Below are 48,847 nucleotides of genomic sequence, written 5' to 3' on the forward strand. Positions count from 1 at the left end.
CATTCAGCAGAAGGTGGAGAACCCGCTGGCCCAGGCGCTGCTCAGCGGCAGGGTCATCCCCGGCAAGAAGTTGCTGCTGGGTGCCGACAGCAACGGCCTTACCATGAGCCAGCCATGATGGTGTCATCGATGAAAAACGCAGGCCTTGTGCCTGCGTTTTGTTTTCAAGGGGATTGAGATGCTGACGTTTTCCGTTTTGGTGGATGATGATGTTCATCTACCCGGCTGCCTGCCTGAAAAGGGACTGTCGTTGCTGTTGGAGTGCGATGGCCTCAAGGTGTTGTTCGACAGCGGTCGGGGCCGGGTGCTGCGGCACAATGCCGAGGTGATGGGGGTCGATCTCGGCTCTCTCACCCATGTGGTGCTGTCCCACGGTCATTACGACCATGTGGGCGGCATCGGCTCCCTGCCAGTATATCCCGATCCCATCCCATTGATCGCCTGTCCGGATGTGTTCAATGAGCGGGGCTACTTCCTGCCGTTGCTGCTCCGACGCTACAACCTCTACCGCCTCTCGGGGGATCTGGATCCGCGACAACTGGCGACGAGAGGGCTGCTCCCTCACTGTTCGGCCGAGCCGGTCTGGCTGTCCGAGCGGCTGGTGTTCCTGGGATCCATACTGCGACGGGAGCAGGACAAACCCTCCTTGCTGGGTTACATGGTGCGGGGCGGGCGAGTGGAGAAAGACCTTATCAGCGATGATTCGGCGCTGGTCTACAAGAGCGAGCAGGGTCTGATAGTCTTCATCGGCTGCGGTCACTCCGGTGCCGAGAACATCGTCCAGTGGGCCAAGGAGGTGTGCGGAGATGAGCGGGTGCATGCCGTCATCGGTGGCCTGCACCTGAAATTCTCCGGCCCGCGGCGGGCGGTGGCGCTCGGCACTTATCTGCAGGAGGAATCGGTGGAGAAGCTGTTTGCCTGCCATTGCACCGGCAAGCGGAAGGCGGGACTGCCGCGGCAGCACCAGATCGGGGCCGGTTTCGAGTACCGATTTCCGTCATAAAAAAACGGCAATCCGAAGATTGCCGGGAGGAATGTATTCAATGCGACCTGGCGTGGGTTGAGCGGGTCGCAGGGGCAAGCCCCGGTTTCGCAGAGGGTCATCCAGGATGACCCTCTCCTTACAGCCGGTCCGGACTGCGCTCTTTCAGCCCGCACCGCCACACACCTTCGGCATCCGGCATGGGTTGCCGGATGCCATCAATCTGCTTACAGCATGCCCGGGATGGCAGCCTTCATCTCGGATGGCCAGACACCGACTTGTACCTGACCGATATGCTCTTTTTGCAGCAACAGCATGGCCAGACGGGATTGGCCTATGCCGCCGCCTATGGTTTGCGGCATCCGCTCGGCCAGCAGATCCTGGTGCCAGTCGTACTGCAGGCGATCCTCGTCCCCTGTGATGGCGAGCTGGCGGCGCAGGGCCTCGGCGTCCACCCGAATCCCCATGGAGGAGATCTCGAAGCTGTCTTCCAGCACCGGGTTCCACACCAGGATGTCGCCGTTCAGACCGGCCAGACCCAGTTCGCTCTCGCTGCTCCAGTCGTCATAGTCAGGGGCGCGCACGTCGTGGCGCTCGCCGTGGGAGAGGACACCGCCGATGCCGATGAGGAAGACGGCTCCCAGCTCCTTGGCGATGGCCCGCTCGCGCCCCTTGGCATCGAGAGCCGGGTAGCGGGTCAGCAGCTCTTCGCTGTGGAGGAACTGGATCTTGGCCGGCAGGAAGGGGGTCAGCGCGTGCTCGGCGCAGACGGCGCGCTCTGTGGCCTTGATGGCGGCCCAGATGCCGCGCACCGTCTCCTGCAGGTAGGCTAGATCCCGGCGCTCGCCCGGCATCACCTTCTCCCAGTCCCACTGATCCACGTAGACGGAGTGGATGGGGGTGAGCCGGTCTTCGTCCGGACGCAGGGCCTTCATGTGGGTGTAAATGCCTTCACCCGGGCCGAAGCCGAATCGACCCAGGGTCTGGCGCTTCCACTTGGCCAGGGAGTGCACCACTTCGTATCTGTGTCCGGGGAGTGTCTTCACCTTCACTTGCACCGCATTCTCGTGGCCGGAGAGGTTGTCCTGAGTGCCATCACCGACGCGGCTCAGAATGGGGGCTTGCACCTCCATCAGACCCAGTTGCTGGGCGAGCTGGCGGGAGAACATCTCTTTGACGAAGCTGATCTGTTGTTGGCTGCGAATGTAGTGCTGTTTCATGGGAAATACCTGTTTCAAACCCGTTGGATGTGGCGATTCTTCAACAGATTGCGCACTTAATTCAATATTCGATAATAGAAATAGGCTTTACGCATTTTTTTGTTCAAAATATCCGGGTTTTTGCTGAGATATCGTCAACGGGAGTGCAAAAAAGTGTCGGAAAATTATCGGATCGATAATCTCGATCAGGCCATCCTCACCGCCCTGATGGAGAATGCGCGTATCCCTTACGCCGAGCTTGCCAAGCAGCTGGCAGTCAGCCCGGGCACCATTCATGTGCGGGTGGAGAAGATGAAGCAGGCGGGGATCATAGAGGGCACCCGGGTACAGGTGAATGCCAAGAAGCTGGGTTACGACGTCTGCTGCTTTATCGGGATCAATCTGAAGAGCGCCAAGGATTACCCCTCGGCCCTGGCCAAGTTGCAGGCGCTGGACGAGGTGGTGGAGGCCTACTACACCACGGGCCACTACAGCATCTTCATGAAGGTGATGACCCGCTCCATCGACGAGTTGCAGACTGTGCTGATCCACAAGATCCAGACCATAGACGAGATCCAGTCCACCGAAACCCTGATCTCGCTGCAAAACCCCATCCTGCGGGATGTAAAGCCTTGAGTCGGGTGGTTTGAGGGGGGCGTAGAGCTTCCTCTCCTGTGCGAGATACTGCTTGCGTAGCAGAAACCCGACCTTGCGGGATATGAAACCCTGCCCGGTGGATCAGGGATCGAGATAGGGGATGCCGTACTTGTCGTAGAGGGCCTTGAGACGGCCGTCATGCTTCATGTGCAGCAGCTCGGCATCGTAGGCCGCCATCAGGGCCGGAGTGTCGGCATCGGCCCGGGCCTTGCACCAGACATGGTAGTAGGGGCTGCTCTTGAGGGGTCTCGGCAGGTAGCCGAGCCTGCCCTCCAGCCCCTCCTCCCTTATCTGGGTGAAGGCGGTGACCAGGGACATGGGCACCAGATCGATGCGACCGGCGATCAGCTTGCGCAGTTGCAGCTGGTTGATGGGGATCTCCTGGAAACGATAGGCCGGGTCGGCCAGGGCTGCCGTCAGTTCAGGGGTGTAGGAGAAGTCCTTGGTGACACCGATGCGCCAGGGCTTGAGATCGGCCAGGGTCTGGTAGTGGATCTTGCCCAGGTCGGCCTTGCGCACGAAGAAGTGCCAGCTGTGGCGGATATGGGCCTGTTTGGGGTAGAGCAGGTAGCGCGTTCGCTCCGGCTTGTAGGAGTGGCTCAGCAGCAGGTCATAGGCGCCGCCCTCTGCGTTGCGGGTGAGTCTGGCACCGGAATCGAGCAGCTCTATTCTGATGGGGACCTGGAGGACGCCAAAGATGCTAGTGACCAGATCCACATCCAGCCCCCGTGGCTGGCCTTTCTCATCCAGCCACTTCAGGGGGGGCTCAAGAAGGCCGCCGATGACCAGCTCCCTGGCCGACAGCCAGCAGGGCAGCAGCAAACAGAGCATGAGCAAGACTCGCAAATCACATCTCCTGAAGACTCGGGGCTGGTTCACGCGCAACGGGGTATAGTGACCGGCAGATACCTCACCAGAGACGACCCCGGATGGCAAACCCTGAAGTAGAAAGCGAACTGGATGGCATCGACAGGCTCTCTGTCTGTCTCTATCGTCTCGGTCTGAGTCTGACAGCTTTGCTGCTGTTGTGTCGAGGGGTTGGCTTGCTGGGAGGACCGGTGTCCTTGTCCCCCGCCGTCTGGCTGACCATGCTGGTGGTGGCCAGCGGTCTGTGTGGATTCTGCCTGCACATTTATGACAAACGGGCCCGGTTTCTCCTGCAAGGGCTGGCCTGGGGCGGATTGATGCTGGCCGCCTGCGGCGCCCCCGCCATCCTGGTGCTGGGGGCTGCCCTGGCCACCCTCTGTGGCCTGGCGTTCAAGGAGCAGTTCTGCTTCGCCATCCCGGGTATCAGGCTCTTGCCTCTGTTGTTACCCCTGCTGTGGCTGCTGGAGTGGACCCGCTTTGCCTGGGCCACGGCCCTGGTTGCCCTGGTGAGCGGCTTGCTGCTTGGTCTGCTCAGCCTGGCCAAGTGGCGCATGCCCCTGCATTTCGATATCGGCGATCGGGGACGCTACCAGCTCTAGGTGGCCTGGCACTGCTTCATCTGTGCGTTGAGGGCCTGCATTACCTGTCGGCGGTTGATGATGCCGACCACCTTGTCCCCTTCCAGCACCGGATAGACCTTGGGTCTGGCCCCCGTCATCTGGCGGGCGAGATCCAGGATACTGTCATCCGGGCTGACGAACAGCGGGGTGCGGCTCATCAGATCTTCTACCCGGGTGCGGCTGTCGCAGTGATAGCTGCCGGTGAGCAGGCTGGGGATGCAGTCCTGCTCGGAGAGAAATCCGATCAGCCGTTTCTGGTCATCCAGCACCGGCAGGCCGCTCGCGTCGGCCTGATGGAGTCTGTCGAGGGCCTCGGCCAGGGCGAGTTGGGGGCCGAGGGAGTGGGTCAGGCGGCTCATGTGATTGCGGATCTGCAGCATCGGGGTGGCTCCAAAAGAGTTAAAGTGGTGTCACTATGTCCGCTGGACGGCGGACGGGGCCAATGGCTTGTGCCGTGGAGATTGATAGGCAGGGCCCTGTCAGGGGTCGGCAAGCACTGACAAAAGGAGAGGTTATGCGTGCATTGGTAACGGGCTGCGGCCGTCGGCTGGGATTCTATCTGTGCGAGCAACTGGTGGCCGCGGGCTGGCAGGTGACGGGCAGCTATCGCAGCGAGCGGCCCGAGCTGGCCCGCTTGCGAGCACTGGGGGTAGAGCTGGTGCGGGCGGATTTCGCCGTGGAAGAGGATGTGGCCCGCCTTGTCACTGTGCTGGGAGCCCATGACGATCTGGCGTTGATCATCCACAACGCCTCCGCCTTCGAGCCACAGGCGGCGGATCCTGCGGTGCAGCTGGCCCAGTTCGAACAGTTCTACCGGGTACACATGGCGGCGCCATTTCAGCTGAACCGCGCACTGGCCCCCAAGCTGGCAGGCAATCCCAACGCCAGCATCATCCACATCACCGACATCTACATTCATGCCCCGGCGCCCCAGTTCGCCGCCTATGTGGCCACCAAGGCCGGGGCGCATTCGCTGGCCATGAGTTTTGCCCGGGAGCTGGCACCGGCGGTGCGGGTCAACACCATCGAACCCGGCCCCATCCTGTTCCTCGACGAGCATGGGGACGACTGGCGTCAGCAGGTACTGGCCCGGACGCCGTTGGCGAGGGAGGGGGGGCTGGAGCCCATCTGGCAGGCAGTCAGGCTCTTGATGACAAACGACTATATGACGGGGGCCAGCATCCGGGTGGACGGTGGCCGGGCCCTCGCCGTCATCTAGACGTCATGATGGGGCTATGGAGCTGGAGGTGGCGGTAGCCTGATCAGGCGCCTAGTGGGGCCGAATGGTTGCCTGATGGGCGGGCAGGTCCGGGTGCACGGCGGGCAACTCCTGGCGCTGTTCGGCAGCTTGGCGCAGGGCCACGGGCTGCTGGCCGAAGCTCTGCTGCGCAAACACCTTGCTGGTTCGCAGACGCAGCGTCACCTTGTGGGCACCGACCCGTCCCCCCTCATACATCTCGGCCAGCAGATCCCTGAGATAGGCATCCACCCCGACTCCGGAGAAGGCATCCCTCTCATGGCTGGCCAGGATGTCGATGTCGAGGGGCCTATCTGTCACCTTGCACAGGGGATTGCCGCGATCCCGCCCATGGGCAAGCTCCATGGTGACGAATTCGGCTTTCAGCTGGACGGCGGAGAGTTCGCTCTGGACGACGAACAGGCAGTTGAGAAAGTCATGGCGCGACTGCATTCCCACCGGTTTGGTCTGGATCACCGAACTCAGACGCAGCTGGCCGAAGCGGGCCAGCAGCTCTTCCACGGCCTGGCTGACGTGCTGGGAGGGGGCGAGATTGGATCCAATGCTGCAGAGGTAAAACATGGTTGCCATTCCTTGGGTTGGGCTCGACTGAAATATATACGCAGCTCACGGTTATTGGATTCACTATGAATTAACATGCTGTTATCTGTTGTGATCCAACTCTGATTGGCAGAAAGGAGGTTTGCATGAGTGTGGAGATGAAGTGGGCGCTGTTGACCGCCTCAGGTGCCCTGGCAGTGATCCTGATAATCTGCCTGGCGTCCGTCGGTCTGGCGTGAATCCTGACCCCGAGTGCAATCAAACCGGCCCCCTGGCCGGTTTTGCTTTTTCATGGAGTGCGGATATGCTGGCCCACCCATGAAGAATCGAGACAGCAGAAGATGACCAAGGTTCGGCCCCGTTCCCTGCTCCAGGTGGTATTGATGGGCTTCGTGCTGGTGCTGATGCCCCTGGGGGGCATGATCTGGCACGATAGCCAGGCGCTCTCCCATCTGGGCCAGTTGACCAGCGACGAGATGGAGCGGGCGGTGCGGGATACCCGCCGGGCGACCCTGCTCACCACCCAGGCCATCGATCTGGAGCGCACCTTGCGCCGCTATGCGGTGCTGGGGGACGAACGCATCCTCGGCAGTTATCAGCAGCAGCTGGCCCGTTATCGCGAGCTGCTCGCCACCCATCGGCAATCCATCCCGGATGCCGCCGCCTACAGAGATCTCGAGGCCACCCTGGCCTGGCTGGATGGCTTGCAGGATCTGCGCAAGGCCAGGCAGGAGGCGACCAGCCCCAACTTCACCCAGTTCAATGAGCTCAACCAGCAGCTGGAAGTGGTCACCCGCAGCCAGGTCGATGAGCATGTGGCGGGGATGCGGGCGGCCATCGCCGAGCTGCGGAAGGAGATCTGGTGGGTGAGCGGCTTCGTGGCGGGGCTCAGCCTGTTGCTGGTGCTGCTGTTTACCTACCTCATCATCCACCCCGTGCGTCAGATTGAGTCGCGGATCCTGAGCCTGGGCGCCGGTGTCGAGCCGGACAAGCGCCCGGTGGATGGCCCCGCCGAACTGGTGCTGCTGGGAGAGCGGATCGGCTGGCTGCACGACAAGCTCAAGGAGCTGGAACAGCAGAAGTACCAGTTCCTGCGCCATGTATCCCACGAGCTGAAGACGCCCCTCGCAGTGCTGCGGGAGGGGGCGGATCTGCTCTCCGAACAGCTGGTGGGACCGCTCAACGGGGATCAGCAGGAGATCTGCCAGATGCTGGAGGAGAATAGCCGCCGACTGCAGACCCTGATCGAGCGTCTGCTCGACTTCAACCGCCTCAGCCAGCAGGAGGTGTTCAGCCTGACGGCGGTGCCCCTGGCCCCCTTGTTGTCAGAATTGTCTGCAGAATACCGGCTGGCGCTGGAATCCAAACAAATCAGTGTACACTTGCCGCCCGAGCCCATCAGCCTGCAGGCCGAGCCTTATCGTCTGCGACTCATCCTCGACAACCTGTTTTCCAACGCGGTCAGTTATGGCGCCAAGGGAGGCCAGATCTGGATCCGTGCCGGCCAGGATGCCAACGGCAGCTGGCTGGAGGTGGCCAACGAAGGGCCCGTCATCCCGCCAAACGAGCGGGAGCGGATCTTCGAGCCCTTCGAGCAGGGCAGCATAGTGCGCCAGGGGTTGTTGAAAGGATCCGGGATGGGCCTCTCCATTGCCCGCGAGTCGGCGATGAGTCTGGGGGGCGAGCTTAAATTAATTGAGGATAAACAGGCTGATGTCTGTTTCCGGTTGGATCTTAAGTGAAATTCAAGATGAAACGATTCGTTGTACCCGTATTGATGATAAGCCTGCTTTCAGGCTGCTCCCTGCTGCCATCGCGCAGCCTGACAGAGCCCTCGGAGCAGGTCCTTGCCAAGCGGATGGAGTTCGCGAACAAAGAGATGCAGGTGCGCCTGCAATACTCCGACTGGCTGCTGGCCAGTCGTCCCCAGCAGCGGGCGCAGGAGCGCGAGCGGCTGGCCGGTGCCACCGATCTCGAGAGCAGGGTCAGCCTGGCCATGGTCAATACCCATCCGTCCGAGTCGGTAGCGAGCCGTCGGGCCGGGCTGGATCGGCTCAAGGCCCTGCTGCCCGAGCTCGGCCTGGATGCCCAGGCCTTCCTGCGCAGCTGGATAGCCCTCGGCGAGGAGCTGCTGGCCCGTGACAGTCGCCGCGACGATCAGAGCCAGGAGGTGCAGCGCCTGCGCCGCCAGATAGAGCAGCTCTCCGCCATCGACGAACAGCTCAACCAGCGCAAGCTCAATGGGGGCGCCCAGCCATGAAGCGCCGAGGGCGTGCAAGGCGGGGAACAACAACAGGTCTTCAGGGTAAAGGGGTGAGAGCATGAGTCGCATTCTGCTGGTGGACGACGATGCCAGCCTGCTCAAGCTGATGAGCATGCGCCTGCGCAGTCAGGGTTACGAGGTGGATACCGCCGACAGCGCCGAGGGGGCGCTGGACAGGTTGCGTCAGCAGCGGGCCGATCTGGTGCTGAGCGATCTGCGGATGGGGGGCATGGACGGACTGGCGCTGTTCGAGCGGATCCAGGCCCAGTGGCTCGGCATGCCGGTCATCATCATGACCGCCCACGGCACCATCCCCGACGCCATACAGGCGACCCGTTCCGGGGTGTTCAGCTTTCTCACCAAGCCCATCGACAAGGACGAGCTGCTGGTCACCATAGAGCACGCCCTGAGCCTGACCCGCCCGAAACAGCAGCATGAGTGGCAGTCCCTCATCCAGACCCGTAATCCCCAGATGGAGCAGTTGCTGATCCAGGCGAGCAGCGTGGCCACCATGGAGGTGCCCGTGCTGATCTTGGGGCCTTCGGGCTCCGGCAAGGGGGTGATGACTCAGGCGCTGCATCAGGCAAGTCGTCGTCGTGATCAGCCGCTGCACACCATCAATTGTGCCGCGCTGCCCTGGCCTGTGCTGGACTTGCAGCTGTTTGGCGAGGATGGACAGTCCGGCCTGTTCGAGCAGGCCAAGGGGGCGACCCTCTTCCTCGACGAGATAGGGAACCTGTCGGAGTCGTTGCAGGCCAAGTTGCTGCAGGTGCTGGCGGAATATGGTCAGGGCACCCCCGAGGTGCGGGTCATCAGCTCCAGCCATCAGGATCTGGTCACCGCCATGGAGGAGGGGCGTTTTCGGGAGGATCTCTTCTACCGCCTCAACGTGGCCAACATCACCTTGCCGCCCCTCAGCGCCCGCAGCGAGGATATCCCCCTGCTGGCGCGCCAGGCGCTGGACGACTATCGCAGTCGCCACGACAACTGCGCCGCCCTCGGCTTCTCGCCGGAGGCGCTGGCCCTGTTGGCAGCGGCGGCCTGGCCCGGCAACGTCCGTCAGCTCTATGGGGTGGTGGAACAGCTCGCCAGCCTCTGTTGCAGCCCTGTGATAGGCGCTGCCATGGTGGAATCTGCCCTGAGCGGTGGCGTCGGCGGCATTCCCTCGTTCAACGAGGCGCGCGCCGAGTTCGAGAAGGAGTATCTGATCCGCCTGCTGCGCACCACGGAAGGGAATGTGACCCTGGCGGCCAACATGGCGGGAAGAAACCGCACCGATTTCTACAAGTTATTGAATCGGCACGGTATCGAGGCGGCAAACTTCAAATCGAAGGGATAAGCGAGGCGGGAGCGGCCGGTCAGCGACGGGTCGCAGCCCTTGTTCAGGCCGGGTCGGTCACGCCAGTGCTGGCCCGGGCCTTCCGGGTTTTGTCGGAGAGCCAGAGGCCGCTCGCCTTCATCAGGTAGCCAAAGAGCGCGCCTATCACCGGGCGCCGGGTCAGGATCAGGCCGGATCAACCGCGCGAGTCGCGGCCTGGGCCTTCCGGGTTTTGTGGGAGAGCCAGAGGCCGCTCGCCTTCATCAGGTAGCCAAAGAGCGCACCTATCACCAGAGATGGCAGGATAAGCCGCCACTCCCCCGCCGCCCCGAAGGTGGCGCAGCAACCGGCGAAGGTGCCGGGAATGTAGCCCAGCCACTGCTGCTTTGCTTGCACGCACATCAGGGTTGCCACCACACCCGTCATCAGATAACCCGCCATGCCAGCCCCCCACCAGCCTTCGCCGTGGATCAGCAGTAGTGCCCACAGCATGCCGGTGGCATTGCACAGCAGGGTCTGCAGCAGCGCCCTGTAACCGCCGCTCGAGGCGAAATAGCTGGTACAACCGAGGAAGCCGACCCAGGAGATGAGACCGAGGGCGGCGGCCAGTCCGCCCCAGACGGCGGAGAGGATCCCGGTCGTGATGGAGATGGCGATCAATGGGCTCATGGCATGACTCTCAGTGGTTGAATTCGGAAAAGGAGGCAGCCTACCCTTCGGCGAGGGGGCGGCAAGCAGGGGCCGGATTGTGTGTGATCTCCATCACTCTTTTCAACTCGGGAATACGCTTGCGCTCGCGAAAAAAATTCATTGGAGGCGTTCTTGGCCTTCGACCATAGTTAGAGGCCCTGTCCTGCTCATGGAGTGAGTCTGATGGTGCCAAACGTGATAGTTCCCCTGCTGGTATTCATTCTGCTGTTCCTGGTCGGCACCATGGCCAAGGCGCTGCCTCTTTACCAGCTCATGTAAATTTGTGTGAAATAAAACTCGGCCGGGGCGGGTCTTATGGTTGTCAGCCTCATCGCCCCGGGAGTTTTCCATGTTGATCAAGCGCCGTTCCTCTCATCACCTCACCGAACAGGATGTCACGCCGGAAGCCGTCTATCAGGATCGCCGGCTCATTCTGAAAGGGCTGGGACTGAGTGCCGCCACCCTGGCGTTTCCCACCCAGGCCAGCCTGCTGGATCTCTTCTCCGCCGAGCAACCTGTGCCTGCGCCCTCGACCAGGCCCCTCGACATTAGCGCCGCCACCAGGCCCGAGGGCCTGATCCTCACCCCGGAGGAGAAGGCCACCAGTCACAACAACTTCTACGAGCTCGGCACCGACAAGGGGGATCCGGCCCGCAACGCCCACTACCTCAAACCCGAGCCCTGGACGCTCAAGGTCGAGGGGGAGGTGGCCAAACCCTTTACCCTGGATGTGTGGGATCTCATCAACAAGAGCACCCTGGAGGAGCGGATCTACCGGCTGCGCTGCGTGGAGGCCTGGTCCATGGTGCTGCCCTGGAGCGGCATCCCGCTGGCGGATCTGATCCGCCGTGCCGAGCCCAACAGTCGCGCCAAGTTCGTGGCGTTCGAGACCCTCTATGATCCCGAGCAACTGCCGGGACAGGCCTCCCGCTCCCTCGGCGGCGGCATCGATTACCCCTATGTGGAGGGCTTGCGCCTCGACGAGGCGATGAACTCGCTCTCCTTCCTGGCGATGGGGCTCTACGGCAAGACGCTGCCCGCCCAGAACGGGGCTCCCATCCGGCTGGTGGTGCCCTGGAAGTACGGCTTCAAGAGCATCAAGAGCATCGTATCCATCCGTCTGGTGGAGGAGATGCCTCCCACCACCTGGAACCTGCTGGCACCGAACGAATATGGTTTCTATGCCAACGTCAATCCCGAAGTGGATCACCCGCGCTGGAGCCAGGCCAGCGAGCGCTTCATCGGCGAGGGGAGCATCTTCGGCGCCAAGCGCCAGCCGACCCTGATGTTCAACGGCTATGGCGACGAGGTGGCCTCCCTCTATCAGGGGATGGATCTGCGCAAATGGTATTGAAACTGACGCTCTGCCCGAACGGTGTCTTGCCCCCTTATCCCCTTGCGGGAGAAGGGTTGGGGATGAGGGGTGGGAAAAACAAAACGGGAACTGCGATATGACGCCGAGACTGAAAACAGCCCATATCAACGGCTTGCGCCTGCTGGTACACCTGGCCTCGCTGGGCTTTTTGCTCTGGCTGGGTTATGCCGTGCCAGCCGGGTTGCTGGGGGGAGATCCGGTACAGGGGCTGACCCACTATCTGGGCAAGGGTGCCCTGCACCTGCTGCTGCTGACCCTGCTGGTGTCGCCGCTGGCCAAGCGCTGGCGCCAGGGTCAGCTCATCAAGCTGCGTCGTCCCCTCGGGCTCTGGTGTTGTGCCTGGGCGTTGTTGCACTTTATGGTGTGGCTGGGGCTGGATCTGCAGTTTGACTGGGCTTTGATCGGCGGCGAACTGGTGAAGCGCAGTTACATAGTGGTGGGCATGGTGGCGCTGTTGCTGCTGATTGCCCTCAGCATCACCTCGATCCCGGCCCTGCTGCGGCGCATGGGGCCAGCCTGGCAGAAGCTGCACAACTGGGTCTATGCGGTGGCCCTGCTGGTGCCTGTGCACTACTGGTGGTCGGTCAAGAGTGGCTGGCAGGAGCCCCTCATCTACCTGTTGCTGGCGGGGGGGCTGTTGTGGCCGCGGCGAGAGAAGCTGCTGCGTCCCTGGCGCCGACGTCCGCAACCGGTCGGGAGGGCGGCGCAACAGCCGTCACGCCCATAGCAAAAGAGGCCTAATCGGCCTCTTTTTTGGTGATCTCTCCGCTGTAGGCATCGACCTGCAGCTGCACCCGCCTATCGTCGGCATCCAGGGTTTCCACCTCGAATTTGTCCCCTTCCAGCTCGACTTCCCGAATGTCGTGATACCCTTGGGCCAGCAACAGCTTGACCAGGGCCGGCATGTCGAGACGCGCCTGAGCCGCCCAGCCAAGGGTGGAAAAAAGGCAGAGGATCAGCAGGATACTGCGTGGGATCATATTCATTCCGGATTCATGGCTGGCACACTATAAACGGCATTATGTTAGGTTTTGAGAGATGAATCACCCATGAATAGCGCACTGCCCCTGCTTGGATTGCTGCTGCCGATGCTGGTCCAGGCGGCCCAGCCGAATGAGGCCTTGCTGCAACAAGCGGTCAGCGAGGGGCGGATCCGGCCTTTTCATGAGCTGATGGAGGTGGCTTCCCGCCTGCCGGTGCGCGTGCTGCGCGTCGATCTGGGGGAGGAGGACGGGGTCTGGCTCTATGAGCTTCGGCTCATCGACGACGAGAACAGCGTCATCAAGGTGGGCTATCGCGCCGACAACCTGGAGATGGTGTGGCTCAAGGGCCATCATCTGGAGCGCCTGTTCGAGCCTCGCCCGCCCCCGGAGGAGGAGTGATCCGCCGGATGCTCCCCGCCCCGATGGCTCGTCCCCCAATCGCCGCCGCGACAGGCGCAACTCTGCTTTGGATACCCATTTATGCGAATTCTGATAGTTGAAGATGAAAAGATCCTGGCCGGCCAGCTGGCGGAACAGCTGCGCCTGTCAGGCTTTGTGACCGATCTCTGCCACGATGGCAACGAGGCGGGTTTTCTCGGCGAGACCGAGCCCTATGACGCCATCATCCTGGATCTCGGCCTGCCGGGGCGCGATGGTCTGAGCGTGCTCAAGGAGTGGCGCAGCAAGGGGATAGACACACCAGTGCTGGTGCTGACCGCCCGTGGCCAGTTGCACGAGAAGATAGAAGGGCTCAACGCCGGGGCCGATGACTACCTCACCAAGCCGTTCCAGGTCGCCGAGCTGGTGGCCCGGGTGCAGGCCCTGGTGCGCCGGGCGGCGGGCAATGCCAGCTCCATCCTGGAAATAGGCGGGGTGCGGCTCGACATGGCGGCGTCCCAGGTATGGTACGAAGGCACCCCCATCAAGCTGACTGCCCACGAATTCCGGGTGCTGGGGTACCTGATGCAGCACAGGGGCAAGGTGGTGTCGCGCAGCGAGCTGATCGACCACATCTATGCCCAGGATTTCGATCGCGACTCCAACACCGTCGAGGTGTTCATCGGCCGGATCCGCAAGAAGACCCATGCCGATCTGATCGAGACGGTGCGCGGTCTCGGCTACCGGATCAACGAGTGAGACTAACGCTGATGCCAGCACGGCAGGGGGTCGATGAATGAGGCTGGTGCGTACCCTGCGGGGACGGTTGGTGGCCATCGCCCTGGTCTGGTGCGGGCTCTTCCTGTTCGCCACCGGCTTCAGCCTGCAGACCATGATGCGCAACTACTGGCAGGAGGCGGAAGCCGACGGCCTGCGGTTGCAGCTCTACGATCTGCTCTCCCGCCTGGAGATCCAGCCCGATGGTCTGCCCGTGGTCACCGAGCCCATGGCGGATCCCCGTTTCCGCCAGCCCTATTCCGGCTATTACTGGCAGCTTGAACTGGGGGATGCGGTGGTCAGCCGCTCCCGCTCCCTGTGGGATGTGCACCTGAGCGCCCACGGCCTGAAGTCGGCCTTCGGGGATCCGGATCTCTTCGTCGGCAAGGGGCCCAACAAGGAGCCCCTGCTGATCATGACCCGCACTGTGCTGCTGCCGGGCTCTGACAAGGTGTTTACCCTGGTGATGGCCAAGGACAGCAGCGCCTTGACCCAGACCCTGAAGAAGACCCGGATCAGCCTCTTCCTCGGTCTCGGCTTCGCCGCCGCCGGCCTGGTGCTGGGCTTCATGTTCCAGATCGTCTACGGCCTGCGTCCGCTCCATCTGCTGCGCCGCGAGCTGGGCCGGGTCCACCAGGGCCATCAGGAGGGGTTCCGGCTGCGCTATCCGCTGGAGATCCAGCCGCTGGTGGAAGACATCAACCGCCTGCTGCACCACTACAGTGAGCTGCTGCAGCGGGCCCGCTCCCACACCGGCAACCTGGCTCACGCCCTCAAGACGCCGCTCAGCATAATGCGCAATCAGGTGGCCCAGCTGCCCCCCGAGGATCAGGCCGCCATCGGCGAGCAGCTCGACCAGATCCAGCGCCACATCGACTATCACCTTGGCAAGGCGCGGGTCACCGGGGCCGCCAAGATCCTCGGTGTCTCGACCCCGGTGCGGGCACGGGTGGAGTACATCTGCCGCGCCTTCTCCCGTCTCTACCCGGGCAAGAGGGTGGACCTGCAGGTGCCGGCCAACCTGGCGGTCGGGGTGGAGGAGCAGGACTTCGACGAGATGGTGGGCAATTTGCTGGAAAATGCCTTCAAATGGTCGGCCAGCCAGCTGCGCATCTCCAGCGCCGAGCTGGGGGGCTGGATCACCCTGCGCATCGAGGATGACGGTCCCGGCATGAGCGAGGATCAGATAGCCAAGGCGGTGCTGCGCGGGGTGCGCCTCGACGAGAAGGTACCGGGCTCCGGGCTCGGCCTCAACATAGTGTCAGACCTGGCCGAAGCCTATCGTGGCAGCCTCATCATGGGGCGGGCCGAACTGGGGGGGCTTGCCGCCTCGCTCTCCCTGCCCAAGGTGGCCAGGGTCGACGGTTAATGCACAGATGAGTGAGGCGGCCCGGCATGGGCCGCTCGGGCCCGGGTCGTCCTCCGAGGTAGCATGGGGGGCGCACCAGGCATAAGATAGGGTCCTTATTTCAAGCGGTAGGAAGGGTAGCAATGACTGACGATCCATGGGCGCTGTGCCATCTCGATGATTCGTTCGATGCCTCGGTGCTGGGTACCAAGGGAGCCCAGATCCAGTGGTTTGAGGACAGGGAGTCCCTGATCCAGTTCTTGCTGGAGGATTTTGTCGATCTGCTGGCCGATGTGGGCGAGCTGGATGAGGATCAGACCGAGAGCGCCCGCGAGCGCTTCACCCTGCTGGTGGAGCAGAGTCAGGACGATCGCACCCTGATGGATGCCATCAACGATCTCGCCTCAGGCCTGCGCCGCATCGCTTGGCTGGGGCCGCTCTCGGAGCTTGCCGAGATCAGCGACGACTTCGCGAGCGGTCTGCGCGCCTTCTTCTGGACCCAGTATGATGGGGACGAGGATGACCCCGAGGCCTGGGTGCCGGAAGATCTCTGGCCCCAGCTCGTTGAGTGTGCGGAAGAATATATGGTAGAAGGCGACTTCTAACCCATTCTCGAAATGTTTATCTGCTAAAAGGCAGATAACTATGTGGCTAAACACAAGGCTGGTGAGCGGCGATTAGGCCACTCGGACAGTGATAGATAAGAAAACGGCGCCTTATGGCGCCGTTTTTGTGTTCATCCGGGCATCAGGCGTGGGCCGGCACCGCGTGGGCCGTGTTGATAAGCTCCGGGCCTGTGTACTTCTCGATCTGCAATTGGGCCATGTGACCGCAGTTGCCTTGCGCCAGGCTGGACGAGCCCTCGTCGAAGGTGAGGCAGTTGACGTTGCCGTTCTTGCAGATGCTGCCCGCTTCACCCGGTTTGGCCGGGTCGTACCAGGCACCTTCGCAGATCCGCACCACGCCGGGGCGAATGTCTTTCGAGAGCAGCGCCCCCACTAGGATCTGGCCGCGCTCGTTGAAGGCGCGCACCAGGTCCCCATCCCGGATGCCGCGAGTCTTGGCGTCGTCCGGGTGGATGAGGATCGCCTCCCGATCGGCGATGGCGAACTTGTCCCGCAGCGGGGTGTTGTCCAGCTGGGAGTGCAGCCGCTGGGTCGGGTGGGAGGTGTTGAGGGAGAGCGGATAGCGCGTAGCCAGCTCGCTCTTGACCCACTCCTTGGGCTCATACCACTTGGGGTGGCCGGCGCAGTCGGCATAACCCATCCCGGCTACCGTGTTGGAGAAGATCTCGATCTTGCCGGACGGGGTACCGAGCGGGTTGAGCAGCGGGTTCTCGCGGAAATCGGCGTGACGGATCCACTGGCGGTTTGCCTCGGGGATCGGGAAGCGGATGTAGTTGTTGGACTCCCAGAACATGTTGAACGGCGGCAGCGCCACCCGTGCACCTCGGGCCTGGGCCGCCATACCGTCGTACATCTGCTTGAGCCACAGCATCTCGTCCTTGCCTTCGGTGTACTGCTCCTGCACCCCCAGCTTGGCGGCGATGGCGCTGAAGATGTCGAAGTCGTTGCGGGACTCGTGCTGGGGGGGCACGCACTGGTGCATCGGGAACACATAGCGCTGGGAGTAGTCGCCACCCATCTCCAGATCGTTGCGCTCGTAGCTGGTGGTGACCGGCAGCACTATGTCGGCGTGTTTGGCGGTGGCAGTCCAGTAGGGTTCGTGGACTATCACTGTCTGTGGCTTGCGCCACGCCTGCAGCAGGTTGTTGGTGTCCTGATGGTGGTGGAAGGGGTTGCCGCCCGCCACGTAGACCAGCTTGATGTCCGGATAGGTCACCTTGCGGCCGTTGAAGTCGATGGTCTTGCCCGGGTTGGCGAGACAGTCGGCGATGCGGGCCACCGGGATCGGGGCCGGGCTGTTCTTGGGGGCGTTGCCGGCGGAGATACCGGCCAGAATGCCACCCTTGGCGGTGGGGCTGCCACCGGAGGAGTAGTGGTAGCTGAAGCCGTAGCCGCCGCCCGGCAGGCCGATCTGGCCCAGCATGGCCGCCAGGGTGATCAGCATCCAGTTCGGCTGCTCGCCATGCTGCTGACGCTGCATGCCCCAGCCGGCCATGATCATGGTGCGCTTGGCGGCCATGTCGAGGGCCAGCTGGCGAATGACCTTGGCCTCGACGCCGCAGACGCTGCTCGCCCACTCGGCGCTCTTCGGCTGACCGTCGTCCTTGCCCAGCAGGTAGTCGAGGAACTTGTCGAAGCCGACGGCGTAGCGATCGAGGAAGGCCTGATCGTGCTTCTTCTCGCTATAAAGGGTGTGGGCCACCCCCAGCATCATGGCCACGTCTGTGTAGGCGTTCGGGGCTATCCACTCTGCGTTGGCCAGCTTGGCGGTCTCGTTGTAGACGGGATCGATGCTGATGACGCGGGTGCCCTTCTCCTTGAGGGCCTTGAAACCGGCCTGGCCCTCGTGATCCGGCATGTTCCAGCTGTTCTTGAGGGTGACCTGGGCGTTGACCCCCCAGAGCACCACCAGTTCGGCGTGCTCCACCACGTTGGGCCAGGCGGTCTGCTGCTCGTACACCTCGATGGAGCCCATCACGTGGGACATGATCACCTGGGCCGCGCCTGTGGAGTAGTCACCGGCATAGCCGGTGAAGCCGCCACTGAGGTTCATCAGGCGGTGCAGCAGGGTGCGGCTGTTGTGGAACATGCCGACACTCTTCCAGCCGTAGGAGCCTGCGTGGATCGCCTGGGGGCCGAAGTCACTCTGCACGCGCTGGATTTCAGAGGCCACCAGTTCGATGGCCTGCTCCCAGCTCACCCGCACCCAGTCATCGGCGCCGCGCAGCTCCGGTTTGGCGCCCGGGCCGTGCTCCAGCCAGCTCTTGCGTACCATGGGGTACTTGATGCGGTTCTTGGCATGGACCTGGAACGGTGCCATATCGATGAGGTCATTCGGTGCCGGATCATCGGCCACCGGCTGGACCCGCACCATGCGGCCATCGGCGACTATGGCTTCGAAGGCTCCCCAGTGGGCGCCGGTCAGTATGCCCTTCTGGGCGGGGACCAGGGTGGGGAACTGCTCCAGCGCCGTGCTGATGGCCTGGGCCAGGGCGTGTTTCGGGAACAGGGCACCGAGCAGGGGCAGGGCGGCACAGGCCCCCAGGCCCTTGAGCAGGCTGCGGCGGGACAGATTGGTCTGTTGATCATTGAAAAAAGTCATATCGAATTCCTCTGTTCCAGCCTTAGTGTGCCGCGCTCATGTCACTGGCATGTTTCTGCACGTATTGGGTCAGCATGCGAGCCTGCTCCGGGGTGAGGGAGGTACGGGACTCCATCCCCTTGATGACGCCAATCCACTGGTTGGCATTGAAGTGATCCAGCGCGGTCAGACCGTGGCAGCCGGTACAGTTGTTGGACATCAGGGTGGAGGCGTATTGCCACAGCTTGCCCTGATCGCCGATGAGCTGGGTCTGGTCCACCCAGGCGGTCAGCTTGACCTGATGCCAGGTGAGGTTGGTGGCACTGTCGGTTTCACTCTGGCCGGTGACGAGCGCTTTCTTGGCGACATCGCCGACCAGCACGCTCAGGATGCGTTTGCCGGGGGCGGCGTAGAACACCTCGCTCACCCCGTCCTGCTGCCAGCCCTCGATCTGCACCTGGGCGCGGCCGCTGTCGTTGGCCAGCACTTCCACCTTGGTGGAGGGCATCAGGGTGCCTTCGTCCGTGGTGGCCTTGGCATCGAGGTACAGGGGCGTGGTGGCGATGGCGTAACGGGTGGTGACGCTGGCCGGCGTCTGGGCAGCGGCGGCAGCCAGTTCACTGGCGCCGGCGGCAGCCAGACCGCTCATGTCGGGCATGATGTGGGCGACGCCGCGGTGGCAGTCGATGCAGGTCTGGCCCTCCTTGATGGCGACCGGGTGTTCGGCGCGGGCGTTGGGGCGCTGGGCCAGAATGTCCATGGCTGCGTAGCTGTGGCAGCTGCGGCAGGTGGCGGAGTCATTGGCCTTGAGCTGATCCCAGACCGTCTGGGCCATGCGCAGCTTGTGGGCTTCGTATTTCTCAGGAGTGTCGAGGGTGCCGATCGCCTCGTGATAGATGTCCTTCACGGCGCGGATCTTTGTCCAGAGGTAGGAGGCGGGCTCATTGGGAATGTGGCAGTCGGCGCACTCGGCACGGATCCCCTTCACGTTCTGGAAGTGGACGCTGCCCTGATACTCGGCGAGCGGTGTCTGCATGGAGTGGCAGGAGACGCAGAATTCGGTGGAGCTGGTCTTGTGCAGCACTGTGACTGTCACTCCCAGTGCCGCGACGCCCAGCAGGGCTCCGAGCAACAGGAGCCAGAACCAGGTCTTTCTCAACATTTTTCCAAGCATGGCGGCAGTTCCCTACGATCAAATATTACCAATATAGTAGTAGTCTTGGTGGGAGAGGGGTTGACCTCGGTTATGGTTTTTATTCTTAAATTTAAATTTTTTCCGTTTTAAATTTCACACTGATATCTCTGGTTGAATTTAAATCAACTTGAGATTGTTAACTTTGTTAGTTTAGCTTTATTTGGCTCTCTTTTTGTCATCATATCCACATTAAACATGCCGGAAGCGGTTCTGCCGCGATGTTTTGCTCTCCAGTGCTACTGTCTGGCCCCGAATGGGCAGGTGTTGGGCTTTACGAAAGGCTCGATATATACTGTTTGCATATACAGTGATCAGGTTTGTCAGTCATGCGACTCTTTATTGCCGAAAAGCCCAGCCTTGGCCGCGCCATCGCCGATGTTCTGCCCAAGCCCCACAAGAAGGGGGAGGGCTACATCGAGACGGCGCAGGGAGACGTGGTGACCTGGTGTATCGGGCACCTGCTGGAGCAGGCGGAGCCCGATGCCTATGATGCGGCCTACAAGCAGTGGCGCATGGAGCAGCTCCCCATAGTGCCGAACCAGTGGCAGCTGGTGGCCAAGCCCAAGACCAAGAGCCAGCTTGCCGTGATCAAGCGGCTGATCAAGCAGGCCGACTGCGTGGTCAATGCCGGTGACCCGGACAGGGAGGGGCAACTGCTGGTGGACGAGGTGATCGACTTCCTCGGCTACCCCAAACTCAAGCCGGTGCAGCGCTGCCTCATCAGCGATCTCAATCCCCCTGCGGTGCGCCGTGCCCTCGACAAGCTGCGGGACAACAAGGAGTTCGTGCCACTGGCGGTCTCGGCGCTGGCCCGTAGCCGTGCGGACTGGCTCTATGGTATCAACATGACCCGCGCCTATACCCTGCTCGGACGCAAGGCCGGCTGCAGCGAGCTGCTCTCGGTCGGCCGGGTGCAGACGCCGCTGCTGGGGCTGGTGGTGCGGCGGGATCTCGAGATAGACGCCTTCGTGCCCAAACCCTTCTACGAGGTGCTGGCCCATGTGGTGACGGAGCGCAACGAGGGGTTCAGCGCCAAGTGGCTGCCTTCCGAGTCCTGTGCGCCCTGGCAGGACGAGGAGGGGCGGGTGCTCAACCGGGCGTTGGCCGCCAAGGTGGTGGAGCGGATCCAGGGCCAGCCAGCCCGGGTGGAGGAGGTGGAAGAGCAATCCCGCAAGCAGGCTGCGCCACTACCTCACAACCTCTCCAGCCTGCAGATCGATGCCGCCAAGCGGTTCGGCATGGACGCCAAGCGGGTGCTGGATCTCTGCCAGAGCCTCTACGAGCGCCACAAGCTCATCACCTACCCCAGATCCGACAGCCGTTATCTGCCGAGCGATCACTTCAATCGGGCGCCCCAGGTGCGGGATGCCATAGCCGCAACGGCACCCGCCCTGGCCAAGGCGGTGAGCGAAGCGGACGGCAAGCTGCGCAGCAAGGCCTGGAACGACGGCAAGGTGGATGCCCACCACGCCATCATCCCCACCGAGAAACATGGCAACCTGGCAAGCCTCTCCGCCGATGAGGGCAAGCTCTATGGCCTGGTTGCCCGTCAGTACCTGCTGCAGTTCTATCCTCCGTTCGAGTACAACGATAGCCGGGTGTTGCTGCGCATCGCCGGTGGCCTGTTCCAGGCCAAGGCGCGGCGCATCCTCAAGGCGGGCTGGAAGGCGCTGCTCGGGGTCGAAGAGGACGATGAGGAGGAGGCCGGTACCCTGCCTGCGCTGCGAGAAGGGGAGCAACTGCGGTGCGAGCGGGGCGAGCTGCTGGAGAAGATGACCCAGGCACCCAAGGCATTCACCGACGCCACCCTGCTGGCCGCCATGACGGGCATAGCCCGCCATGTGCAGGATCCCGAGATCCGCAAGATCCTGCGCGAGACAGATGGCCTCGGCACCGAGGCGACCCGTGCCGGCATCATAGACCTGCTGTTCAAGCGCCGCTTCCTGGTGCGGCAGGGCAAGAGCATCAAGGCAACACCGACCGGACGGGCCCTGATCCAGGCACTGCCTGCCACTGCCACCACGCCGGACATGACTGCCTTGTGGGAGCAGCACCTCGGCCGGATCGCCGAGCGTCACGCCAGTTACCAGCAATTTATGGGGCCGCTCACCGAGCAGCTTAACGGGCTGATCGAGGGGGCCAGGCAGGATTCGGGGGCCAGCTTCAGCGCCCTGCCCAGGGAGGCGCCGGGGGCCGGCAAGCGGCGTTTCACCCGCCGCAAGAGTTCGTCGGTCAGTGGCGCCGCTGCGCAGCCCCGCAAGGGGGCGGGCAAGCGCCCGGCCAGAAGCAAGGCGGCCTGAGTGGCGCGGGGCCATGCGGCGACATGAGTCGCAAAAAGAGAGAGGGGCCCTGGGCCCCTCTCTCGATCTGGTTCTGGCGGCCGATCAGCCGGTATAGACGCCCTCTTCCGGGTAGCGGATCCGGGTCTCGCTCGGTCTGGCCAGCATCAGCGCCAGTGTCAGCGGCCCGAGACGGCCGCAGATCATCACCAGTACCAGGATGAGCTTGCCCGGCTCGCTCAGGGAGGCGGTGATGCCGGTCGAGAGGCCGACGGTGGCAAAGGCCGAGACGGTCTCGAACATGATCTTGTCGAAGGGCTGAGACTCGGTGAGCATCAACAGGAACATCGACAGCATCAACACCATGGTGCTGACGATGATGATGGCCAGGGATCGGGTCACTATCTGGGGTGACAGGGTGCGGCCGAAGGCGGTGACATGGGGACGCTTGGTGAGGAAGGCCCGGGTGGCCAGCAACACCACGGCGAAGGTGGTGACCTTGATACCGCCCCCCGTCGAAGTAGTGCCGGCACCGATGAACATCAACATCATCATGAACAGCAGGGAGGCGGGCACCATCTGGCCTATGTCCACTGTGTTGAAGCCTGCCGTGCGCGCCGTGGCCGACTGGAAGAAGGCCGCCAGCAGCTGGCCGCCAGGCCCGGCGTTGCCGAAGGTGGCGGTATTGTTGTGCTCCAGCAGCCAGAACATCAGGGTGCCCAGCAGCAGCAGCCCCGGTGTCATCAGCAACATCAGCTTGCTGTGCAGCTTGAGCTTGCGCCAGCGACGGTTGCGCACCAGATCGACGATGACGGTAAAACCCAGGCCGCCGAGGATGAGCAGGGCAGGTATGGTCAGGCTGATGATGGGGTCGTCTCTGTAGTCGATGAGGTTGTTGGCAAACAGCGAGAAGCCGGCGTTGTTGAAGGCAGAGACCGCATGGAAGAAGCTGACGTAGAGGCCATGGCCCCAGCCCATCTCGGGCACCCAGCGAATGGCCATGATGGCGGTGCCGATCAGCTGGGCAATCAGGGCGAACAGCACTATGCGCTTAACCAGCTGGATGATGTTGACCGATCCCTCCTGGCCCAGCGCCTCCTTTGCCAATACCTGCTGACGCAAACCGACCCGCTTGCTGAACATGGCGATGAGCAGCAAGGTCATGGTCATCTGGCCCAGGCCCCCTATCTCCATCAGCATCAGCAGAATGATCTGTCCTTGCAGGGTAAAGGCGGTGCCGGTATCCACCACCCCGAGCCCGGTCACACTGATGGCCGAGGTCGCGGTGAACAGGGCATTGATGAAGGTGACCTCGCCGTTGTGGCTCGAGGGTTGCACCAGAAACAGGGTGCCGACCAACAAGATGATCAGGAAACTGCCCAGGATCAGCCTGGCTTCACTCCAGCGGGACTCGTTATCCCTGTACAGGGCGAAGGCGTAGTTGCTGCGCCAGTTGATCATAGGGTGTCGAGCCAGTGATCGATGGCGTGCTTGTTGCCAGCCAGGATCAGGATGTCACCGAGCTGCAGCTCCATCTTGCCGGTCAGCACGTTGTGCAGCACCTCACCGCGTTTGATGGCCAGCAACTGGAAGTCGCTCTGTTGCAGCAGGTGCAGATCGGCCAGGGTACGGCCGTTCTGTTGCAGACCGATCACGAATTCGGTCAGCACCATGTCGTGTCCCAGCTCAAGGTAGTCGAACAGACGGTTGTCCAGCATGCTCTGGGCGACCCGGCGACCCATGTCCCACTCCGGGTTGATCACCTTGTCGGCGCCTACCTTCTGCAGGATCTTGGCGTGGAACTTGTCACGGGCCTTGACCCACACCTTCTTCACCCCGGCTTCCTTCAGCACCAGGGTGGTGAGTATGCTGGTCTCCAGGCTGTCGCCGATGGCGACGAAGACGATGTCGAAATTGGCCAGTCCCAGCTCGGCGATTGTGGCCTCGTCGGTGGCATCGGCGACGATGACATGGTTGCACAGGGTTGCGATCTGGCGGGTCTTGCTCTCGTCGATATCGATGGCCAGCACCTCGGCATTCTGCAACTGCAGCTCTTCACACAGTGCGCTGCCGAACAGACCGAGGCCGATGACGGCGAATTGATTATTCATTCATGCTTCCTCAACGGGCTGAAGGGCTTACTTTACTCCAGCGGTTTGAGTCCGAACAGTACCCGGGTTTTTCGTCCCGGGGGATCTGGGGTAAACTGCGCCTCTGCCCTTGTCGGAACACGAAGATGAAACTCACTCCCCATGCCCCCTTGGCGGCCCTCAATACCCTGGGCTTGGAAGCACATTGCCTCTGGCTGGCCGAAGTGGCCGAGCTGGATGATCTTTGCCAGTTGCGGGCCGATCCGGAGCTGAGCGTCTTGCCGCGCCTGGTGCTGGGTGGTGGGAGCAACATATTGTTCTGCAATGATTTTGCCGGTCTGGTCGTGCTGAATCGGATGAAAGGCATAGCGCTGCAGGATGATGGCAGCCACTGGTTGCTGCACGTGGCGGCGGGGGAGGAGTGGCATCAGCTGGTGTGCCATGCCCTGCAACAGGGCTGGCATGGGCTGGAGAACCTGGCGCTGATCCCGGGCACAGTCGGTGCGGCCCCGGTGCAGAACATAGGTGCCTACGGGGTCGAGCTGGCCCGGTTCTGTGCCTATGTGGAGGCATTCAACTGGCAGAGTGGCGAGGTGGAGCGCATAGCGGCGGCCGACTGTCAGTTCGGCTATCGCGACAGCATCTTCAAGCACGATTATCAGGACACCCACTTCATCACCGCCGTCGGGTTGCGCCTGCCCAAGGCCTGGCAACCCGTGACAGGTTATGGCCCCCTGGCGGCCCTCGGCGAACATCCCGGTGCGCAGGCCATCTTCGACACCGTCTGCGCCACCCGCATGGCCAAGTTGCCGGACCCTGCCGTGCTCGGCAACGCGGGCAGCTTCTTCAAGAACCCCCTGGTGCCGGCCTCGGTGGCGGATGAACTCAAGGGGCAATACCCGCAGATGCCCTGCTACCCGGCCGCGGAAGGACAGGCCAAGCTGGCGGCGGGCTGGCTCATCGATCAGTGCGGGCTCAAGGGCTTTGCCATCGGCCGTGCCGCCGTCCATCAGGAGCAGGCGCTGGTGCTGGTCAATCTCGGGGGGGCCAGCGCCATGGAGCTCATCGCCCTGGCCGCCCATGTGCGTGACAGCGTGGAGCAGAAGTTCGGTGTGGTGCTGGAGCACGAGGTGCGCTTCATGGGGCTCACCGGCGAAACCTGGCTGGATGAGGTACTGGCATGACCCTCACCCCCGTCAGGCAGACCCTGATCACCCTGCTCAGCGATGGCCAGTTTCATTCTGGCGAACAGCTGGGGGAGCAGCTTGGCATCAGCCGGGCGGCGGTGAGCAAGCACATGGCCGCCCTCAAGGAGCTGGGGCTGGATCTGTTCAGCCTGACCGGCAAGGGGTACCGCCTGGCGGTTCCCATGGCTCTCTATGATCAGGCGCAACTGCAGGCCCTGGCCCCCATGGCGCCGGTACACTGCTTCTCGGTGATCGACTCCACCAACCAGTATCTGTTTGAGCGGGTCAACCAGCTGAGTTCCGGCGAGAGTTGCCTGGCCGAGTGCCAGACCGCCGGTCGGGGGCGCCGTGGCAAGCCCTGGGTCTCGCCGTTCGGCTGCCAGCTGATCCTCAGCATGTACTGGCGGCTCGAGCAGGGCATGGCGGCCGCCATGGGGCTGAGTCTGGCGGTGGGGGTGGCCGTGGTGGAGGCGCTGGAATCTCTCGGTTACCCCGGGGTGGAGCTCAAGTGGCCAAACGATCTCTATTATCAGGGCCGCAAGCTGGCGGGCATACTGGTAGAGATGAGCGGCAGCGTCGGCGCCAGCTGCCATCTGGTGATCGGCATCGGCCTCAATCTGGCGATGCCGAGCCTGCAGGGGGAGAAGATCGATCAGGCCTGGTCAGAGCTGCGCCAGGTTCAGCCCGAACTGGTGGATCGCAACCAGCTGGCGGCCTGCGTACTCCTGCATCTGCAAGAGGCCATGCAGACCTTCGAGCAGAGCGGTCTGGCGAGCTTCGTCGAGAGCTGGAACCGGCTCGACTACTTTGCCGGCCAACCGGTGAAGTTGCTGATGGGGGAGCAGGTGATCCGCGGCATCGCCCGTGGCATCGACGATCGCGGTGCCCTGCGGCTGGAGACGGACGAGGGGATCAAGCTCTATCTGGGGGGGGAGATCTCCCTGCGCCGGGGGGACTGAGCGAGGTAGGCTCATGAGAACCCAACAGAAGAGGGGGCCTGCGGGCCCCCTCTTCGCTATCCGGCGACCCGCGGCGGTTATTTGCGCAGCTTGATCTGCTCGATGGCGTGCTCTTGTCCCTTGGTCAGGATCAGGTTGGCCCGCTCCCGGGTCGGCAAGATGTTCTCTTGCAGATTCAGATAGTTGATATCTTGCCATATGTTGCTGGCAATCTCGGTCGCCTCGCTTTCCGCCAGTTTGGCATAGTGGTGGAAGTAGGAGTCCGGATCTGAGAAGGCCCCGCTGCGGAACTTGAGGAAGCGGTCTATGTACCAGGCGCGCAGCAGCTCGGCGTCGGCGTCCACGTAGATGGAGAAGTCGACAAAATCTGACACGAAGACCCTGTGGGGCTCCTGGGGGTAATCCATGCCGCTCTGCAGCACATTGAGCCCCTCCAGGATCAGGATGTCCGGCTGCTCCACCACCTTCTTCTCATCGGGCAGGATGTCGTAGATAAGGTGGGAGTAAACCGGCGCTTCGACCTTCTCGTGACCCGCACGTATGTTGGCGACAAACTCCACCAGATGGCGGATGTCGTAGGATTCCGGAAAACCCTTGCGGCGCATCAGGCCACGCTCTTCCAGCTCCTTGTTGGGATAAAGGAAGCCATCAGTGGTGACCAGTTCCACCCGCGGATGCTCGGGCCAGCGCTCCAGCAACGCCTGCAGGATGCGGGCCGTGGTGCTCTTTCCCCCCGCCACGCTGCCGGCGATGCTGATGATGTAGGTGCCCTTGCCGCGGGACTGGCCGAGAAACTGCTCCAGCACCCGACTGCGGCGCTGCTTGGCCTTGACGTAGAGATTGAGCAGGCGGGAAAGGGGCAGATAGATCTCTTCCACCTCGCGCAATGACACCTTTTCGTTGATGCCACGCAGGGTGTGCAGGTCCGTCTCGGTCAGGGTCAGGGGGACCGCATCGCGCAATAACGCCCATTGTTCGCGGGTGAATTGCAAATAGGGGTTATGCTCTGTCGTCATGGTGTCATCACTGTTTCTTGGGCAGGGCGACCATACACCAAGGGATCGGGAGCGACAAGGGACGCGTCCGGTTGGGACTGAGGAGGAGCGTTTTTTTGCATAGTTCCCGGCAATAATGCACATTTTGCAGGGCGCAATGGTTGCATCCCCAAAATCCTTACCATAAAATGCGCGACGCTTGGATGTCTGTCGTCTATTTGCCCAGCAAAAGCGACAAAAACAACGGGTGCAAGCAGAATTACCGTTGTGGCATTCGTGCAATCGGAGGGGTTCCCGAGCGGCCAAAGGGATCAGACTGTAAATCTGACGGCTCTGCCTTCGAAGGTTCGAATCCTTCTCCCTCCACCATATTTCTCTGCGGTTTGAGTTCTTTGGGTTAGAGAAATGCGGGCATCGTATAATGGCTATTACCTCAGCCTTCCAAGCTGATGATGCGGGTTCGATTCCCGCTGCCCGCTCCAAGATGCTGATATGGCTCAGGTAATTCTGAAAGCCACACCCTAGGGTGAGTTCGGCAATCGAACCTGCCTGCCAGCACCATCCTCTCTGTCCCCCTGATTCAAATCCATCATATAAACTGTTCTGTGGTTAGCTTGCCACCGCGTACTCAGCGTTAGTTTAGAGGGACGATCATGTCTAAAGAAAAATTTGAGCGTAATAAACCGCACGTTAACGTGGGTACCATCGGCCACGTTGACCACGGTAAAACCACCCTGACCGCCGCCATCACCAACGTGCTGGCCAAGCACTTCGGTGGTAAAGCTTTCGCCTTCGACCAGATCGACAAGGCGCCGGAAGAGCGTGAGCGTGGTATCACCATCAACACCTCCCACGTAGAATACGACACCGCGATCCGTCACTACGCCCACGTAGATTGCCCGGGTCACGCCGACTACGTTAAGAACATGATCACCGGTGCTGCCCAGATGGACGGCGCAATCCTGGTAGTAGCCGCGACTGATGGCCCGATGCCGCAAACTCGTGAGCACATCCTGCTGGGTCGCCAGGTTGGTATCCCGTACATGATCGTGTTCATGAACAAGTGCGACATGGTAGACGACGAAGAGCTGCTCGAACTGGTCGAGATGGAAGTTCGTGAACTGCTGACCGAGTACGACTTCCCGGGTGATGACCTGCCGGTAGTTCGTGGTTCCGCGCTGAAAGCGCTGGAAGGCGACGCAGCATGGGAAGAGAAGATCATCGAGCTGGCTCACCACCTGGATACCTATATCCCGGAGCCGGAGCGTGCAATTGACCAGCCGTTCCTGATGCCTATCGAAGACGTCTTCTCCATCGCTGGCCGTGGTACCGTAGTTACCGGTCGTGTAGAGCGCGGTATCGTCAAGGTAGGCGAGACTGTAGAAATCGTTGGTATCAAAGACACCGTTTCTACCACCTGTACCGGTGTTGAAATGTTCCGCAAACTGCTGGACGAAGGTCGTGCTGGTGAGAACGTTGGCGCGCTGCTGCGTGGCGTGAAGCGTGAAGAAGTTGAGCGTGGTCAGGTTCTGGCCAAGCCGGGCTCCATCAAGCCGCACACCAAGTTCGAATCTGAAGTGTACGTACTGTCCAAAGAAGAAGGTGGTCGTCATACTCCGTTCTTCAAGGGCTACCGTCCGCAGTTCTACTTCCGTACTACCGACGTGACCGGTACCATCGAACTGCCGGAAGGCGTAGAGATGGTAATGCCAGGCGACAACATCAAAATGGTTGTTACCCTGATCGCCCCGATCGCGATGGACGACGGCCTGCGTTTCGCTATCCGTGAAGGTGGCCGTACCGTAGGTGCTGGTGTTGTAGCCAAAGTTATCGCTTAATCTTGGCTTACATAAATAAAGCAAAGCCCCTATAATAGGGGCTTTCTTATGCAGGGGCGTAGTTCGAATTGGTAGAACAGCGGTCTCCAAAACCGATGGTTGCGGGTTCGAGTCCTGCCGCCCCTGCCATATACCTCGTCTCGTACGGGGCTTTTGTGTCTTTGGTTACGTCAGATACAGGTGGGTTGTATGAGTGTTAGTTCTGAGGGACAGGGCGGAAGCAAGGATACCCTTCTTTGGGGCCTGGTTTTCATCATCCTGGCGGCCGCTGTAGTGGGTAATTACCTGCTTACCGATGTTGTCGCAGCCGTCCGCGCCCTGGGTGTGGTCGTTGTCATCGCTGCTGCAGGTGCAGTAGCCCTGCAAACCACCAAGGGCAAGGCAACACTGGCTTTTGCTCGTGAGTCGCGCCTGGAAGTCCGCAAGGTCGTTTGGCCAACTCGTCAGGAAGCCATTCAGACAACCCTGATTGTGCTGGCGGTGACCGCCGTGATGGGGCTGTTGCTGTTCGTTCTGGACGGTGCCTTGGTCTGGTTGGTCAACCTGATTACCGGTGTGTAAGGATAAGCCATGACTGAACAACGTGAACAACGTATGAGATGGTATGTCGTGCAGGCATTTTCTGGCTATGAAGGCCGGGTTGCCAAATCCCTGCGTGAACATATCAAGATGCATGGCATGGAAGAGCTGTTTGGCGAAGTGCTGGTCCCGACCGAAGAAGTGGTCGAGATGCGTGCTGGTCAGAAGCGCAAGAGTGAGCGCAAATTTTTCCCGGGTTATGTCCTGGTCCAGATGATGATGGACGAGACCACATGGCACCTGGTACGCAATGTGCCACGGGTCATGGGTTTCATCGGTGGCACCTCCGATCGTCCTGCTCCTATCTCCGATAAGGAAGCGGATGCCATCCTCAATCGTCTGCAAGATGCCCATGACAAGCCGCGTCCGAAAACCCTGTTTGAACCGGGTGAGATGGTGCGGGTTGCCGATGGTCCGTTCGCTGACTTCAACGGCACCGTTGAAGAAGTGGACTACGAGAAGAGTCGCGTGAAGGTCTCTGTACTGATCTTCGGCCGCTCAACGCCGGTAGAACTGGATTTTGGTCAGGTCGAAAAGGGCTGATTAAACTCTGTACGTTTAACGGTTGTCAGGGGCAGCGATTATCTCTATAATTCGCTGCCCCTTTATTTGTTGGGGAGCCGTTTGCAGGAGCATGTCTCCGAGGCGCTAGAACCCATTTTTGAGGTATTTTCGTAATGGCTAAGAAAGTCACAGCTTATATCAAGCTGCAAGTTAAGGCTGGCAGTGCTAACCCCAGCCCTCCCGTTGGTCCTGCTCTGGGTCAGCACGGTGTGAACATCATGGAATTCTGTAAGGCGTTCAACGCTCGTACAGAAAAGCTGGAAAAAGGCTCACCGACTCCGGTCGTGATCACCGTTTACAGCGACCGTTCCTTCACCTTCGAAACCAAGACTCCGCCTGCTTCCTTCCTGCTGAAGAAAGCTGCTGGCATCCAGTCTGGTTCCGCCAAGCCGAACAAAGACAAGGTTGGTAAGGTGACTGTTGCTCAGCTGCAAGAAATCGCCAAGACCAAAGAGCCGGACATGACTGGTGCCGATCTGGATGCAAAAGTACGTTGCATCGCAGGCTCCGCTCGTTCCATGGGCCTGGTAGTGGAGGATTAAGACAATGGCAAAACTTTCCAAGCGTATGCGCGTTATTCGCGAAAAAGTTGACGGTACCAAAGAGTACTCCATCAACGAAGCCATTGCCCTGCTGAAAGAACTGGCTACCGCCAAGTTCGTTGAAAGCGTTGACGTTGCCGTTAACCTGGGTATCGATGCTCGTAAATCCGACCAGAACGTACGTGGTGCAACTGTACTGCCGCACGGTACCGGTCGTGACATCCGTGTCGCCGTATTCACCCAGGGTGCCAACGCCGAAGCCGCCAAGGCTGCCGGTGCTGAACTGGTTGGTATGGATGACCTGGCCGAGCTGGTCAAGAAAGGCGAGATGAACTTCGACGTCGTGATCGCATCCCCGGATGCCATGCGCGTTGTTGGTCAACTGGGTCAAATCCTGGGCCCGCGCGGCCTGATGCCTAACCCGAAAGTGGGTACCGTAACCCCGAACGTTGCTGAAGCTGTGAAGAATGCTAAAGCCGGTCAGGTTCGTTACCGCAATGACAAGAATGGTATCATCCATACCACTCTGGGTAAGGTTTCTTTCAACGAAGTTCAGCTGAAAGAAAACTTGGAAGCTCTGCTGGTTGCTCTGAAAAAGGGCAAGCCCTCTTCCGCCAAAGGCGTCTTCATCAAGAAAGTCAGCATCTCCACCACCATGGGTGCCGGTGTTGCCGTAGACCAAGCTTCTCTGGAAGCTCAGGGCTAATTGATGGATTTTACAAGGCGCAAAATTTAATCTATAATTTTGCGCCTTGATTGGTTGGGGGTTTCGACCTCCGTCCAAGACCGCAGGTGGCCACAAGGCCTTAATCCTTCCTGCGTAGACGGTGCCGGAAACCCAGCGAGAAAGTTTTCTTTCTCTTCTGGAATCCTGCTACCGCATCGTTCCCCTCTGTTGTGAAGGTAGGGGGGATGTGTCAGTACTGAGTCATGAGACTCAGATTCAATCCAGGAGTTAAGCCAATGGCATTGGGACTCGAAGACAAAAAGGCAATTGTTGCTGAAGTCAACGAAGCTGCCAAAGGCGCTCTGTCTGCAGTTGTAGCCGATTCTCGCGGTGTAACTGTTGACAAGATGACCGTCCTGCGTAAATCCGCTCGTGAAGCCGGTGTGTACATGCGCGTTGTGCGTAACACCCTGCTGCGTCGCGCGGTAGAGGGCACCGAATTCGGTTGCCTGAACGACGTATTGACTGGTCCTACCTTGATTGCTTTCTCTAACGAACACCCGGGCGCTGCCGCTCGTCTGTTCAAAGAGTTTGCCAAAGCGAACCAAAAGTTCGAAATCAAGGCTGGCGCTTTTAACGGTGAGTTTATCGCCGCAGCACAAATTGATCGTCTGGCCACGCTGCCGACCTACGACGAAGCAATTGCGAAGTTGATGGCTACCATGAAGGAAGCCTCTGCTGGCAAGCTGGTTCGTACTATCGCTGCTGTTCGCGACCAGAAACAAGCTGCTGCTTGATTCTCGCCTATTTAGGCTGTTTGAGTTTATTCAACATCAGGAATTTTTGTCATGTCTATCACTAAAGACCAAATCATCGAAGCCGTTGCTTCCATGTCCGTAATGGAAGTTGTTGAGCTGATCGAAGCAATGGAAGAGAAGTTCGGTGTTTCTGCCGCTGTTGCTGTAGCTGCCGGTCCGGCCGCTGAAGCAGTAGAAGAGAAGACCGAGTTCGACGTAGTTCTGACTGCTGCTGGCGCCAACAAAGTTGCCGTCATCAAGGCCGTTCGTGCTGCCACCGGCCTGGGCCTGAAAGAAGCCAAGGACCTGGTAGAAGCCGCTCCGACCAACCTGAAAGAAGCCGTCTCCAAAGACGAAGCTGAAGCTCTGAAGAAAGAGCTGGAAGCTGCCGGTGCTTCTGTTGAGATCAAATAATCTGCATTTATGTAGATTAGCCTGATAAAACAGGCTAGGGCTGGTGAATGTTTGTTCACCAGCCTTTTTGCGCTGTAGACTGAGAGCATTTCACACCGTTTACGACTCTCGGTGCACCAGCAATCCGGACCGCCTCATCGTCCGGGCCAACACAAAACGGTGTTGAGACAGAGCTGTCCCGCGGGACAGAGTGGGTCACTTATCAGCGAGCTGAGGAACCCTATGGTTTACTCTTATACCGAAAAAAAACGCATTCGTAAGGACTTCGGTAAGCGAGACCAGGTACTGGACACGCCTTATCTGTTGTCCATTCAGCTGGACTCCTTCAAGCAGTTCATCGAGGCTGACCCGGAAGGTGAATATGGCCTAGAGGCCGCTTTCCGTAGCGTTTTCCCGATCACCAGTTACTCCGGTAGTGCTGAGCTTCAGTATGTCAGCTATCGCCTGGGTGAGCCGGTATTTGACGTAAAAGAATGCCAGATCCGTGGAGTGACCTACTCCGCGCCGCTGCGTGTCAAGCTTCGTATGGTTCTGTACGACCGTGAAGCAGCTGCCGGCACCGTCAAAGATATCAAGGAACAAGAAGTATACATGGGCGAAATTCCGCTCATGACCGAGAACGGCACCTTTGTCATCAATGGTACCGAACGGGTTATCGTCTCCCAGCTGCACCGCAGCCCGGGCGTCTTCTTCGACCACGATAAAGGCAAAACACATTCATCCGGTAAGGTACTGTATAACGCCCGCGTTATCCCCTACCGTGGCTCCTGGCTGGACTTCGAGTTCGATGCGAAAGACAACCTGTTTGTCCGTATCGACCGTCGTCGTAAACTGCCGGCCTCCATTATTCTGCGCGCCCTGGACTTCAGTTCCGAAGAAATCCTGGCCACCTTCTTCGAGACCATTGGTTTCGAGGTCAAAGATGGCAAGTTGATGATGGATCTGGTGCCCGAGCGCCTGCGTGGTGAGACTGCGACCTTCGACATCATCGCCAATGGCGCCGTGGTGGTTGAAACCGGTCGTCGTGTCACTGCCCGTCATATCCGTCAGTTGGAAAAAGACGCCATCACCCAGATCGAGGTGCCGGTAGAGTACGTTGTTGGCAAAGTTGCAGCCAAGAACTACGCGCACCCGCAAACTGGCGAAATGGTCGTGACTGCCAACCAGGCCCTGAGCCTGGAAGCGGTTGCCAATCTGTCCCAAGCCGGCTTCAAGCACTTCGAGGTTCTGTTCACCAACGAACTGGACCACGGTGCCTACATGTCCGAGACCCTGCGTATCGACTCCAGCTCCAGCCGCCTGGAAGCATTGGTCGAGATCTACCGCATGATGCGTCCGGGCGAGCCGCCCACCCGCGAAGCGGCCGAGCAGCTGTTCGAGAACCTGTTCTTCTCTTCCGAGCGTTACGACCTGTCTACCGTGGGTCGGATGAAGTTCAACCGCCGTCTGGGTCGTGAAGACGAGACCGGCGTTGGTGTGTTGACCAAAGACGACATCGTCGAAGTCATGAAGCGCCTGATCGACATCCGTAACGGCAATGACGAGGTGGACGATATCGACCACCTGGGTAACCGTCGTATCCGTTCTGTCGGTGAAATGGCCGAGAACCAGTTCCGCGTCGGTCTGGTGCGTGTCGAGCGTGCGGTCAAGGAGCGTCTCTCCCTGGGCGACCTGGACACCCTGATGCCGCAGGATCTGATCAACGCCAAGCCGATCTCCGCCGCGGTCAAAGAGTTCTTCGGTTCCAGCCAGCTGTCCCAGTTCATGGACCAGAACAACCCGCTGTCCGAAGTGACCCACAAGCGTCGTATTTCCGCGCTGGGCCCGGGCGGTCTGACCCGTGAGCGTGCCGGCTTCGAAGTTCGAGATGTACACCCGACTCACTACGGTCGTCTGTGCCCTATCGAGACTCCGGAAGGTCCGAACATCGGTCTGATCAACTCGCTGTCCGTGTATTCCCGCACCAACGAGTACGGTTTCCTCGAGACCCCGTACCGCAAGGTCATCGACGGTGTGATCACCGACGAAGTGGACTACCTGTCAGCAATCGAAGAAGGCAAGTACGTGATCGCACAGGCTAACGCCGCGACCACCGAAGATGGCCGTCTGAAAGACGAGTTGATCCCGTGCCGTCACAAGGGTGAATCCACCTTTATGAACGCCGACCAGATCCAGTACATGGACGTGAGCCCGCAACAGATAGTTTCTGTGGCAGCGGCCCTGATCCCGTTCCTGGAGCACGATGATGCTAACCGAGCCCTGATGGGTTCGAACATGCAACGTCAGGCCGTACCGACTCTGCGCGCTGACAAGCCGCTGGTAGGTACCGGTATGGAACGCGCCGTGGCCGTTGACTCCGGTGTTACCGTAGTGGCCAAGCGTGGCGGCATGATCGACTACGTCGATGCCTCCCGTATCGTTATCAAGGTCAATGAAGATGAGCTGCTGCCAGGCGAAGCCGGCATCGACATCTACAGCCTGACCAAGTACACCCGTTCCAACCAGAACACCTGTATCAACCAGCGTCCTTGCGTGATGTTGGGTGAGCCGGTGATGGCGGGCGACGTGCTGGCTGACGGCCCGTCTACCGACCTGGGCGAACTGGCGCTGGGCCAAAACCTGCGCGTCGCCTTCATGCCGTGGAACGGTTACAACTTCGAAGACTCGATCCTGGTGAATGAGCGCGTGGTACAGGAAGATCGCCTGACCACCATCCATATCCAGGAACTGGCCTGTATCTCCCGTGACACCAAGCTGGGTCCGGAAGAGATCACTGCCGACATCCCGAATGTGGGTGAAGCCGCTCTGTCCAAGCTGGACGAGTCCGGTATCGTCTACGTGGGTGCCGAAGTGAAGGGCGGCGACATCCTGGTCGGCAAGGTAACACCCAAGGGTGAAACCCAGCTGACCCCGGAAGAGAAGCTGCTGCGCGCCATCTTCGGTGAGAAGGCCTCCGATGTGAAGGACTCCTCCCTGCGTGTGCCGAACGGTGTGTACGGTACCGTGGTTGACGTGCAAGTCTTTACCCGCGATGGCGTGGAAAAAGACAAGCGCGCCAAAGAAATCGAAGAGATGCAGCTGAAGGAAGCGAAGAAGGACTTGACCGAAGAGTTCAAGATCCTGGAAGACGGCATTTTCGGCCGCTCCCGCAACCTGCTGCTGGCCGCCGGTTACAGCGAAGATCGTCTGAACAAGCTGGATCGTTCCAAGTGGTTTGAATTGGCCATCGAAGATGAAGCCAAACAGATCGAGCTGGAGCAGATCGCCGAGCAGCACATCGAGCTGAAAGCCGACTTCGACAAGAAGTTCGAGAACAAACGTCGCAAGATTATCCAGGGTGATGATCTGGCGCCGGGCGTACTGAAAATCGTCAAGGTTTACCTGGCAGTCAAGCGTCGCATCCAACCGGGTGACAAGATGGCGGGCCGTCACGGTAACAAGGGTGTTATCTCCAAGATCTGCCCGGTCGAGGACATGCCCCATGACGAGTTCGGCCGTCCGGTCGACATCGTACTGAACCCGCTGGGCGTACCGTCCCGTATGAACATCGGTCAGATCCTCGAAGTGCATCTGGGCCTCGCGGCCAAGGGCATCGGCGAGAAGATAGACCGCATGATCAAGGATCAGCGCGAGCTGCACGAGATGCGTGACTTCCTGCAACAGGTCTATGACCTGGGCGAGAAAGACACCCAGCAAGTGAACATCGCCGAGCTGTCTGATGACGACGTACGTACCCTTGCGGGTAACCTGCGTAAGGGTCTGCCGGTTGCTACACCTGTCTTTGATGGTGCCAAAGAGCGCGAAATCAAGGCCTTGCTGAAGCTGGCCGATCTGCCGGAATCCGGTCAGATTTCCCTGTTCGACGGTCGTACCGGTAACGCCTTCGAGCGCAAGGTCACCGTGGGTTACATGTACATGCTGAAGCTGAACCACTTGGTAGACGACAAGATGCACGCGCGTTCTACCGGCTCCTACAGCCTGGTTACCCAGCAGCCGCTGGGTGGTAAGGCACAGTTCGGTGGTCAGCGGTTCGGTGAGATGGAAGTGTGGGCCCTGGAGGCTTACGGTGCGGCATATACCCTGCAGGAAATGCTGACCGTCAAGTCTGACGATGTGAATGGCCGTACCAAGATGTACAAGAACATCGTGGATGGCGACCACCGTATGGAGCCGGGCATGCCCGAATCCTTCAACGTACTGTTGAAGGAGATCCGCTCTCTGGGTATCAACATCGAGCTGGACGAAGAGTAAGAGCTCGCTCTTATTGTTCGAGAATTGACGTGGGCGCCCTGCTGCTTTGGCAGCAGGGCGCCGAGGTTAGACTCCTGACAGGGGAAACACGTGAAAGACTTACTCAAGTTTTTGAAGGCTCAGACCAAGACCGAAGAGTTTGACAGTATCAAGATCGGTCTGGCCTCTCCTGACATGATCCGCTCCTGGTCATTCGGTGAGGTCAAAAAGCCTGAGACCATCAACTACCGGACTTTCAAGCCGGAACGTGATGGTCTGTTCTGCGCCCGTATCTTCGGACCGGTGAAGGACTACGAGTGTCTGTGCGGCAAGTACAAGCGCCTGAAACACCGTGGTGTGATCTGCGAGAAATGCGGCGTAGAAGTGACCCAGACCAAGGTCCGTCGCGAGCGCATGGGCCACATCGAGCTGGCCAGCCCGACTGCCCACATCTGGTTCCTGAAGTCCCTGCCGTCCCGTATCGGTCTGCTGCTGGACATGACCCTGCGTGACATCGAGCGCGTGCTGTATTTCGAATCCTATGTAGTGATCGAACCCGGCATGACCAACCTCGAGCGCAGCCAGATGCTGTCCGAAGAGAACTATCTGGACGCACTGGAAGAGTGGGGCGACGAATTCGACGCCAAGATGGGTGCCGAAGCGATCCTTGCATTGCTGCGTGCCATCGATCTGGAAGGTGAAGTCAAGACCATGCGCGAGGAGCTGGATCAGACCAACTCCGAGACCAAGCGCAAGAAGACCACCAAGCGTCTGAAGCTGATGGAAGCCTTCCTGCAGTCCGGCAACAAGCCGGAGTGGATGATCATGACAGTGCTGCCTGTGCTGCCGCCGGACCTGCGTCCGCTGGTACCGCTGGACGGTGGCCGTTTCGCGACTTCCGACCTGAACGATCTGTACCGTCGCGTGATCAACCGTAACAACCGCCTGAAGCGTCTGCTGGATCTGGCAGCGCCGGACATCATAGTGCGCAACGAAAAGCGCATGCTGCAAGAGTCCGTGGATGCCCTGCTGGATAACGGCCGTCGTGGTCGTGCCATCACTGGTTCCAACAAGCGCCCGCTGAAATCCTTGGCCGACATGATCAAGGGTAAGCAAGGTCGTTTCCGTCAGAACTTGCTGGGTAAACGTGTCGACTACTCCGGTCGTTCCGTTATCACCGTAGGTCCGACCCTGCGTCTGCATCAGTGCGGTCTGCCGAAGAAGATGGCGCTTGAGCTGTTCAAGCCCTTCATCTACGGCAAGCTGGAATCCCGTGGTCTGGCGACTACCATCAAGGCCGCCAAGAAAATGGTGGAGCGCGAAGAAGCCGTCGTTTGGGACATCCTGGACGAAGTGATCCGCGAACACCCGGTCCTGCTGAACCGTGCACCGACCCTGCACCGTCTGGGTATCCAGGCGTTTGAACCGACCCTGATCGAAGGCAAGGCCATCCAGCTGCACCCGCTCGTCTGTGCCGCCTATAACGCGGACTTCGATGGTGACCAGATGGCGGTCCACGTACCGCTGACCCTGGAAGCCCAGCTGGAAGCGCGCGCCCTGATGATGTCTACCAACAACATCCTGTCGCCTGCCTCCGGTGAGCCGATCATCGTTCCTTCCCAGGACGTGGTCTTGGGTCTGTACTACATGACCCGTGCCCGTATCAACGCCAAGGGCGAAGGTATGGTGCTGGCCGGCCCGAAAGAAGCCGAGAAGGTCTATCGCGCCGGTCTGGCCGATCTCCATGCTCGTGTGAAAGTGCGCATTACCGAATACCTGCGTCAGGAAGACGGTTCCCTGCGTGAACACACCGAGATGAAGAACACCACCGTTGGTCGTGCGATCCTGAGCCTGATCCTGCCGAAAGGTATGGAATACGCGCTGATCGACGAACCCAAGGTGCTGACTGCCGCCGAGCAGGCCGATCTGGATGCCAATCCGCAGAACTGGATCAAATCCGTATCCAACAAGGCGCTGGGCAAAAAGCTCATCTCCCGTCTGCTGAACACCTGCTACCGCAAGCAAGGCCTGAAGGACACCGTCATCTTCGCTGACCAGCTGATGTATACCGGTTTCCATTACGCGGCCCTGTCCGGTGCTTCCGTTGGTATCGATGACATGGTCATCCCGGATGCCAAGAAAGACATCATTGCGGCAGCCGAAGCCGAAGTCGCCGAGATCCAGGACCAGTTCCTGTCCGGTCTGGTGACCGCGGGCGAACGCTACAACAAGGTTATCGATATCTGGGCCAGCGCGAACGATCGTGTCTCCAAGGCCATGATGGATAACCTCTCCAAGGAGCGGAACGTCAACTCCCTGGGTGAAGAAGAAGAGCAGGCCTCTTTCAACAGCATCTTCATGATGGCCGACTCTGGTGCGCGGGGCTCCGCAGCCCAGATCCGTCAGCTGGCCGGTATGCGTGGCCTGATGGCCAAGCCGGACGGTTCCATCATCGAAACGCCGATCGTGGCGAACTTCCGTGAAGGTCTGAACGTACTGCAGTACTTCATCTCCACTCACGGTGCTCGTAAGGGTCTGGCGGATACCGCACTGAAGACGGCTAACTCCGGTTACCTGACTCGTCGCCTGGTTGACGTGGCTCAGGACATGGTGATCACCGAGGACGATTGCGGCACTACCGAAGGTCTGTGGATGACTCCGCTGATCGAAGGTGGTGATGTGGTCGAGCCGCTGCGTGAGCGCGTGCTGGGTCGTGTGGTCGCCGAAGATGTGATCAAGCCGGGTACTGAAAGCGAGATCCTGGTCGCGCGCAATACTCTGCTCGACGAGTATCTGTGTGACCTGCTGGAGCGTAACTCCGTCGACCGCGTGAAGGTACGTTCTGCCATCACCTGTGAGACCGACTTCGGCAACTGTGCCCACTGCTACGGCCGTGATCTGGCCCGTGGTCACCTGGTGAACAAGGGTGAGGCTGTCGGTGTTATCGCCGCCCAGTCCATCGGTGAGCCGGGTACCCAGCTGACGATGCGTACCTTCCACATCGGTGGTGCCGCATCTCGAGCTGCTGCCGAGAGCAGCATCCAGGTCAAGAACACCGGTAGCATCAAGCTGCAGAACGCCAAGTTTGTTACCAATAGTGCAGACAAGCTGGTTATCACCTCCCGTTCTACCGAACTGACCATCATGGACGAGATGGGCCGTACCAAGGAAAGCCACAAGCTGCCTTACGGTTCCGTCCTGGAAGTGAAAGATGGCCAGGCCGTGAGTGCCGGTGATACCGTCGCCAACTGGGATCCGCACACCCACCCGATCATCACCGAAGTAGCAGGTCGCCTGGACTTCGAACACATGATCGACGGTGTGACCATCACTCGTCAGACCGACGAGCTGACCGGTCTCTCCTCTATCGTCGTGCTGGATGTCAACGAACGTCCGAGCGCCGGTAAAGAGATGCGTCCGACCGTGAAGCTGGTCGACCAGAACGGCAAGGATGTCATGATCCCGGGTACCGATGTAGCCGCCCAGTACTTCCTGCCGGGCAAGGCGATCGTGAACCTGGAGGATGGTGCCAACGTGGGCGTGGGTGACGCTGTCGCGCGTATCCCACAAGAGTCCAGCGGTACCAAGGACATCACCGGTGGTCTGCCGCGCGTTGCGGATCTGTTCGAAGCACGTCAACCGAAGGAACCGGCTATCCTGGCCGAGATCTCCGGTACCATCTCCTTCGGGAAAGAGACCAAGGGCAAACGCCGTCTGGTCATCACCCCGACCGACGGTGGCGACATCTACGAAGAGATGATTCCGAAGTGGCGTCACCTGAACGTGTTCGAAGGTGAAAAAGTTGAGAAGGGTGAAGTGCTGGCAGACGGTCCTGAGTCTGCTCACGACATCCTGCGTCTGCGCGGTATCAGCCCGGTCGCCAACTACATCGCCAACGAAGTGCAGGACGTTTACCGTCTGCAAGGCGTTAAGATCAACGACAAGCACATCGAAGTCATCGTTCGTCAGATGCTGCGTAAGTGCGAGATCCTGAGCGCTGGCGACACCGACCTGATCGAAGGCGAGCAGGTTGAAGTGGCTCGTGTGAAGATTGCCAACCGTAAGCTGGTTGCCGAGGGTAAGACTCCGGCCACCTTCCGTCATATCCTGATGGGTATTACCAAGGCATCCCTGAGCACAGAGTCCTTCATCTCCGCGGCTTCCTTCCAGGAAACCACTCGCGTTCTGACCGAAGCGGCCGTTGGCGGCAAGCGTGATGAACTGCGTGGCCTGAAAGAGAACGTGATCGTGGGTCGTCTGATCCCGGCTGGTACCGGCTTTGCCTACCACCATGCCCGGATCAACCAGCGTGCCGCCGCAGCCCGTGCTGTCGGTGTGCCGCAGGTGACTGCCGATGAGGCTCAGCAAAATCTGGCGGATCTGCTCAACGCAGCCGGCAGTTTTGACGAAGAGTAATCTTCAGCTGCAGTGATTAAAAAGGGCTCCTTCAAGGGGCCCTTTTTGTTGCCCGCCCGCCAGCAGTGCGCTGCACCGGGCTGGGGCAGGGGATGATCCAGTGCAAGGATATAGAGCAAAAAATCAAAAAAAGTTGACATTGATCCCCCGCAATTGAAAACTCGGGAAAGTTGAATGGTTATTACAGGGGTAGAACATGGCTGTCGGTATCGAGGAAGTACTGCTTCCCGAAGAGCAACTGAGCGGTCGCGCTTTTACAGACGAAGACAGGGAATTGTTGCGTTCATATGAGGGCCTCATCGAGGGCCTGGCCGATCTGTTCGGCAAGCACTGCGAAGTGGTGCTGCATTCCCTGGAAAATCTGCATGAGTCAGTGATCAAGATAGCGAACGGATTCAACACGGGGCGGACCCTGGGAGCACCGATCACCGATCTGGCCCTGCGCATGCTCAAGGACATCGAGAGCACGGGTCAGGATCACACCCAGAGCTACTTTGCCCGCAGCCGGACCGGTGCGCTGATGAAGTCGAGCACCATCGCCATTCGCAACCGCGACAAGCAGGTGATAGGTCTTATCTGCATCAACTTGCACATCAATGCGCCTTTCCACGAGTTCGTGGCCGAATTCTTCCCGACGCCCCAGCAAGTGGAGCGTCAATCGCCGGAGACTTTCGCCAACAGCGTGGAGGAGCTGGTCGCCCAGACGGTGGACAACACCATCGACGAGATCAACCGCGATCCCTCCGTGGCCAACAACGCCAAGAATCGTTTTATCGTGACCCAGTTGTTCGAGAAGGGCATATTTGATATCAAGGACTCGATCAACCTGGTCGCCGACAAGCTGAATATTTCCAAACATACCGTGTATCTCTACATCCGACAGCGCAAGCAGGGTGAAGAAGAGAGCGAGTAAGCGCCATAGATAGGGGATAGATAACAATGGCTAAAGAAGTGATTGCAACCGACAAGGCGCCTGCCGCAATTGGTCCTTATGTTCAGGCTACCAAGCTGGGTGACCTGGTGTTCACCTCCGGGCAGATCCCGCTCGATCCGGCCACCATGGACATCGTTGCCGGAGGCATCGAAGCACAGGCCGAGCAGGTGATGAAGAACCTGGTTGCAGTATTGAAGGCGGCGGGGGCCGATACCAGCAAGGTGCTGAAGACCACCTGTTTCCTGAGCGACATGAACAACTTCGTGCCCTTCAACCAGGTCTATGCCCGCTACTTCGGTGACGCTGCGCCGGCGCGCTCCTGCGTGGAAGTGGCTCGCCTGCCCAAGGATGTGCTGGTCGAAGTCGAAGCCATTGCTTACGTCTGAGTCACCGTCATCGGAAGAGCCCCTCTCAGGAGGGGCTTTTTCGTCTTTGAGGTAGAATGGATGAAAATCTGTGCAGGAGTCCGGATATGAGTCTGAATTTTGCCCTGCTGGTCACCGGGCCCGCTTATGGCACCCAGACGGCCAGCACCGCCTATCGTTTCGCCCTGAGCCTCATCGAGCAGGGGCATCAGCTGTCCCACTTGTTCTTCTATCAGGATGGTGTCCATAACGGCAATGGTCTGCATGCCCCGGCCAGCGATGAGACCGACCTGGTGGCGCTGTGGCGAGAGCTGGCCCTGGCGCAGGGCATTGCCATCGATGTGTGTGTCGCAGCCGCCATGCGCCGCGGTGTGCTCGATGAAGCCGAGGCCAAGGGGGTCGGCAAGGCCCAGTTCAATCTGCAGGCCCCGTTTCGTTTAAGCGGGTTGGGTCAGCTGGCCGAGGCCAGTCTGACCGCCGATCGCTTCGTCCAGTTCTAGGGGGATGGAATGACCAAGATAGCCTTTATCTGCCGGCGTGGCCCTCACGGCACGGCGAGTGGACGAGAGGGACTGGATGCCTTGCTGGCCACTTCTGCGCTGACGGAATCCCTGGCGCTCTTCCTCATCGGTGACGGTGTGCTGCAGCTGCTCAGGGAGCAACTGCCACAGGGGATATTGCAGCGCCACTACGCCCCGACCTTCAAGATGCTGGAACTGTACGATGTCGAGGAGGTCTATGTCTGTGCGGCGTCGCTGGCCGAACGTGGTCTGAGGGCCGAGGATCTGCTGATCCCCGTGACGGTGCTGAGTCCGGCCGAGATCCGCCGCCAGTGGGATAACTTCACCACCCACATCAGCTTTTGAGGTGCCCATGATACAGTTGGTATTGAGCTCGCCCTTCCTCAGCCAGGACCTCGAGCAGGTGCTGCGTTATCGTCAGGAAGCGGATCTGCTGGTGCTGATGCAGGACGCCGTGGTGGCGACGACGGCCCCGCAGTGGTGTGAGCGATTGAGCGGGATCCCTCTCTATGTGATGGGGGAAGACCTGAAGGCGAGGGGGTTGTCCCCCAGGATCGGGATGGAACTCGACATGGCCGGCCTGATCAAGCTGATCGCCGAACAGGGATCACCGCAGACCTGGGCGGGCTAGTTTTGATTTTTGCCTGTTGGCTCAGGTGGTTATCACAATAATGGCGAGATGTCATTTGCCCTTTGGGCGCACGAATTGTATAAATCTTGACTCCCCAGACAACAGGGCATAAAATTTCGCGTCCCCGTATCTGCGGGGAGGATTTTTCACACGTTTATGAAGTCATTATCAGGAGCCTTTTGATGGCAACTATTAACCAGTTGGTTCGCAAGCCACGCATCAAGCTCGTTGTGAAAAGCAACGTGCCGGCGCTGGAAGCGTGCCCTCAGAAGCGTGGCGTATGCACCCGTGTATACACCACCACCCCCAAGAAGCCTAACTCTGCACTGCGTAAAGTGTGCCGTGTACGTCTGACCAACGGCTTCGAAGTCACCTCCTACATCGGCGGTGAAGGTCACAACCTGCAGGAGCACTCCGTTGTTCTGATCCGTGGCGGTCGTGTCAAGGATTTGCCAGGTGTTCGTTATCACACCGTTCGTGGTGCGTTGGACTGTGCCGGTGTTAAAGACCGTAAGCAGGCTCGCTCCAAGTATGGCGTGAAGCGTCCGAAAGCTTAATGGTTCTCCGTTAAGTAAGGCCAAACGTTAATTCGTTTCTAGTTAGATAACTTTCTAGTTTTGGGTAACCCCTGAAGTTACGGAGAATTTGAAATGCCAAGACGTCGTGTTGTTGGTCAGCGTAAAATCCTGCCGGATCCCAAGTTCGGATCAGAGCTGCTGGCTAAATTTGTCAACGTAGTAATGGTTGACGGTAAGAAATCTGTTGCAGAAGCCATCGTTTATGGCGCCCTGGACATCATTGCCACCAAATCTGGCAAAGAGCACCTGGCCCTGTTCGAAGTCGCTCTGGACAACATTCGTCCGGCGGTCGAGGTTAAATCTCGTCGCGTCGGTGGTGCAACCTATCAGGTACCGGTAGAAGTTCGTCCGGTTCGTCGCAATGCCCTGGCAATGCGCTGGTTGGTTGATGCCGCTCGTAAACGTGGTGAAAAATCAATGGCTCAGCGTTTGGCTGGCGAGCTGCTGGATGCCGCTGACAATAAGGGTTCGTCTGTCAAGAAACGTGAAGACGTTCACCGTATGGCTGAAGCGAACAAGGCCTTCGCTCACTTCCGCTGGTAATCCGCTTGCGCAGGGTCTTCTGGCTCTGCGCACCTTTAATTATCTGGGGACAAGTGCCCTAGTAAGAGGATGACAATGGCTCGTACAACCCCCATTGAGCGTTATCGTAACATCGGTATCTCTGCTCACATCGACGCCGGTAAGACTACTACTACCGAGCGCGTTCTGTTTTACACCGGTGTAAGTCACAAGATCGGTGAAGTTCACGATGGCGCCGCCACCATGGACTGGATGGAACAGGAACAAGAGCGTGGTATCACCATCACCTCCGCCGCGACCACCGCTTTCTGGTCCGGTATGGGTAAACAGTTCCAACCGCACCGTATCAACATCATCGATACCCCGGGCCACGTTGACTTTACTATCGAAGTAGAGCGTTCAATGCGTGTTCTGGACGGCGCCGTGATGGTGTACTGTGCCGTAGGTGGCGTACAGCCACAGTCTGAGACCGTATGGCGTCAGGCTAACAAGTACAAGGTTCCCCGTATCGCGTTCGTCAACAAGATGGACCGTACCGGTGCCAACTATCTGCGCTGCGTTGAGCACATCAAGACCCGTCTGAAAGGTACCCCGGTTCCGCTGCAACTGAACATCGGTGCAGAAGAGAACTTCAAGGGCGTTATCGACCTGGTCAAGATGAAAGCCATCAACTGGAGCGAAGCTGACCAGGGCGTGTCTTTCGATTACGAAGACGTCCCGGCCGAGCTGCTGGAACAAGCGCAAGAAATGCGCATGAACCTGGTTGAAGCCGCTGCCGAAGCGTCCGAAGACCTGATGGAAAAATACCTGGGTGGTGAAGAACTGACCGAGGAAGAGATCAAGAAAGCTCTTCGTCAGCGTGTTCTGAACAACGAAATCATCCTGGTTACCTGTGGCTCCGCGTTCAAGAACAAGGGCGTACAGGCCATGCTGGATGCCGTGGTTGACTATCTGCCGGCTCCGACCGACGTAGCAGCCATCGACGGTCTGAAGCTGGATGGCGAGACCAAAGACGAGCGTCATGCTTCTGATGACGAGCCGTTTGCTGCTCTGGCATTCAAGATTGCTACCGACCCGTTCGTAGGCAACCTGACCTTCTTCCGCGTTTACTCCGGTGTGGTTAACTCCGGTGACTCCGTGCTGAACTCTGTCAAAGAGAAGCGTGAGCGTTTTGGCCGTATCGTTCAGATGCACGCCAACAAGCGTGAAGAGATCAAAGAAGTTCGCGCAGGCGACATCGCCGCTGCCATCGGTCTGAAAGACGTGACCACTGGTGACACCCTGTGTGACGAAAAAGCGCCGATCATCCTCGAGCGTATGGAATTCCCTGAGCCGGTAATCTCCATCGCCGTTGAGCCGAAAACCAAGGCTGACCAGGAGAAGATGGGTCTGGCACTCGGCCGTCTGGCGCAGGAAGATCCCTCTTTCCGCGTATGGACTGACGAAGAATCTGGCCAAACCATCATCGCCGGTATGGGTGAGCTGCACCTGGACATCATCGTTGACCGTATGCGTCGCGAGTTCAAGGTAGAAGCGAACGTAGGTAAGCCGCAGGTTGCCTACCGTGAAACCATCCGCACTACCGTCAAGGACATCGAAGGCAAGCATGCCAAGCAGTCCGGTGGTCGTGGTCAGTACGGTCACGTTGTGATCGACATGTACCCGCTGGAAGAAGGCAAAGCCTACGAGTTCGTTAACGACATCAAGGGCGGCGTGATTCCTGGTGAGTTCATCCCGGGTGTTGACAAGGGTATCCGTGAGCAGCTGAAGTCCGGCCCGCTGGCAGGCTATCCGGTAATGGATCTGGGCGTGCGTCTGCACTTCGGTTCCTACCACGATGTCGACTCCTCCGAACTGGCGTTCAAAATCGCTGCTTCCATGGCCTTTAAGGCTGGCTTCATGAAGGCCAACCCGGTTCTGCTCGAACCGATCATGAAAGTAGAAGTTGAGACTCCGGAAGACTACATGGGCGACGTGATCGGTGACCTGAACCGTCGTCGTGGCCTGATCGAAGGTATGGAAGACGGCCCGTCCGGCAAGATCGTTCGTGCTCTCGTGCCGCTGGCCGAGATGTTCGGTTATGCGACTGCCCTGCGTTCCGCTACCCAGGGTCGCGCTTCCTACGCCATGGAATTCGCCAAGTATCACGATGCCCCGACTAACGTCGCCCAGGCCGTGATCGAAGAGCGCAAATCCAAGTAATTTATGATTCCCCGCCTACGACGGTAGGCGGGTTTAACCTAGAAGGACTACGTCGTGTCTAAAGAAAAATTTGAGCGTAATAAACCGCACGTTAACGTCGGCACCATCGGCCACGTTGACCACGGTAAAACCACCCTGACCGCCGCCATCACCAACGTGCTGGCCAAGCACTTCGGTGGTAAAGCTTTCGCCTTCGACCAGATCGACAAGGCGCCGGAAGAGCGTGAGCGTGGTATCACCATCAACACCTCCCACGTAGAATACGACACCGCGATCCGTCACTACGCCCACGTAGATTGCCCGGGTCACGCCGACTACGTTAAGAACATGATCACCGGTGCTGCCCAGATGGACGGCGCGATCCTGGTAGTAGCCGCGACTGACGGCCCGATGCCGCAAACTCGTGAGCACATCCTGCTGGGTCGCCAGGTTGGTATCCCGTACATGATCGTGTTCATGAACAAGTGCGACATGGTAGACGACGAAGAGCTGCTCGAACTGGTCGAGATGGAAGTTCGTGAACTGCTGACCGAGTACGACTTCCCGGGTGATGACCTGCCGGTAGTTCGTGGTTCCGCGCTGAAAGCGCTGGAAGGCGACGCAGCATGGGAAGAGAAGATCATCGAGCTGGCTCACCACCTGGATACCTACATCCCGGAGCCGGAGCGTGCAATTGACCAGCCGTTCCTGATGCCTATCGAAGACGTCTTCTCCATCGCTGGCCGTGGTACCGTTGTTACTGGTCGTGTAGAGCGCGGTATCGTCAAAGTAGGCGAGACTGTAGAAATCGTTGGTATCAAAGACACCGTTTCTACCACCTGTACCGGTGTTGAAATGTTCCGCAAACTGCTGGACGAAGGTCGTGCCGGTGAGAACGTTGGCGCACTGCTGCGTGGCGTGAAGCGTGAAGAAGTTGAGCGTGGTCAAGTACTGGCCAAGCCGGGCTCCATCAAGCCGCACACCAAGTTCGAATCTGAAGTGTACGTACTGTCCAAAGAAGAAGGTGGTCGTCATACTCCGTTCTTCAAGGGCTACCGTCCGCAGTTCTACTTCCGTACTACCGACGTGACCGGTACCATCGAACTGCCGGAAGGCGTAGAGATGGTAATGCCAGGCGACAACATCAAAATGGTTGTTACCCTGATCGCCCCGATCGCGATGGACGACGGCCTGCGTTTCGCTATCCGTGAAGGTGGCCGTACCGTAGGTGCTGGTGTTGTAGCTAAAGTTATCGCTTAATCGATACTTTAAATGCACACATGAAAGGGGTGGCTTCGGCTGCCCCTTTTTCTTTTTGGGGTCCTGTGCCCTATGAGATACTCTGCAAAATCATTTATTGAGGTAGTCCCCAGTGAGCAAGCCCGCCATTTTTCTGGACCGTGACGGTGTCATCAACGAAGACACCGGTTATGTCAGCCAGGTCGATGACTTCCATTTTCTGCCCGGGGTGATCGAAGCCCTGCAGCTGCTGAAGAAGAAAGGCTATCTGTTGATCGTCGTCACCAACCAGTCCGGCATTGCCCGCGGCTACTTTAGTGAAGACGACTTCATGAACCTGACCGAGTGGATGGACTGGTCACTGGCCGACCGGGACGTTGATCTTGATGGCATCTATTTCTGCCCCCATCATCCGGATCACGGAGCTCCCTGCGATTGCCGCAAACCTGCACCCGGCATGCTGCTGTTGGCGCAACAGGAGCTGGGCATCGACATGGCGCGTTCCTATATGGTGGGTGACAAGCCTTCCGACCTGAAAGCGGCCGCAAATGCTAAGGTCGGGCATAAAGTGTTGGTCAGAACGGGTAAAGCAGTGACTGATGCTGGTATCGCATTGGCTGATGCCGTCTATGACAATCTGCACGATTTTGCCGTTTCAGTAC

Annotated in this window: 48 protein-coding genes, 3 tRNA genes and 1 pseudogene (2 of these 52 only partly in view); 40 read left to right on the plus strand and 12 right to left on the minus strand. The window is 59.7% G+C overall.

Annotation, left to right across the window (positions count from 1 at the left end):
• Both clpB and WIR04_RS01120 read left to right on the plus strand, forming a co-directional pair.
• On the plus strand, positions 1-118 hold the end of the coding sequence (clpB, locus tag WIR04_RS01115) for an ATP-dependent chaperone ClpB (RefSeq protein ID WP_289987270.1). The gene continues 2,459 nt to the left of window position 1, outside the view; only the last 118 of its 2,577 coding nucleotides appear in the window; the start codon falls outside the window, past its left edge; the stop codon is at positions 116-118.
• A 60-nt stretch (positions 119-178) separates the two neighbouring features.
• Positions 179-1,003 carry an MBL fold metallo-hydrolase gene (locus WIR04_RS01120; RefSeq protein WP_338889872.1) on the plus strand — a complete coding sequence of 275 codons (825 nt, stop codon included), beginning with the start codon at positions 179-181 and terminating at the stop codon, positions 1,001-1,003.
• Positions 1,004-1,209: 206 nt separating this feature from the next.
• Here WIR04_RS01120 and asnA read toward each other — a convergent pair whose 3' ends face one another.
• Positions 1,210-2,202, minus strand: coding sequence for an aspartate--ammonia ligase (gene asnA / locus WIR04_RS01125; RefSeq protein ID WP_338889874.1), 993 nt, complete (start codon positions 2,200-2,202; stop codon positions 1,210-1,212).
• A gap of 153 nt (positions 2,203-2,355) precedes the next feature.
• On the opposite strand from asnA, the gene asnC reads away from it, so the two are divergent.
• Positions 2,356-2,817: a transcriptional regulator AsnC gene (gene asnC / locus WIR04_RS01130; protein ID WP_005324409.1), complete on the plus strand. Its 462-nt coding sequence runs from the start codon at positions 2,356-2,358 to the stop codon at positions 2,815-2,817.
• 102 nt (positions 2,818-2,919) lie between these two features.
• Here asnC and WIR04_RS01135 read toward each other — a convergent pair whose 3' ends face one another.
• The gene (locus WIR04_RS01135; protein WP_338889876.1) at positions 2,920-3,684 is read right to left on the minus strand and encodes a substrate-binding periplasmic protein; all 765 of its coding nucleotides are present in this window, start codon (positions 3,682-3,684) and stop codon (positions 2,920-2,922) included.
• A gap of 83 nt (positions 3,685-3,767) precedes the next feature.
• On the opposite strand from WIR04_RS01135, the gene WIR04_RS01140 reads away from it, so the two are divergent.
• Positions 3,768-4,304 carry a DUF2301 domain-containing membrane protein gene (locus WIR04_RS01140; RefSeq protein WP_338889878.1) on the plus strand — a complete coding sequence of 179 codons (537 nt, stop codon included), beginning with the start codon at positions 3,768-3,770 and terminating at the stop codon, positions 4,302-4,304.
• Here the strand turns inward: WIR04_RS01140 and WIR04_RS01145 are convergent.
• The gene (locus tag WIR04_RS01145; RefSeq protein WP_338889880.1) at positions 4,301-4,705 is read right to left on the minus strand and encodes a CBS domain-containing protein; all 405 of its coding nucleotides are present in this window, start codon (positions 4,703-4,705) and stop codon (positions 4,301-4,303) included. The two genes, WIR04_RS01140 and WIR04_RS01145, sit on opposite strands and share 4 nt — an antisense overlap.
• 134 nt (positions 4,706-4,839) lie before the next feature.
• On the opposite strand from WIR04_RS01145, the gene WIR04_RS01150 reads away from it, so the two are divergent.
• Complete coding sequence (locus WIR04_RS01150; RefSeq protein WP_338889882.1) at positions 4,840-5,544, plus strand: SDR family oxidoreductase; 705 nt, start codon at positions 4,840-4,842, stop codon at positions 5,542-5,544.
• Positions 5,545-5,595: 51 nt separating this feature from the next.
• Here WIR04_RS01150 and WIR04_RS01155 read toward each other — a convergent pair whose 3' ends face one another.
• Positions 5,596-6,144: a 2-amino-4-hydroxy-6-hydroxymethyldihydropteridine diphosphokinase gene (locus WIR04_RS01155; protein WP_338889884.1), complete on the minus strand. Its 549-nt coding sequence runs from the start codon at positions 6,142-6,144 to the stop codon at positions 5,596-5,598.
• Between the two features lie 125 nt (positions 6,145-6,269).
• Here WIR04_RS01155 and WIR04_RS01160 point away from each other — a divergent pair, with 125 nt between their 5' ends.
• From WIR04_RS01160 to WIR04_RS01175, 4 genes are all read left to right on the plus strand, one after another.
• Positions 6,270-6,362, plus strand: coding sequence for a YnhF family membrane protein (locus WIR04_RS01160; protein ID WP_106885551.1), 93 nt, complete (start codon positions 6,270-6,272; stop codon positions 6,360-6,362).
• Positions 6,363-6,464: 102 nt separating this feature from the next.
• A complete protein-coding gene (locus WIR04_RS01165) occupies positions 6,465-7,865 on the plus strand; it encodes an ATP-binding protein (RefSeq protein WP_338889888.1) in 1,401 nt (466 codons plus the stop codon).
• A gap of 8 nt (positions 7,866-7,873) precedes the next feature.
• The gene (locus WIR04_RS01170; protein ID WP_025328636.1) at positions 7,874-8,383 is read left to right on the plus strand and encodes a hypothetical protein; all 510 of its coding nucleotides are present in this window, start codon (positions 7,874-7,876) and stop codon (positions 8,381-8,383) included.
• Positions 8,384-8,444: 61 nt separating this feature from the next.
• A complete protein-coding gene (locus WIR04_RS01175; protein WP_025328635.1) occupies positions 8,445-9,725 on the plus strand; it encodes a sigma 54-interacting transcriptional regulator in 1,281 nt (426 codons plus the stop codon).
• Positions 9,726-9,768: 43 nt separating this feature from the next.
• Here WIR04_RS01175 and WIR04_RS20925 read toward each other — a convergent pair.
• Positions 9,769-9,873: pseudogene (locus tag WIR04_RS20925) on the minus strand (DUF1097 domain-containing protein); the annotation flags it as partial.
• A 17-nt stretch (positions 9,874-9,890) separates the two neighbouring features.
• Positions 9,891-10,373, minus strand: a complete 483-nt coding sequence (locus tag WIR04_RS01180) for a DUF1097 domain-containing protein (protein WP_338889893.1) — start codon at positions 10,371-10,373, stop codon at positions 9,891-9,893.
• Positions 10,374-10,743: 370 nt separating this feature from the next.
• Between WIR04_RS01180 and msrP the strand changes: the two genes are divergently transcribed.
• Both msrP and msrQ read left to right on the plus strand, forming a co-directional pair.
• The gene (gene msrP, locus WIR04_RS01185) at positions 10,744-11,748 is read left to right on the plus strand and encodes a protein-methionine-sulfoxide reductase catalytic subunit MsrP (RefSeq protein ID WP_338889895.1); all 1,005 of its coding nucleotides are present in this window, start codon (positions 10,744-10,746) and stop codon (positions 11,746-11,748) included.
• 97 nt (positions 11,749-11,845) lie between these two features.
• The gene (gene msrQ / locus WIR04_RS01190) at positions 11,846-12,496 is read left to right on the plus strand and encodes a protein-methionine-sulfoxide reductase heme-binding subunit MsrQ (protein ID WP_338889898.1); all 651 of its coding nucleotides are present in this window, start codon (positions 11,846-11,848) and stop codon (positions 12,494-12,496) included.
• 10 nt (positions 12,497-12,506) lie between these two features.
• On the opposite strand, the gene WIR04_RS01195 is transcribed toward msrQ, so the two are convergent.
• Positions 12,507-12,755: a PepSY domain-containing protein gene (locus WIR04_RS01195; protein ID WP_005332668.1), complete on the minus strand. Its 249-nt coding sequence runs from the start codon at positions 12,753-12,755 to the stop codon at positions 12,507-12,509.
• Between the two features lie 63 nt (positions 12,756-12,818).
• Here WIR04_RS01195 and WIR04_RS01200 point away from each other — a divergent pair, with 63 nt between their 5' ends.
• The 4 genes from WIR04_RS01200 (at position 12,819) to WIR04_RS01215 (ending at position 15,860) form a co-directional block, all read left to right on the plus strand.
• Positions 12,819-13,151, plus strand: a complete 333-nt coding sequence (locus WIR04_RS01200; RefSeq protein ID WP_025328631.1) for a PepSY domain-containing protein — start codon at positions 12,819-12,821, stop codon at positions 13,149-13,151.
• Positions 13,152-13,232: 81 nt separating this feature from the next.
• On the plus strand, positions 13,233-13,889 hold the full coding sequence (locus WIR04_RS01205; RefSeq protein WP_025328630.1) for a response regulator transcription factor: 657 nt from the start codon (positions 13,233-13,235) through the stop codon (positions 13,887-13,889).
• A 37-nt stretch (positions 13,890-13,926) separates the two neighbouring features.
• Positions 13,927-15,276: a sensor histidine kinase gene (locus WIR04_RS01210; protein ID WP_338889909.1), complete on the plus strand. Its 1,350-nt coding sequence runs from the start codon at positions 13,927-13,929 to the stop codon at positions 15,274-15,276.
• A 122-nt stretch (positions 15,277-15,398) separates the two neighbouring features.
• Positions 15,399-15,860: a hypothetical protein gene (locus WIR04_RS01215; protein ID WP_106885558.1), complete on the plus strand. Its 462-nt coding sequence runs from the start codon at positions 15,399-15,401 to the stop codon at positions 15,858-15,860.
• 142 nt (positions 15,861-16,002) lie between these two features.
• Here WIR04_RS01215 and torA read toward each other — a convergent pair whose 3' ends face one another.
• Positions 16,003-18,483 (minus strand): trimethylamine-N-oxide reductase TorA, encoded by a 2,481-nt coding sequence (gene torA, locus WIR04_RS01220; RefSeq protein ID WP_338889913.1) that lies wholly within the window; start codon positions 18,481-18,483, stop codon positions 16,003-16,005.
• A gap of 22 nt (positions 18,484-18,505) precedes the next feature.
• Positions 18,506-19,636 carry a NapC/NirT family cytochrome c gene (locus WIR04_RS01225; protein ID WP_338889915.1) on the minus strand — a complete coding sequence of 377 codons (1,131 nt, stop codon included), beginning with the start codon at positions 19,634-19,636 and terminating at the stop codon, positions 18,506-18,508.
• A gap of 347 nt (positions 19,637-19,983) precedes the next feature.
• On the opposite strand from WIR04_RS01225, the gene WIR04_RS01230 reads away from it, so the two are divergent.
• Positions 19,984-21,957 (plus strand): DNA topoisomerase III, encoded by a 1,974-nt coding sequence (locus WIR04_RS01230; RefSeq protein ID WP_338889917.1) that lies wholly within the window; start codon positions 19,984-19,986, stop codon positions 21,955-21,957.
• A gap of 84 nt (positions 21,958-22,041) precedes the next feature.
• Here WIR04_RS01230 and WIR04_RS01235 read toward each other — a convergent pair whose 3' ends face one another.
• The gene (locus tag WIR04_RS01235) at positions 22,042-23,397 is read right to left on the minus strand and encodes a TrkH family potassium uptake protein (RefSeq protein WP_338889919.1); all 1,356 of its coding nucleotides are present in this window, start codon (positions 23,395-23,397) and stop codon (positions 22,042-22,044) included.
• On the minus strand, positions 23,394-24,047 hold the full coding sequence (locus tag WIR04_RS01240; protein ID WP_025328623.1) for a potassium channel family protein: 654 nt from the start codon (positions 24,045-24,047) through the stop codon (positions 23,394-23,396). Before WIR04_RS01240 ends, WIR04_RS01235 begins: the two co-directional genes overlap by 4 nt.
• Positions 24,048-24,172: 125 nt before the next feature.
• Here WIR04_RS01240 and murB point away from each other — a divergent pair, with 125 nt between their 5' ends.
• Both murB and birA read left to right on the plus strand, forming a co-directional pair.
• Complete coding sequence (gene murB / locus WIR04_RS01245) at positions 24,173-25,210, plus strand: UDP-N-acetylmuramate dehydrogenase (protein ID WP_338889922.1); 1,038 nt, start codon at positions 24,173-24,175, stop codon at positions 25,208-25,210.
• The gene (gene birA / locus WIR04_RS01250) at positions 25,207-26,172 is read left to right on the plus strand and encodes a bifunctional biotin--[acetyl-CoA-carboxylase] ligase/biotin operon repressor BirA (RefSeq protein ID WP_338889924.1); all 966 of its coding nucleotides are present in this window, start codon (positions 25,207-25,209) and stop codon (positions 26,170-26,172) included. The genes murB and birA overlap by 4 nt, the downstream gene beginning before the upstream one ends.
• A 77-nt stretch (positions 26,173-26,249) precedes the next feature.
• On the opposite strand, the gene coaA is transcribed toward birA, so the two are convergent.
• Positions 26,250-27,188, minus strand: a complete 939-nt coding sequence (gene coaA / locus WIR04_RS01255) for a type I pantothenate kinase (RefSeq protein WP_270823927.1) — start codon at positions 27,186-27,188, stop codon at positions 26,250-26,252.
• A 263-nt stretch (positions 27,189-27,451) separates the two neighbouring features.
• Between coaA and WIR04_RS01260 the strand changes: the two genes are divergently transcribed.
• The 22 genes from WIR04_RS01260 to gmhB all read left to right on the plus strand — a co-directional run.
• Positions 27,452-27,536: transfer RNA gene (locus tag WIR04_RS01260), tRNA-Tyr, on the plus strand.
• 38 nt (positions 27,537-27,574) lie between these two features.
• A tRNA-Gly gene (locus tag WIR04_RS01265) sits at positions 27,575-27,649 on the plus strand.
• A 171-nt stretch (positions 27,650-27,820) separates the two neighbouring features.
• Positions 27,821-29,005: an elongation factor Tu gene (gene tuf / locus WIR04_RS01270; protein ID WP_025328607.1), complete on the plus strand. Its 1,185-nt coding sequence runs from the start codon at positions 27,821-27,823 to the stop codon at positions 29,003-29,005.
• 52 nt (positions 29,006-29,057) lie between these two features.
• Positions 29,058-29,134, plus strand: a tRNA-Trp gene (locus WIR04_RS01275).
• A 60-nt stretch (positions 29,135-29,194) separates the two neighbouring features.
• Positions 29,195-29,566 carry a preprotein translocase subunit SecE gene (gene secE / locus WIR04_RS01280; RefSeq protein WP_025328619.1) on the plus strand — a complete coding sequence of 124 codons (372 nt, stop codon included), beginning with the start codon at positions 29,195-29,197 and terminating at the stop codon, positions 29,564-29,566.
• A 33-nt stretch (positions 29,567-29,599) separates the two neighbouring features.
• A complete protein-coding gene (nusG, locus tag WIR04_RS01285) occupies positions 29,600-30,127 on the plus strand; it encodes a transcription termination/antitermination protein NusG (RefSeq protein ID WP_197066239.1) in 528 nt (175 codons plus the stop codon).
• Between the two features lie 134 nt (positions 30,128-30,261).
• Positions 30,262-30,690 (plus strand): 50S ribosomal protein L11, encoded by a 429-nt coding sequence (gene rplK / locus WIR04_RS01290; protein ID WP_016352267.1) that lies wholly within the window; start codon positions 30,262-30,264, stop codon positions 30,688-30,690.
• A 4-nt stretch (positions 30,691-30,694) separates the two neighbouring features.
• Positions 30,695-31,396, plus strand: a complete 702-nt coding sequence (gene rplA, locus WIR04_RS01295; protein ID WP_025328618.1) for a 50S ribosomal protein L1 — start codon at positions 30,695-30,697, stop codon at positions 31,394-31,396.
• Positions 31,397-31,653: 257 nt separating this feature from the next.
• Positions 31,654-32,154, plus strand: coding sequence for a 50S ribosomal protein L10 (gene rplJ / locus WIR04_RS01300; protein ID WP_025328617.1), 501 nt, complete (start codon positions 31,654-31,656; stop codon positions 32,152-32,154).
• A 51-nt stretch (positions 32,155-32,205) separates the two neighbouring features.
• On the plus strand, positions 32,206-32,568 hold the full coding sequence (gene rplL, locus WIR04_RS01305) for a 50S ribosomal protein L7/L12 (protein WP_025328616.1): 363 nt from the start codon (positions 32,206-32,208) through the stop codon (positions 32,566-32,568).
• A 222-nt stretch (positions 32,569-32,790) separates the two neighbouring features.
• Positions 32,791-36,819 (plus strand): DNA-directed RNA polymerase subunit beta, encoded by a 4,029-nt coding sequence (rpoB, locus tag WIR04_RS01310; RefSeq protein ID WP_025328615.1) that lies wholly within the window; start codon positions 32,791-32,793, stop codon positions 36,817-36,819.
• A gap of 90 nt (positions 36,820-36,909) precedes the next feature.
• Positions 36,910-41,214: a DNA-directed RNA polymerase subunit beta' gene (gene rpoC / locus WIR04_RS01315; RefSeq protein ID WP_025328614.1), complete on the plus strand. Its 4,305-nt coding sequence runs from the start codon at positions 36,910-36,912 to the stop codon at positions 41,212-41,214.
• Between the two features lie 196 nt (positions 41,215-41,410).
• Positions 41,411-42,127 carry a helix-turn-helix transcriptional regulator gene (locus WIR04_RS01320; RefSeq protein ID WP_025328613.1) on the plus strand — a complete coding sequence of 239 codons (717 nt, stop codon included), beginning with the start codon at positions 41,411-41,413 and terminating at the stop codon, positions 42,125-42,127.
• Between the two features lie 26 nt (positions 42,128-42,153).
• Positions 42,154-42,534: a RidA family protein gene (locus WIR04_RS01325; protein WP_025328612.1), complete on the plus strand. Its 381-nt coding sequence runs from the start codon at positions 42,154-42,156 to the stop codon at positions 42,532-42,534.
• An 86-nt stretch (positions 42,535-42,620) separates the two neighbouring features.
• Positions 42,621-43,013: a sulfurtransferase complex subunit TusD gene (tusD, locus tag WIR04_RS01330; RefSeq protein WP_041204397.1), complete on the plus strand. Its 393-nt coding sequence runs from the start codon at positions 42,621-42,623 to the stop codon at positions 43,011-43,013.
• Positions 43,014-43,022: 9 nt separating this feature from the next.
• The gene (gene tusC / locus WIR04_RS01335; RefSeq protein WP_025328610.1) at positions 43,023-43,379 is read left to right on the plus strand and encodes a sulfurtransferase complex subunit TusC; all 357 of its coding nucleotides are present in this window, start codon (positions 43,023-43,025) and stop codon (positions 43,377-43,379) included.
• A gap of 7 nt (positions 43,380-43,386) precedes the next feature.
• Entirely contained in the window at positions 43,387-43,665 is a 279-nt protein-coding gene (tusB, locus tag WIR04_RS01340) for a sulfurtransferase complex subunit TusB (RefSeq protein WP_025328609.1), read from the plus strand.
• A gap of 182 nt (positions 43,666-43,847) precedes the next feature.
• Positions 43,848-44,222 carry a 30S ribosomal protein S12 gene (gene rpsL, locus WIR04_RS01345; RefSeq protein ID WP_005306278.1) on the plus strand — a complete coding sequence of 125 codons (375 nt, stop codon included), beginning with the start codon at positions 43,848-43,850 and terminating at the stop codon, positions 44,220-44,222.
• A 93-nt stretch (positions 44,223-44,315) separates the two neighbouring features.
• Complete coding sequence (rpsG, locus tag WIR04_RS01350; protein ID WP_010675949.1) at positions 44,316-44,786, plus strand: 30S ribosomal protein S7; 471 nt, start codon at positions 44,316-44,318, stop codon at positions 44,784-44,786.
• A gap of 75 nt (positions 44,787-44,861) precedes the next feature.
• On the plus strand, positions 44,862-46,967 hold the full coding sequence (fusA, locus tag WIR04_RS01355; RefSeq protein WP_025328608.1) for an elongation factor G: 2,106 nt from the start codon (positions 44,862-44,864) through the stop codon (positions 46,965-46,967).
• Positions 46,968-47,021: 54 nt separating this feature from the next.
• Positions 47,022-48,206, plus strand: coding sequence for an elongation factor Tu (gene tuf, locus WIR04_RS01360; RefSeq protein WP_025328607.1), 1,185 nt, complete (start codon positions 47,022-47,024; stop codon positions 48,204-48,206).
• A gap of 112 nt (positions 48,207-48,318) precedes the next feature.
• On the plus strand, positions 48,319-48,847 hold the 5' portion of the coding sequence (gene gmhB, locus WIR04_RS01365) for a D-glycero-beta-D-manno-heptose 1,7-bisphosphate 7-phosphatase (RefSeq protein ID WP_338889933.1). Its footprint extends 14 nt past the window's final position; only the first 529 of its 543 coding nucleotides appear in the window; it begins with the start codon at positions 48,319-48,321; its stop codon lies beyond the right edge, outside the window.

Origin of the sequence: Aeromonas rivipollensis (genome assembly GCF_037811135.1) — a bacterium.
Classification (GTDB): Bacteria; Pseudomonadota; Gammaproteobacteria; order Enterobacterales; family Aeromonadaceae; genus Aeromonas; species Aeromonas rivipollensis.

Coding starts and splice junctions, on each gene's coding strand:
- WIR04_RS01120 (WP_338889872.1), top strand. CDS start 179: ATGCTGACGTTTTCCGTTTTGGTGGATGATGATGTTCATCTACCCGGC.
- asnA (WP_338889874.1), bottom strand. CDS start 2,202: ATGAAACAGCACTACATTCGCAGCCAACAACAGATCAGCTTCGTCAAA.
- WIR04_RS01140 (WP_338889878.1), top strand. CDS start 3,768: ATGGCAAACCCTGAAGTAGAAAGCGAACTGGATGGCATCGACAGGCTC.
- WIR04_RS01145 (WP_338889880.1), bottom strand. CDS start 4,705: ATGCTGCAGATCCGCAATCACATGAGCCGCCTGACCCACTCCCTCGGC.
- WIR04_RS01150 (WP_338889882.1), top strand. CDS start 4,840: ATGCGTGCATTGGTAACGGGCTGCGGCCGTCGGCTGGGATTCTATCTG.
- WIR04_RS01155 (WP_338889884.1), bottom strand. CDS start 6,144: ATGTTTTACCTCTGCAGCATTGGATCCAATCTCGCCCCCTCCCAGCAC.
- WIR04_RS01160 (WP_106885551.1), top strand. CDS start 6,270: ATGAGTGTGGAGATGAAGTGGGCGCTGTTGACCGCCTCAGGTGCCCTG.
- WIR04_RS01165 (WP_338889888.1), top strand. CDS start 6,465: ATGACCAAGGTTCGGCCCCGTTCCCTGCTCCAGGTGGTATTGATGGGC.
- WIR04_RS01170 (WP_025328636.1), top strand. CDS start 7,874: ATGAAACGATTCGTTGTACCCGTATTGATGATAAGCCTGCTTTCAGGC.
- WIR04_RS01175 (WP_025328635.1), top strand. CDS start 8,445: ATGAGTCGCATTCTGCTGGTGGACGACGATGCCAGCCTGCTCAAGCTG.
- WIR04_RS01180 (WP_338889893.1), bottom strand. CDS start 10,373: ATGAGCCCATTGATCGCCATCTCCATCACGACCGGGATCCTCTCCGCC.
- msrP (WP_338889895.1), top strand. CDS start 10,744: ATGTTGATCAAGCGCCGTTCCTCTCATCACCTCACCGAACAGGATGTC.
- msrQ (WP_338889898.1), top strand. CDS start 11,846: ATGACGCCGAGACTGAAAACAGCCCATATCAACGGCTTGCGCCTGCTG.
- WIR04_RS01195 (WP_005332668.1), bottom strand. CDS start 12,755: ATGAATATGATCCCACGCAGTATCCTGCTGATCCTCTGCCTTTTTTCC.
- WIR04_RS01200 (WP_025328631.1), top strand. CDS start 12,819: ATGAATAGCGCACTGCCCCTGCTTGGATTGCTGCTGCCGATGCTGGTC.
- WIR04_RS01205 (WP_025328630.1), top strand. CDS start 13,233: ATGCGAATTCTGATAGTTGAAGATGAAAAGATCCTGGCCGGCCAGCTG.
- WIR04_RS01210 (WP_338889909.1), top strand. CDS start 13,927: ATGAGGCTGGTGCGTACCCTGCGGGGACGGTTGGTGGCCATCGCCCTG.
- WIR04_RS01215 (WP_106885558.1), top strand. CDS start 15,399: ATGACTGACGATCCATGGGCGCTGTGCCATCTCGATGATTCGTTCGAT.
- torA (WP_338889913.1), bottom strand. CDS start 18,483: ATGACTTTTTTCAATGATCAACAGACCAATCTGTCCCGCCGCAGCCTG.
- WIR04_RS01225 (WP_338889915.1), bottom strand. CDS start 19,636: ATGCTTGGAAAAATGTTGAGAAAGACCTGGTTCTGGCTCCTGTTGCTC.
- WIR04_RS01230 (WP_338889917.1), top strand. CDS start 19,984: ATGCGACTCTTTATTGCCGAAAAGCCCAGCCTTGGCCGCGCCATCGCC.
- WIR04_RS01235 (WP_338889919.1), bottom strand. CDS start 23,397: ATGATCAACTGGCGCAGCAACTACGCCTTCGCCCTGTACAGGGATAAC.
- WIR04_RS01240 (WP_025328623.1), bottom strand. CDS start 24,047: ATGAATAATCAATTCGCCGTCATCGGCCTCGGTCTGTTCGGCAGCGCA.
- murB (WP_338889922.1), top strand. CDS start 24,173: ATGAAACTCACTCCCCATGCCCCCTTGGCGGCCCTCAATACCCTGGGC.
- birA (WP_338889924.1), top strand. CDS start 25,207: ATGACCCTCACCCCCGTCAGGCAGACCCTGATCACCCTGCTCAGCGAT.
- coaA (WP_270823927.1), bottom strand. CDS start 27,188: ATGACGACAGAGCATAACCCCTATTTGCAATTCACCCGCGAACAATGG.
- tuf (WP_025328607.1), top strand. CDS start 27,821: ATGTCTAAAGAAAAATTTGAGCGTAATAAACCGCACGTTAACGTGGGT.
- secE (WP_025328619.1), top strand. CDS start 29,195: ATGAGTGTTAGTTCTGAGGGACAGGGCGGAAGCAAGGATACCCTTCTT.
- nusG (WP_197066239.1), top strand. CDS start 29,600: ATGAGATGGTATGTCGTGCAGGCATTTTCTGGCTATGAAGGCCGGGTT.
- rplK (WP_016352267.1), top strand. CDS start 30,262: ATGGCTAAGAAAGTCACAGCTTATATCAAGCTGCAAGTTAAGGCTGGC.
- rplA (WP_025328618.1), top strand. CDS start 30,695: ATGGCAAAACTTTCCAAGCGTATGCGCGTTATTCGCGAAAAAGTTGAC.
- rplJ (WP_025328617.1), top strand. CDS start 31,654: ATGGCATTGGGACTCGAAGACAAAAAGGCAATTGTTGCTGAAGTCAAC.
- rplL (WP_025328616.1), top strand. CDS start 32,206: ATGTCTATCACTAAAGACCAAATCATCGAAGCCGTTGCTTCCATGTCC.
- rpoB (WP_025328615.1), top strand. CDS start 32,791: ATGGTTTACTCTTATACCGAAAAAAAACGCATTCGTAAGGACTTCGGT.
- WIR04_RS01320 (WP_025328613.1), top strand. CDS start 41,411: ATGGCTGTCGGTATCGAGGAAGTACTGCTTCCCGAAGAGCAACTGAGC.
- WIR04_RS01325 (WP_025328612.1), top strand. CDS start 42,154: ATGGCTAAAGAAGTGATTGCAACCGACAAGGCGCCTGCCGCAATTGGT.
- tusD (WP_041204397.1), top strand. CDS start 42,621: ATGAGTCTGAATTTTGCCCTGCTGGTCACCGGGCCCGCTTATGGCACC.
- tusC (WP_025328610.1), top strand. CDS start 43,023: ATGACCAAGATAGCCTTTATCTGCCGGCGTGGCCCTCACGGCACGGCG.
- tusB (WP_025328609.1), top strand. CDS start 43,387: ATGATACAGTTGGTATTGAGCTCGCCCTTCCTCAGCCAGGACCTCGAG.
- rpsL (WP_005306278.1), top strand. CDS start 43,848: ATGGCAACTATTAACCAGTTGGTTCGCAAGCCACGCATCAAGCTCGTT.
- rpsG (WP_010675949.1), top strand. CDS start 44,316: ATGCCAAGACGTCGTGTTGTTGGTCAGCGTAAAATCCTGCCGGATCCC.
- fusA (WP_025328608.1), top strand. CDS start 44,862: ATGGCTCGTACAACCCCCATTGAGCGTTATCGTAACATCGGTATCTCT.